This window comes from Streptomyces sp. TN58, assembly GCF_001941845.1.
Taxonomy (GTDB): Bacteria; Actinomycetota; Actinomycetes; order Streptomycetales; family Streptomycetaceae; genus Streptomyces.
Window position 1 is genome coordinate 4,551,234 of sequence record NZ_CP018870.1, and the last position, 56,979, is coordinate 4,608,212.

The window sequence follows — 56,979 nt, forward strand, 5'->3', positions numbered from 1 at the left end:
TTCCTGGACACCAACCGGTCACCGGGAGGATCCCCTACCCGGGGGAATGGTTCAGACTGGTGTCCCGTGAGCTCTTCCTCTCCTTCGCCGACCCGGGTCGTCCTGCTGACCGGTCCGTCGGGCTCCGGCAAATCCTCCCTCGCCGCCCGCTCCGGGCTACCCGTGCTGCGCCTCGACGACTTCTACAAGGAGTGCGAGGACCCCACCCTCCCCCTGGTGGAGGGCACCTCCGACATCGACTGGGACTCCCCGCTGTCCTGGGACGCGGACGCCGCCGTCGCCGCCATCGCCGAACTGTGCGCGTCGGGACGTACGGACGTGCCGGTGTACGACATCTCCACCAGCTCCCGCACCGGCCGGGACACCCTCGACATCGCCCGCACCCCGCTGTTCATCGCGGAGGGCATCTTCGCCGCGGACATCGCCGCCCGCTGCCGGGAACTCGGCCTCCTCGCGGACGCCATCTGCCTGCGCGGCCGCCCCTCGACGACCTTCCGCCGCCGGCTCGCCCGCGATCTGCGCGAGGGCCGCAAGTCCGTGCCGTTCCTGCTGCGCAGGGGCCTGCGGCTGATGCGCGCCGAACGCGGCATCGTGGCCCGCCACGTCGCCCTCGGCGCACACGCCTGCGGCCGCGACGAAGCCCTCGGCCGCCTGTCCGCCGCCGAGGCGGGCCGCCGCCGCGCCACCACCCCGGCATAGGGCGGGCCGGGGCCGCACCCCGCGCCCCCGAAGCGCAGCGCCCGCAGACGTGAAAAGGCGGGATCATGCGGACCCCCGGCCGCTTGATCCCGCCTCTTCTCCCCCCAACGGCCCCCGCCCCACCCCCGCAGGACGGGCCCCCCGGCCCGATGGTCCGTGCAGGCCGCGTTACGCGACCAGCTCCTCGAAGGACTCCGCCTCGTCGCGGCCGAAGCTCAGCGACTCGTCCTCCCGCAGGCGCCGCAGCGAGCGCCAGATGCTCGACTTCACCGTGCCGACGCTGATCCCGAGGATCTCCGCGATCTCCGGGTCCGTGCGGCCCTCGTAGTAACGCAGCACCAGCATCGTGCGCTGCGGCTCCGGGATCCGGGTCAGCGCCTGCCACAGCACCGCGCGCAGCTCCGTACCGCGCATCGCGTCCGTGTCGGACGCCGTCTCCGGCAGCTCCTCCGTCGGGTACTCGTTCAGCTTCCGCCGGCGCCACGCGCTGATGTGCAGGTTCGTCATCGTGCGGCGCAGGTACCCGCCGACCGCCGCCTTGTCGCTGATCCGGTCCCAGGCGCGGTACGTGGAGAACAGCGCGCTCTGCAGCAGGTCCTCGGCCTCGTAACGGTCACCGGTCAGGTGGAAGGCCGTCGCGTACAGAGCGGCCCGCCGCTCCTGGACGTACGCCGTGAACTCCGCCTCCGACGTGGAGGACGGGGTCTGCTGCCGGTCGGGAACCGCCTGGTACTGGTTTGCGTCAATGGCTACGACGTGGGCCGGCCGGGGCCGGGCGACCGCCACCGTACGGACACCCGCCCGGCGGTTCACATCGTGCAGCCGCGTGACAACCGCGCTGGTGCTGGTGCTGTGCAGCGTGTTCATCTCGCGCCCCCCGTCGTGGAGTGTCTCTGCTTCGGATCGCTGTGCGTTGACAAGAAGACTGCCCGGCCGACTTAACCGGGGTGTCCGTCGACTGTCACAGCACTGTCACAGCGGCCGTCGGAAGGACCTCGGCGGACTCCCGCAGGATCTCGTGCACCTGACGGTCGAACTCCCGACGGGCTATGGGACAGAATGAGCCCGTGCCTTTCCTGTTGCTGATCGAGGACGACGACGCCATCCGCACGGCCCTCGAACTCTCCCTGTCACGCCAGGGCCACCGTGTGGCCACCGCGGCGACGGGCGAGGACGGCCTCCAGCTGCTCCGCGAGCAGCGGCCGGATCTGATCGTGCTGGACGTGATGCTGCCCGGGATCGACGGTTTCGAGGTGTGCCGGCGGATCCGCCGCACCGACCAACTGCCGATCATCCTGCTCACCGCGCGCAGCGACGACATCGACGTGGTCGTCGGCCTGGAGTCCGGCGCCGACGACTACGTGGTCAAGCCCGTCCAGGGGCGCGTCCTCGACGCCCGCATCCGGGCCGTGCTGCGCCGCGGCGAACGCGAGTCGAGCGACTCGGCGAGCTTCGGCTCCCTCGTCATCGACCGGGCCGCCATGACGGTGACGAAGAACGGCGAGGACCTCCAGCTCACGCCGACCGAGCTGCGACTCCTCCTCGAACTGAGCCGCCGGCCCGGCCAGGCGCTCTCCCGCCAGCAGCTGCTTCGCCTGGTCTGGGAGCACGACTACCTCGGCGACTCGCGGCTCGTCGACGCCTGCGTCCAGCGGCTGCGCGCCAAGGTCGAGGACGTGCCCTCCTCGCCCACCCTGATCCGTACGGTTCGGGGCGTCGGCTACCGCCTGGACTCCCCGCAGTGATCCGGTCGTTGCTCGCGGGCCGGCGCTGGACCAGCCTGCGGCTGCGGCTCCTCGTGGTGTTCGCACTGGTCGCGCTGACGGCCGCCGTGTCCGCGTCCGGAATCGCCTACTGGCTCAACCGCGAGGCCGTCCTCACCCGCGTCCAGGAGGCCGCCCTCGGCGACTTCCGGCAGGAGATGCAGAACCGCGCCGCCGCGCTGCCCGCCGACCCCACGCCCGAGGAACTGCAGCGCACCGCCGAGCTGATGGCGGGCAGCAGCCCCGGCTACAGCGTGCTGCTCGTCCAGGAGGGCAAGGACAACCGCCAGATGTACGGCGCGGCCGGGCCCGACAGCTTCCGGCTCTCGGACGTACCCAAGTCCCTGCAGCACGCGGTGAACGACCGCCAGAAGACGACCGCGGCCAACGACGCCGAATACCACGTGTACTGGCAGCGGACGAAGCCGCGCGGCAACCCCTACCTGGTCGGCGGCACACGGATCGTGGGCGGCGGGCCGACCGGCTACATGTACAAGTCCCTCGCCCAGGAGCGGGACGACCTCAACGCGCTCGCCTGGTCGTTGACCATCGCCACCGGCCTCGCGCTGCTCGGCTCCGCGCTGCTCGCGCAGGCCGCGGCCCGTACCGTACTCAAGCCCGTACAGCGGCTCGGGGACGCGGCGCGGCGGCTCGGCGAGGGCGAACTGGACCACCGGCTTGAGGTGTCGGGCACGGACGAACTCGCCGACCTGTCGCACACCTTCAACAAGACGGCCGAGGCGCTGGAGAAGAAGGTCGCCGACATGAGCGCGCGGGAGGAGGCCAGCCGGCGCTTCGTCGCGGACATGTCGCACGAGCTGCGCACCCCGCTGACGGCGCTGACGGCGGTCGCCGAGGTGCTGGAGGAGGAGGTCGAAGACCTCGATCCGATGATCGCACCGGCGGTGGGCCTGGTGGTCAGCGAGACCCGCCGGCTGAACATCCTGGTCGAGAACCTGATGGAGGTCACCCGCTTCGACGCGGGCACGGCCAAGCTGGTCCTGGACGACGTCAACGTCGCCGACCAGGTCACGGCCTGCATCGACGCCAGGGCCTGGCTCGACGCGGTCGAACTCGACGCCGCGCGGGACATCACGGTGCGGCTCGACCCGCGCCGCCTCGACGTCATCCTGGCCAACCTGATCGGCAACGCGCTCAAGCACGGCGGCTCGCCGGTGCGGGTGTCGGTGACCGTGGAGGAGGACTGGCTGATGATCGCGGTCCAGGACAACGGTCCGGGCATCCCAGAGGAGGTCCTGCCGCACGTCTTCGACCGCTTCTACAAGGCGAGCGCGTCGCGGCCGAAGTCGGACGGGAGCGGGCTCGGTCTGTCGATCGCCGTGGAGAACGCGCACATCCACGGCGGCGACATCACCGCGGCCAACGTGCCGGGCGGCGGGGCGCTGTTCACCCTGCGGCTGCCGGTGGACGTGGGAAAGGCGATCAGTGGTGACCTGGATGCGTAGGGCCCTGCCGGCGCTGCCGGCCGTACTGGTCCCGCTGGTCGGGATCGCGCTGCTCGCGACGTCGGGCTGCGGGATCCGGGCGACGACCGTGCCCGTGGACGTGGGCGCGGCGCCGTCGCGCGTCTCGTGCGACACGCCGGCCCAGCCGGGCGGGCAGAGCGGCGCGCCGGGCTTCCGGGCCAAGGTGGAGCTGGTCTGCGGTTCGCAGCTGGTGGGTGTGGAGCGGATCGTCCCGATGCCGGAGAAGAGCACCGTACGGGACCCCGCCGTCCAGGCGGCGCAGGCGCTGCTGGAGGCGCTGGAGCGGACGCCGAGCGCGGAGGAGCGGGACGCCGGCTTCACGACCGGGGTCCCGGCCGGGCTGACGGCGGGCGCGCCGAAGGCGGGCGACCCGGCGGGCACGGTGCGGCTCAGCCGCAAGCCGGAGGACCTGCCGCCGGTGGCGCTGTCGCAGATCGTGTGCACGCTGGCGGGCAGCGAGTCGGTGTCGGCCGGGCCGGGCCCGGTGGTCCTGGGCGGACCGGACGCCGATCCGCCGCGGGCGTGGGAGTGCACCGACGCGGTCCGCTCGCGGCCGGAGTCGGTGCCGACGCTGGGCGAGATCGTCCGGCCGACGCCGTCCCCCTCGCCGGGACGCTGAGCCCGGCGCCGGCCGCCGCCACGGGGGCTCCGCCCCCGGACCCCCGCGCCTCAAGCGCCGGCGGGGCTGGTTTTGGGGGCTCCGCCCCCGGGCCCCGCGCCTCAAGCGCCGGCGGGGCTGGCTTTGGGGCTCGGCCGGGGCTGGCTTTCAGCCCGTCCGGCGATTGAGGACCGGGTCCGGGCGGAGGCCGGGAAACGGTGAAAGGGCGGGGCGGGGAGAAGGCTCCGCGCAGCGGCCCCGGACACGCCGACGGCCCCCCGAGCCGAGGTTCGGGGGGCCGAGGGAAAGCGGGTGGCCAGGCCCCCGCCGGACGGGACGGGAACCTGGCCGGGCGGGGCCGGAGCCCCGCAATCCGTTCGACGGACGGAGTACGGCGCAGCGGCGCGACGCCGGCGAGGCCCGCCGGAGCCGAGACGCGCGAGCGGCGCCGAAGGGGTCAGAGGCCCATCGCCGCCGCGAGGTCCTTCTTGATCGCGTCCAGGACTTCCTGGCCGGTCACGCGGGCGGCCGCGAGGCCGGAGGCCTCGGCCACCGGGACCACGACCTCCAGATAGCACTTCAGCTTGGGCTCCGTGCCCGACGGTCGGCAGATCACCCGGGCCTTGTACTCGCCCTCAAGGTAGTAGCGCAGGCCGTCGGTGGGCGGGAGCCTGTCCGTGCCCTGGTTCAGGTCCTCCGCCGACACCACGCGCAGGCCCGCCAGCGACACCGGCGGCTCGGCGCGCAGCCGCGCCATCGCGTTCGCGATGACCGACAGGTCCGACACGCGGACCGACAGCTGGTCGGTGGCGTGCAGGCCGTGGGCCATCGCCAGGTCGTCCAGCAGGTCGGTCAGGGTGCGGCCCTGCTCCTTGAGCTCCGAGGCCAGCTCCGCCACCAGCAGGGCGGCGGTGATGCCGTCCTTGTCGCGGACGCCCTCCGGGTCCACGCAGTAGCCGAGGGCCTCCTCGTAGCCGTAGCGCAGGCCGTCGACGCGGGCGATCCACTTGAAGCCCGTCAGGGTCTCCTCGTAGCCGACGCCGGCCGCCTCCGCGATCCGGCCGAGCAGGCTGGACGAGACGATCGACTCGGCGAAGACGCCCTGCGCGCCCTTGTGCACCAGGTGCGCCGCGAGCAGCGCGCCGACCTCGTCGCCGCGCAGCATCCGCCAGCCGTCCGCGGTGGGGACGGCCACCGCGCAGCGGTCGGCGTCGGGGTCGTTCGCGAGCACGATGTCCGGCTGGACCTCGGCGGCCCTGGCGAAGGCCAGGTCCATCGCACCCGGCTCCTCCGGGTTGGGGAACGCCACCGTCGGGAAGGCCGGGTCCGGTTCGGCCTGCTCGGTGACCAGGACCGGCTCCGGGAAGCCGTGCCGGGCGAAGGCCGCCATGACCACGTCCTTGCCGACACCGTGCATGGCCGTGTAGACGGTCCGCACGCCCCGGGGGGAACCGGGGGTAAGGACGGCGTCCGTACGGGCCAGGTAGGCCTCCAGGACCTCGTCGCCGAGGTCCTCCCAGCCTGACTCCGGGCGGGGGACCGAGGCGAGCGTGCCGACGCGGGCGATCTCCGCGGCGATCTCCGCGTCCGCCGGGGAGACGATCTGCGAGCCGTCGCCGAGGTAGACCTTGTAGCCGTTGTCCCGCGGCGGGTTGTGGCTCGCGGTCACCTCGACGCCGGCGACGGCACCCAGGTGCCTTATGGCGTACGCGAGGACGGGCGTGGGCAGCGGGCGGGGCAGGACGGCCGCGCGCAGGCCTGCGCCGGTCATGACGGCCGCGGTGTCGCGGGCGAAGTCCGCCGACTTGTAGCGGGCGTCGTAGCCGACGACGACCAGGCCGCCGGCGTGGCCCTGGGCCTTCAGGTAGGCCGCGAGGCCCGCCGCGGCCCGGATGACCACGCTGCGGTTCATCCGCATCGGGCCCGCGCCGATCTCACCGCGCAGTCCGGCCGTGCCGAACTGGAGCGTGCCGGAGAACCGGTCGGCCAGTTCCGCCGTGTCGCCCGCCTCGACGAGCGCCGCGAGCTCGGCCGCCGTCTCCGGGTCGGGGTCCTCCGCCAGCCAGGCCTGCGCCCGGGTGATCAGGTCGTCCTGTACCTGCACTACTTCCGCCTTACCTCTCGTACGGTCCCGGGGCCTCAGATGCGGGCGAGCACCTGGGTCAGCAGCTTGCCCATGCGCGCGGCCGAGTCACGGCCGGCCTGCAGGACCTCTTCGTGGTTCAGCGGCTCGCCGGAGATGCCCGCCGCCAGGTTCGTGACCAGGGAGATGCCGAGCACCTCGGCGCCGGCCTCACGGGCGGCGATGGCCTCCAGCACGGTGGACATGCCGACGAGGTCGGCGCCCATCACGCGGATCATGTTGATCTCGGCCGGGGTCTCGTAGTGCGGGCCGGGGAACTGCACGTAGACGCCCTCCTCCAGGGAGGGGTCGATCTCCTTGCACAGCGCGCGCAGGCCGGGCGAGTACAGGTTCGTCAGGTCCACGAAGTTCGCGCCGATGATCGGCGAGGTGGCCGTCATGTTGATGTGGTCGCTGATGAGGACCGGCTGGCCGGGCTGCATGCCCTCACGCAGGCCGCCGCAGCCGTTGGTCAGCACGACGGTCTTGCAGCCCGCGGCGACGGCGGTGCGGACACCGTGGGCGACGGCGGCGACGCCGCGGCCCTCGTAGTAGTGGGTGCGGCCGAGGAAGACCAGCGCACGCTTGTCGCCGATCTTGTACGAGCGGACCTTGCCGCCGTGTCCTTCGACGGCGGCCGGCGGGAACCCGGGCAGCTCGGTGACGAGGAACTCGGCCTCGGGGGCGCCCAGGGCCTCGGCGGCCGGGGCCCAGCCGGAGCCCATGACGAGGGCGACATCGTGGGTCTCGGCGCCGGTCAGCTCCCGCAGGCGGGCGGCTGCGGCGTCGGCGGCGGCGGTGGGATCGGTAACAGATGCGTTCACGCAGACGAGCGTAGCCGCTCATTGCCTACGCGCGTAGATGGCACAGCTCACCATGCGCGGATCGTTGTCTTGTCGTTTCCGACCAATTGTCCGCCGTGACCTACCGTGACGTGCGGTGACCGGCGGGTACGGGATGTGGGAGCCGTCCGCACGGGGGGCGGGAGGCTCGCGCCGGGGTCAGCAGGGGCGCTTGCGCAGCTCCATCACGTAGTCGTGCGGGGCGCCGGCGGACTCGGCCGCGTCGGCGATCTCGCCCAGGTAGCGCGCCGAGGGCAGGCCGCCCTCGTAGCCGTTGAGCACGTAGCACCAGGCGGCCTCGTCGCCGTCCAGCGTGTGCACCCGGATCCGCATGCGCCGGTAGATGTCGAGCCCGACGCCCTCCCAGCGGTCCATCGAGTCCTCGTCCAGCGGGGCGATGTCGTACAGGGCGACGAAGACCTGGTGGCGCGGGGCCTCGACGATCGTGGCGAGGGAGCCCTCCCACCCCATCTGCTCGCCGCCGAAGGTCAGCCGCCAGTCGTTGATCCAGCCCGTGCCGCGCAGCGGCGAATGGGGAGCGCGGCGCGTCATCAGCCGCGGGTCGAGGTTGCCGGCGTACGCGGCGTAGAGCGACATGAGGTCGAGGGTACGGGAGGGGCGGCCGTGGACGTGTGCCAGGCGGGGGTACACCCGGACGGAGTCCCGGGCGGGGACCGGGCGCGAAGCACCTTGAAGCGTGCGGGACAATGGAGCACGGAATGCATCCCCCGGGGAGACCCCCCGGACGCCGGCCGGGGCGGCAGCCGGCCGGGTAGACGTGAGGCGGACTTTTCGTGACCCGGATCGTGATCATCGGCGGCGGACCCGGCGGGTATGAGGCGGCGCTGGTCGGCGCCCAGCTCGGTGCGGAGGTGACCGTCGTGGACTGCGACGGCCTGGGCGGGGCCTCCGTCCTCACCGACTGCGTACCTTCCAAGACCCTGATCGCGACCGCAGAGGTGATGACCACCTTCGACTCCTCCTACGAGGAGCTGGGGATCATCGTCGCGGACGACACCCCGCACCTGGAGCAGGCGGCGCGCGTCGTGGGCGTGGACCTCGGCAAGGTGAACCGGCGCGTCAAGCGCCTCGCGCTCGCCCAGTCGCACGACATCACCGCCTCCGTCACCCGGGCCGGCGCCAAGGTCATGCGGGGCCGCGGCAAGCTGGGCGGCCCGCAGGGCATCGACGGCACCCGGGACGTCATCGTCACCGCCGCCGACGGGACCGAGACGATCCTGACGGCCGACGCCGTCCTCATCGCCACCGGCGGCACCCCGCGCGAGATCCCCGACGCCCAGCCCGACGGCGAGCGCATCCTGAACTGGACCCAGGTCTACGACCTGGAGGAGCTCCCCGAGGAGCTCATCGTGGTCGGCTCGGGTGTGACCGGCGCCGAGTTCGCCGGCGCGTACCAGGCCCTCGGCTCCCGGGTGACCCTGGTGTCCTCCCGCGACCGCGTGCTGCCGGGCGAGGACCCCGACGCGGCCGCCGTCCTGGAGGACGTCTTCCGGCGCCGCGGCATGAACGTCGTCGGACGCTCGCGCGCCGAGTCCGCCAAGCGGGTCGGCGACCGGGTCGAGGTCACCCTCTCCGACGGCCGGGTGCTGACCGGCAGCCACTGCCTGATGGCGGTCGGCGCGATCCCGAACACGCAGAACATGAACCTGGAGGAGTCCGGCGTCCGGCTCAAGGACTCCGGGCACATCTGGACCGACAAGGTCTCCCGCACCTCCGCGCCGGGCGTGTACGCCGCCGGCGACGTCACGGGCGTCTTCGCGCTCGCGTCCGTCGCGGCCATGCAGGGGCGCATCGCGATGTACCACTTCCTCGGCGACGCGGTGGCCCCGCTGAACCTGAAGACGGTCTCCTCGAACGTCTTCACCGACCCCGAGATCGCCACCGTCGGCTACACCCAGGCGGACGTGGACGCGGGCAAGATCCACGCCCGTGTCGTGAAGCTCCCCCTGCTGCGCAACCCGCGGGCCAAGATGCAGGGCATCCGGGACGGCTTCGTGAAGATGTTCTGCCGCCCCGGCACGGGCATCGTGGTGGGCGGCGTGGTCGTCTCGCCGCGCGCGAGCGAGCTCATCCACCCGATCTCGATCGCCGTCGACAACAATCTGACGGTCGAGCAGATCGCAAAGGCGTTCACCGTGTACCCCTCGCTGTCGGGATCGATCGCCGAGGTGGCCCGCCAGCTGCACACGCGGAAGGCCGACGGAGAGGCGTAAGCGGACCCAACCGCCCCACGCCCCAAGGGCGTTGGGGCGGTTTGCGGTCGCGTGGCGGGACGTCCGCCCCAGTCGCAGGGCCCGTATACCACTAGCAGCCCCGTTCCATGGACAACTTCGGTATTCCGGCGGAAAGAGCTGAAAGCAGACGGTCGTTGGGGTTACTGTCAGTTTCGTGTTCGCTGCAGAACGTCGCCAATTGATCCTCGAAATGGTGCGGGCCAACGGAGCGGTGTCGCTCCGGGAGCTCGCCCGCGTCGTCCAGACCTCCGAAGTGACCGTACGGCGGGACGTGCGGGCACTGGAGGCCGAAGGACTCCTCGACCGCCGACACGGCGGTGCGGTCTTGCCGGGCGGTTTCACGCGGGAGTCCGGCTTTCCGCAAAAGTCCCATCTCGCGACGGCGGAGAAGACCGCCATTGCCGATGTCGCGGCCGGCCTCGTCGAAGAGGGCGAGGCCGTCGTGGTCGGCGCGGGCACCACGACGCAGGAGCTGGCCCGCCGGCTCGCCCGGGTGCCCGGCCTGACCGTGGTGACCAACTCCCTCCTGGTCGCCCAGGCGTTGGCGCACGCCAACCGGGTCGAAGTCGTCATGACGGGCGGCACCCTGCGCGGCTCCAACTACGCCCTCGTGGGCAGCGGCGCCGAGCAGTCCCTCCAGGGGCTGCGAGTGTCCCGGGCCTTCCTGTCGGGCAGCGGCCTGACGGCGGAGCGCGGCCTGTCCACGTCCAACATGCTCAGCGCGAGCGTGGACCGGGCCCTCGTCCAGGCCGCGGCGGAGGTGGTGGTCCTGGCGGACCACACGAAGCTCGGTACGGACACCATGTTCCAGACGGTGCCGACGGATGTGATGACCCGCCTGGTCACGGACGAGCCCCCGCCGCACGACGACCGCGCCGCCACCGAGCTCCAGGCGCTGGCCGACCAGGGCGTCCAGATCACCGTGGCGGGCGGCCCCGTGGCCTCCGGCGGCGTGGACGGCATGGGCGCCCGCCGCCCCCGCCGCGACTCCCCCCTCCCGGTCCAGCGCCGCGGCGGCCCGACGGCCCAGCTCCGCAGCGCGTCCCCCCTCCCGGACCCGGTCGAACGGGAACGGGAGCGAGCGAGGGTGGCGGACATGCGGCGGCGCTAGCCAGCACTAGGAATCACGAAGGCCCCGCCCGGTTCGGGCGGGGCCTTCGCGTGGACGCGACCTGGGACGTCAGTCCTTGATCTCGCAGATCGTGGCGCCCGAGGTGACGGAGGCGCCGACTTCGGCGGTGAGGCCGACGACGGTGCCGGAGCGGTGCGCGTTGAGCGGCTGCTCCATCTTCATCGCTTCCAGTACGACGATCAGTTCGCCCTCGGTCACCTGCTGGCCCTCCTCGACGGCGACCTTGACGATCGTGCCCTGCATCGGGGAGGCGAGGGTGTCGCCGGAGGCCGCCGGGCCGGACTTCTTGGCCGCGCGGCGCTTGGGCTTGGCACCGCCCGCGGCGGCCGTGCGGGCCAGGGTCATGCCGAGGGAGGACGGCAGCGAGACTTCCAGGCGCTTGCCGCCGACCTCGACCACGACCGTCTCGCGGCCCGGCTCGTCCTCGGTGTCCTCCGCGGCCGGAGCCGTGAACGCCGGGATCTCGTTGACGAACTCGGTCTCGATCCAGCGGGTGTAGACGGTGAAGGGGCTGCCGTCGGTGGGGGCGAACGCCGGGTCGGCGACGACCGCACGGTGGAAGGGGATGGCGGTGGCCATGCCCTCGACCTCGAACTCGGCGAGGGCGCGGGCGGCGCGCTGGAGCGCCTGCTCGCGGGTGGCGCCGGTGACGATCAGCTTGGCGAGGAGGGAGTCCCAGGCCGGGCCGATGACGGAGCCGGACTCGACACCGGCGTCGAGGCGCACGCCCGGGCCGGTCGGCGCGACGAACTTCGTCACGGTGCCGGGCGCCGGGAGGAAGCCGCGGCCCGGGTCCTCGCCGTTGATGCGGAACTCGATGGAGTGGCCGCGCAGGACCGGGTCGCCGTAGCCGAGCTCCTCGCCGTCGGCGATGCGGAACATCTCGCGCACCAGGTCGATGCCGGCGACCTCTTCGGTGACCGGGTGCTCGACCTGGAGGCGGGTGTTGACCTCCAGGAAGGAGATCAGGCCGTCGGCGGAGACGAGGAACTCCACCGTGCCGGCGCCGACGTAGCCGGCCTCCTTCAGGATGGCCTTGGACGCGGCGTACAGCTCCGCGTTCTGAGCGTCGGTCAGGAACGGCGCGGGGGCTTCCTCGACCAGCTTCTGGTGGCGGCGCTGGAGGGAGCAGTCACGGGTCGAGACGACGACGACGTTGCCGTGCGAGTCGGCCAGGCACTGGGTCTCGACGTGGCGCGGCTTGTCGAGGTAGCGCTCGACGAAGCACTCGCCGCGGCCGAAGGCGGCGACGGCCTCGCGGACGGCGGAGTCGTAGAGCTCGGGCACCTCTTCGAGGGTGCGGGCGACCTTCAGGCCGCGGCCGCCACCGCCGAAGGCGGCCTTGATGGCGATCGGGAGGCCGTGCTCCTTGGCGAAGGCGACGACCTCCTCGGCCCCGGAGACCGGGTCCGGGGTGCCGGCGACGAGCGGCGCGCCGGCGCGCTGGGCGATGTGACGGGCGGCCACCTTGTCGCCGAGGTCGCGGATGGCCTGCGGCGGCGGGCCGATCCAGGTCAGACCCGCGTCGATCACGGCCTGGGCGAAGTCGGCGTTCTCGGACAGGAAGCCGTATCCGGGGTGGATGGCGTCCGCACCCGAGTCGGCGGCGGCCTGGAGGACCTTGGAGATGTCCAGGTAGCTCGCGGCCGGGGTGTCACCGCCCAACGCGAAAGCTTCGTCTGCCGCGCGGACGTGCAGGGCGTCCCGGTCCGGATCGGCGTAGACGGCTACGCTCGCGATCCCGGCGTCCCGGCAGGCCCGAGCAACGCGGACAGCGATTTCGCCACGGTTGGCGATGAGCACCTTGCGCACGATGGCTCCCTCCTTGGAACAAGCTGAGTTTAGGGACAGCCCACACGGCCTTTCGACCCTTCCCCGGTGGTGACCTTGCCCACACAGAGTGTGATGCGAGGCCCGCTCCGCCGGAGAACCCTTGTGGCGCCCCAGGTCAGGGGGATCCCCAACTGCACAGTAGCCCTGTCATGTATCCAAGGTCTCTGTCTCCCCGGTCAGCGGCCCCGGGTGATTCTTTGTCGAGTCCCTACGAACGGCGCACATCTTCCTTGCGGTCGTGAGCGGAGTTGTCCCCTTGTTTACTGATTGGTAGCAGCCCCGTCGTCCCAGCCATACCCGGGACAACACCGTACCCACAGCCGTGCGGCCCGTGCGGGTCCCGGGCGGGCGGCAGCGCGGCGGGTGTACTCCGGATGGTCGACGCCGACACCGGGGGCGGATTCGGTGCGGATTCGGTGAGGAGCCGGTGCGGGGTCGGGTGTGGCGCCCTCGCCGGGGATGGCGGAGTGAGTGAGTCCGTTTCCTCTGGGGTGATGCGGTCCGGGAGGCGTCGAGTGCCGTCACGGCCGCAAAGACGAAGGCGTGATCGATGGAAAGCGCGGGATGCGCGTTGAGCGGACGAACGTTTTAGGCCACTCGGCGCGCCGCGCACCTCGGGTGCGGGCGGGGGCCGGGGTTGGCCGGGGTTCGACGGAGGGTATTGAGCGGTCATTCCCGCACTGGAGCAGGCTTTTGGGCGGGCCCCCGGCGGCCCCCCGGAGGGTCCGCGGACGGGGCGTCAGCGGTTAATGCTTCAAGGAAAAGTGACAGTCGGTCAGCTGGAGTCAGATCGCCCCTGACCATGTTGACTGTGGCGAACGGGCCAGGTTAGGTTTACTGCTCCGTGTGCCCTGCCGGACGGGCTGAGGCAAGTGGCTGCGGGGCAGCAGCGCCGAGCCGACCGAGCGTCCCGCAGGCCGTTTCCCGACTCAGTGCTTCGAGCTCCGGCACCCAGCGGTTGAAAAAAGAGCGCTTTGACCGGGCGCTTCTATGAATACCCATTTCATTCCCCGATGCCGGTGCGCACCGGTGTCGGGTGACTGCAAATGAACATGTGAGGGAAAATTGCCGGGGGATGATCTTCTCTATGACATATGTCAACCTGAAAACGATGCACGGGTAGCGGAATTACCGGAGGAGTGGCGGCAGCCGGACCGCCCGTACGACGTGGGAGAGGGTGAGGTCCACGTCTTCTCCGTGCTGAACGAGAGCGAATTCGGCCCGCCGCGGGACCTGCCGCACGGCGGTTCCACGGGCGACGACCGGACTGTACGGGCCTTGCTCGCCCGTCTGCTGATGCGGCCGCCCCACGACATCCGCCTCACGCGGGACGATCTGGGGCGGCAGAGATGGGAGGCGGGGCCGTTGGGGCTCGCGGTCTGCCGGGACGAGGGAGGGCTGCTCGTGGCCCTGGCCCGGGGCCTGTCGGTGGCGCTCAGCGCGGTCACCGTCCCGTGCGCGGTCGACGCGGAGGCGCTGCTGCCCTTCAGCCGGACGGAGCGCGCCTTCGCGGGGGAGGCGGCGGCCGGACGGCGGCCCCTGGTCCTGGCCCGGATGTGGGCGCGCAAGGAGGCGGCGCTGCGACTGGCCGGACGCGGAGCCTTCGCGCTGGCCGCCGAGGTCGACGTGATGGCCGTCGGGCCGGAGGGCCGGGTGGCGCTGCCCGCCTCCGGGCCGTGGAGTGCGGGCGGCGTCGCGTACGTACGGGACCTGCCCGCCGGAGCCGGGACGGCGGCGGCCGTGGCGGCCTCCGGCCCCCTGCGCGGTGCGGTCTTCCGCAGATTGCGGTGTCCGGAGCTCGCTCCGGCGTGAGCTGTCGTCCCGCCAGGGCGTGCCGCGAGCCGGACGGGACTCTCGCAACACGTCCTACGGCATGAGCACGGCGTGCGGGTCGAGACCGGTGACGTGGCCGGGGGCGCTCAGCTCCCGCCACGTCTCCATCGCGAGCCGGACGGCTCCGGCCTTCTCGTAGTCGGCGGCCGCCGACCTGAAGTCCTCGGCCGCCGCTTCCTCCTGTCCCGCCGCCCGCCGGGCGCGGGCCCGGATCACCGTGCAGCGGGCCCGGTCGACGGGGCCCAGCGCGGAGGGGTCCAGCGCGTCGGCGGCAGCGGCCGCCTCGTCCGGGGAGGCGTCCCCGGACCGTACGACGGCCAGTGCCTCCAGGGCCGCGAGCCAGGTCGCGGCCGGGGGAGCGGAGTCGAGCGCCTGCACCCGGCGGGCCCGCTCCAGCAGCGCCTGGGCGCTCGCGTCGCCGGTGGCCAGGGCCAGCAGGGCGCGGGCCCGGTCCAGGCGGATGCGCAGCCGGACGTCGTCCGCCCCGCCGAGCAGCTCCTCCGCCTCGGCCAGCAGGCCGACGGCCTCGCTGCCGCCGCCGAGGTGGCGGGCGCCGGCCGCCGCCCAGAGCGCACACGCGCGCAGCGGCTCGGCCGTGATCGAGGGCACCTCGGTGAGCAGTGCGTCGCCGAGGCCCTTCGCGCGGTGCCACTCCCCGCTCTCCACGTATGCCGTCAGCAGCACCACCTGGGCCCGGACGTGTTCGGGCCTGCCCGCGTCGAGGCCGGCGGCGGCGCCGGAGGCCTCCTCCGCGAAGGTGACGGCGTCGGACAGCCGTCCCGTGCGCCGGTGGAGGTCGGCGAGTTCGATCGCGGCGCGGGCGCGCATGAGCTGCGCGGCGGTGGTGATGGGGTCGTTCAGCAGCTCCAGCAGGACCGCCTCGCGCTCGGCGTCGGCCCCGAGGCGGTCCAGCACGGTGGCCAGTTCCCAGCGGGCCTCCCAGCGCACCTCGTCGAAGCCGCCGTCGCCGGCCTGCCGCACGACGGTGTCCAGCTGGGAGCGGGCCTCGGCCCAGTCGCCGGCCAGCTGGCTGGAGCGGGCCGCCACGAGCAGCCCGACCAGCTGGAGCCGGTGGGTGCGCTGCCGGTCCCGGGCCTCGGGCTCGCACAGCTCCTCCAGCGTGACCCCGAGCCGCCCGGCGATGACCTTGGCCGCCTTGAGGCTGGGGATCCGGTGACCGCTCTCCACCAGCGACACGTAGCTGGCCGAGACGCCCTCGCCGGCGAGGTCACCCTGGGACAGGCCCTGGATGCGACGGCTTTCCCGGACGCGTTTCCCGAATGCTGGCTGCTCGATCGTCAAGGTTCGGCTCGCTGTGTGGTTGAAGGGCGGATGGATATTACGGAGTGTGACAAAGATTCTACCCGACTGGCCGCGTTACGTAGGGCGGGTCCGTACTCAGGTACCGATTTTTGCGTATTCTTGGGGTATTCATGTAGTCACATTCGAGTCATGTTAAAGTCAATACTCATGACAATCGATGGACGGCCAGGCCGGCGGCGCCGGTGGGGCATGTATGTCCTGCTGGGCGCGGTGGCGGTCAGTTCGGCCGGCGAGGCGATGATGGTCGTCGCCGTCCCGTGGTTCGTGCTCCAGACGACCGGCAGCGTGGCCCAGACCGGAATCCTCGTCGCCCTGGGCGCGGTCGCCTCCGGAGCCGTCGGATTCGTTTCCGGCCCGCTGGTGGACCGCTGGGGATTCCGCGCCACGGCCGTCCTGTCGTACACGGTCGGCGGTCTCGGGGCGGCGTGCATTCCGGTCATGCACGTGCTGGGGATGCTGGACTTCCCCGTCCTCGCGGCGCTCGTCGTGGCGGCCAACGTGCTGGACATCCCCGCCTCCGCGGCCGTCACCGGCCTGGTGCCCGAGCTGTCCGCGGACGCCGGCATGCCACTGGAGCGGGGCAACGCGCTGCTCAGCGGAGTCCACCAGGTGGCGCAGCTGTGCGGGCCGCCGCTGGGCGGAGCCGCCGTCGCCCTGCTCGGGGTCTCCCACGTCCTGCTCATCGACGCCGCCGCCTGCCTCCTCGCGGCGGCCCTCATCCTCGGCTGCGTCGCCGCCGGCCGGGCCCGCGCCCCGGGCGCGCGGGCCGAGGGGCCCTACCTGGCCGAGCTGCGCTCCGGACTGCGCACCCTGCGCGAGCACCGGCTGCTGCGGGCCATGGCGGTGTCCGGGACGGCCTTCAACGGCCTGGACAGCGGACTGGCCGGCGTGGTCCTGGTGACCTACGCCTACCAGTACCTGGGCAGCGCGGCGAGCCTGGGCATCCTGCTCACCGCGTTCGGACTGGGCGCGGTGGCCGGCACGGTGGGCTACGCGGTCGCCGGGCACCGGCTCGGCGCCCGCCGCGTGTACCTCGGCTCGGGCTTCGCGGTGGCCCTGTCGATCGGCGCGCTCGCCGCCCTGCCCTCCCTCGCCGTCGGCGCCGTACTGCTCGCCCTGCTCGGCGCGTTCGCCGCCCCGGTGGGCCCGGTCCGCACCGGCGTGCTCCAGCGCAGCGTCCCGCGCGAGCAGTACGGGCGGGTGACCGCCGCGGTCGACACGGCCGGGCTGGTCGCCGTACCGCTCGGCGCCTCGATGACGGTGGTGCTCGTGGGCGCCGTCGGCCTGCGCCCGGCCATCGCCGCGCTCGCCTGTGCGTATCTGCTGGTGGTCTGCTGCTGCTGGGCCGCCCCCGCACTGCGGGGCATGCAGCCAGGCCGGCAGCCCGTGACTGCCATGACTGAACTTGACAATCAATGACAAGCGGTTGACGCTGACTCTCCATGGACTCCGCCCCGAGGAGGGATACATGAGCTCCGCTCCCGCCTGGCCGACCGCTCTCGACGAGCCGGTGCAGGTCCCCGACCCCGGACGCCTGGAGGCACTCCGCGCCGTCCGGGACTTCCTGGCCGACGACCCCGGCGCCGTCCACGACCTGCTCTGCGAGATCTCCACCCACCGCGCCGCCGGTTACGAGATCGAGGCGACCATCGCCACGCTGGACGGCGCGCTCGCCGAGTTCGAAACGTACCGGCCGGGCCGGGTCCCGCGACTGGCGGTCTACATGCCGTCCAACGTCGTCCTGTACTCGTACGCCCTGTACCTGCTGGTGCCCGCCCTCTTCGCGGACCGGCTGGTCTTCCGCCCCTCCAGCCAGGTCAAGGACCAGATGGGCAGGCTGCACGAACTGCTCGCCGCGCGCCACGGGCTGCCGATCGAACTGACCAACGCCAGCCAGCGCGAGTTCCTGCGCGAGCACGTCCAGCCGGCCGACGTCGTCGTCTTCACCGGCGCCTACCGCAACGCCGAGCAGATCAGGCCCCAACTGGCTCCCGGCCGGCTGTTCCTGTTCCTCGGCTCCGGCGTCAACCCCTTCGTCGTCGCCCCGGGCGCCGACCTCGGGAAGGCGGCCCGCGACGCCGTGGAGATCCGGATGCACAACGCCGGCCAGGACTGCCTGGGCCCTGACCTGTTCTGCGTCCAAGAGGACCTGCTCGACGAGTTCCTCGACCTCCTCGTCACCGAGCTCAAGGCCCTGCGCTACGGGCCCTACACCGACCCGGACGCCGACTACGGGCCCGTCTTCTACGACGGCGCGCTGGAGGAGGCCGCCCAGTACCTGGCCCGCAACCGCCGCGGCATCGTCCACGGCGGCCACGTCGACTTCCGCGAGCGGCGGATGGAGCCCACCGTCGTCCTCGGCGAGGAGGTGACCCCGCGCACGCCCGTGCCGGAGTTCTTCGCGCCGGTCTTCAACGTCGTCGGCTACCGCGACCCGGAGACCCTGGCGGCCACGCTCACCACCGCGGTGTTCACCGAACGCGCCCTCGGGTCGAGCGTCTACGGCGACGCCCCCGCCCTGGTCGAAGCGCTGCGCCGGCGCACCACCGTCACCGTCGACACCACGCTGCTGTCCATCGACGACGGCAACGCGCCCTTCGGCGGATACGGGCGGATGGCCAACTACATCACCGACGGCACGCAGATGTGGACCGAGCCGGTCCTCGTCTCCAAGGCCGTCGCCGAGCACCTTCCGGCGGCCGGCCGATGACCGACGTGACGTACCCGAGCGCCTGGCACGCCGTCGCCGACCACCTCCACCACCTCGGCACCGCCACCGTCTTCGGCCTGCCCGGCGACGACATGGACCTGCTGGGCGCCCTGGAAGGCACCGACACCCGCTTCGTCCTCTGCCGCGACCAGCGCAACGCCCTCTTCATGGCGACCGGTTACGCCCTCGCCTCCGGGCGGCCCGGCATCTGCGCGGTCGGCAAGGGCCCGGCCCTGACCAACACCCTCACCGGGGTGCTGGAGGCGGCCTCCGCGGCCGCACCCGTCGTCCTCCTCGCCGGGGGCACCGCCCTGGACCGGCTGGGCACGGGGGCGTTCCAGGAACTCGACCAGCTCGCCGCGGTCCGCCCGTACGTCAAGTGGGCGGTCCGGGTGGACCACGCCGACCGGCTGCCGGGGGTACTGGAGAAGGCCGTCGCCGTCGCCGTCAACGGCACGCCCGGCCCCGTGTACGTCGAGATCGCGGAGCAGGCGGCCGGGCAGCCGGTCACCCGCACCGGTCCCTGGCGGCCGGCCGCCGCGCAGCGGCTCACCCCGGACCCCGGGGTGCTGCGGGCCACCGCCGACGCCATCGCCGCGGCCCGGCGGCCCCTGCTGCTGGTGGGCGGCGGCGCCCGCCACCGCAACACCGGCCGGCTACTGGAGGACTTCGCCGAGCGGATCGGCGCCGGGATCTTCACCACCGCCTCCGGCCGGGGCACGGTCGCCGAGGACCACCCGCTCTTCTGCGGCGTGTCGGGCCTCTACACCGTGGCACCCGCCGACCGGCTGTGGCGCGAGACCGACCTGGTGATCGCCCTCGGCAGCCGGCTGGAGGAGACGGCGACCTTCGGCTGGCCGGACGCCGCCGGGCTGCCGGTGATCCAGGTGGTGGCGGGCGAGGAGAGCCTGGTCACCGGAAGGCCGGGCACCGGTGTGCTCGGCGATGTCGCACGGACGGTCGAAGCCTGGTCGGCGCTGCTGGAGCGGCACGCGGGCGGCACCGCCTGGACGGGACGGGTCAAGGCCGTACGGGAGGAACACGCCGTACGGGCCGCCGAGCGGGCGGCGGCCGCGGACGAGGCGGCGGCCGCCGCCGGCCCGGACGCGGGCGTACCGGTGGCCCGGGTGCTGGCCGCCCTCGCCGAAGCCGTTCCCGAGACGCGCGTCCTCGTCCAGGAGAACGGCCTCCAGGACATGTGGTCTTACTTCTACCCCCACTGGAGTTGCGGGGCCCTCGGCGGGTCCGTCGTGCCCAGCGAACAGACCCCGCTCGGCTTCGGCGCCGCCGCCGCCGTGGGCGTCGCCCTGGCCGAGCCGGGACGGCCCGTGGTGGCCGTGGCCGGCGACGGCGCCTTCAACCTCTTCCGCTCCGAACTGCCCACCGTCGCCGACGCGGGCGCGGCCGTGCTGTACGTGGTCCTCGACAACGGCGGCTACGGATGGCTGCAGACCAACCTGGACCGGGTGTCGGGCACCGGCTCGCGGTTCGCCTTCACCGCCGACCGCCCGACCGGCTCCGAGGGCCTGGCCCACGCGTACGGCCTCGGATTCTGGCGGGCCGACAACCCTGGCGATCTCCACGGCGTCCTCCACAAAGCGTGGCAGCACTGCGCGGAGAACAACACGGCAGGAGTGGTCGAGGTGAGGGTGTCCCTCGCCGACAGCCCCCCGGGCACCTCGGGGGCGAACGGCGACTTCCCGCTGCGTGAGGACGAATGAACGACTGCGAGACAAGGATGAGGCAATGGCCGTAGCGCTTTTCTTTCCCGGGCTCATTCCCACCCGATTCGACGCGATCAGCGAGTTCGTCACCACCAACGACCACGCCAGACGCAGATTCGCCCAGGCGGACGAGGTGTTGGGCTACCGCCTGGCCGACGCCTACCGCGAGGCGTCCATCTACGACTGGGAGGTGTTCGAGACCGGGTTCATGGCAGTCACCCTCGCCCTCGCCGACTGCGCGCAGGACCGCCACGGCGGCCGGCCCGCCGTCTGCGGCGGGCAGAGCTTCGGCGCCTTCATGGCGGCCGTCTGGGCCGGCGCGCTGACCTACCCGGACGCGCTGGAGCTGATCCGGCGCAGCGTCACCGTCGAGACGGACTACTTCGACTCCCTGGAGGAGCCGCTGGGCTGCCACTTCTTCTACCGGCTTCCGCACGACACGGTGCGGCGGCTGGTCGAGGAGACCCAGGCCCGCGGGGAGTGGATCGAGCTGTCGGTGGTCCTGGACGAGGAGGTCCACGCGGTGTCCGCGTCGCTGCGCTCCCTGGAGCGCTTCGAGCAGCGGGTCCGTGAGGAGGGCGGGTTCCCCTTCTACACCATGAACCGCGCCGAGCACTGCTCCGCCGTCTCCGGGCTGCGCGAGCGCCTGCACGACGAGGTCTACGGCACCGTCCCGTGGAACACCCCCGCGATACCCGTCCTGTCCGACGTCGACGGGCGGCTCCTGACCGATCCCGAGGAGATCAAGCAGGACCTGCTGGACGGCTGGACGACCCCCGTCCACTGGCAGACCATCCTGCGGGGCCTGCACGCGGCGGCGGTCGACGAGGTGTGGATCCCGGGCCCGCGCAACATGTTCGCGCGGATCACCAACAAGGCCATCCCCACCCGGGTGATCACGCCCAGGACGGCGCTCGGAGCGTGAGCGCGGAAACGAAGACGCCGACGGACCCGGCGGGGCGCCGGGTCCTGTCGGCGGCGGTGTTCGCGAGCGCCCCGGCCGAGGTGCTCGACTTCCTGCTGCCGCTGTGGGCCGGCTCGGCGCTGAAGGCCGGCGCGTCCGTGGTGGGCGCCCTCATCGCCTTCGAGGCGGTGCTCTCGCTGATCGTGCGCCCCCTGGCCGGAGAACTGGCCGACCGGTACGACCAGCGGCGGGTGGCCGCGGCGGGCGCGGCCCTGTACGCCCTCTCGTTCGCCGGGTACGCGCTCGCCGACTCCCTGCTCCTGGCCTTCGCCGCGGCAGGCCTGGGCGGCGCCGGCGGCGCGCTGTTCTGGGTCGCCCTGCGGGCCTGGACCGGACAGCAGGCGGGGGACGGCGACGGCACCGCCGCGTACGGGAAGCTGCTCTCCGCCGAGGGCCAAGGTGCCTTCGTGGGCTATCTGGTGGCGTTCTCGCTGCTGGAACGCACCGGATACCCGGCGCTGTTCTGGCTGGGCGCCGCCGCCTGCGTGCTGGCCGCGGCCCTGCTGCTGCGCGGGCCGCGCGTAGGGCCGGCGCGCCCCGCCGCTGAGGCCGGGGCGCCGGGGGAGGGGCTGCGGCGCGGGGCGGCGGAGCGGCGGCTGCTGCCGCTGATGGTGGTGTCCGCGGTGACGGCCGCCGCCGAGGCCGGGCTGTGGATGCTGTTGCTGCTGCGGCTTCAGGGGGATCTGGGCCTGTCGCCGAACGAGATCGCGCTGGTCTTCGCCCCAGGCTTCGTGGTGTTCGTACTGCTGCCGGAGCACGCCCACCACATCACCGACCGGTTGGGCCGCACCCCTACCATGATCATCTCGTTCGCGGCGGGCGCGCTGTTCGCGGCAGGGCTGGCGGTCGTCTCCACGCCCCTGGCGATCGCCGCGTTCTGGACCGTGGCCGCCGCCTGTTTCGCGGCGCAGATCCCCGTGGAGCAGGCGACGGTGGCCGCCGCGTCGGGCGGCCGGATCGGCCGGGGCATGGGCCTGTACGAGACCGCGCGCCTGGCCGGGGTGGTGGCCGGCCCGCTGGTGATGGGGGTGCTCTACGAGGAACTGGGCTGGGTCGCCGCGTGCGTGGCGGCCGCGGCCACCTCCGCGGCGGGGGCGGTCGTGGTGCCGTTCGCGGTCCGCGTCCTGCGCCTGCCGCGGGAGGAGAGCAACGCCCGGACAGCGGCCGGGGCCGGAACGGGGGCCGGCGCCGTGCCGGAGACATTGCACACGACACAGGACGGAGAAGACATGGACACGAGCAAGCCCGAACCGGCGCAGCCTGCGGCGAAGCCCGCCCTGAGCCCGAAGGCCCACGCCCGCAAGGAGCGCCGGGACTGGTACATCCACACGGCCGCGTTCGCGCTGGGGCAGCTGGTCCTGTGGGCCCTGGACTCCAGTTGGCTCGTATGGCAGATCACGGACGGCAGCGTGCCCGACGACCAGCGCGGGCCGCTGGTGTGGTTCGGCCGGATCTGGCTGACCATCTGGGTGATCGACACCATCTGGTCGTGGTCCTACACCATCTGGCCGCGGGAGAAGAAGGCGAAGTCGTAGCCGCGCCGTACGGCGCCGCGCGTCTCCGGCCCGGGGCCTGCCGCCCCGGGCCGGCGGCCGTCCGGGGTCATCCCAGCTCCAGCGGGAGCCGGTCGTAGCCCCGCAGTGAGGTGACGCGCGTACGGGCCTGCGCCGGGCCGGCGTGGGCGATGTGCGGGAAGCGGGCCAGCAGCCGGGGGAAGACGACCTGCGCCTCCATCTTGGCGAGGGCGGCGCCCAGGCAGTAGTGGGCGCCGGCGCCGAAGCTGAGCGAGCCGGACACGGGCCGGCCGGGCAGGAAGGCATCGGGCTGCTCGTAGCGCTCGGGGTCGCGGTTCGCGCCGGCGAGCAGGGCCACGACCTGGGTGCCCTTCGCGATGTGCACCCCGTTCAGTTCGGTGTCCTCGCCGGTCCAGCGGGAGGCGATCTGGATGGGCGGGGTGAAGCGCAGCATCTCGTCCACCCAGGCGGCGGCGTTGCCGGGCTCGGCGCGCAGGCGGGTGAGGAGTCCGGGGTGGTCGAGGAGGGTGGCCGTGCCGTTGCCGATGAGGTTGCTGGTGGTCTCGTAGCCCGCGGAGTACAGCAGGACCAGGTTGGCGAGCAGTTCGCGGCGGGTGAGCCGGTCGCCGTCCGCGTCGCGGACCGCGATGAGCGTACTGACCATGTCCTCGCGCGGATCGGCCTGCCGCTCGGCGACCAGCGCGCCCAGCCGGTCCCACAGTTCGGCGGTCGCCGCGTCGGCGCGCTCCAGGTCGGGGCCGAGGAGGTTGTGCTCGATCGCGGAGGTGATGTCGCGCACCCGCGGACCGAACCAGGCCCGGTCCTCCTCGGGGATGCCGAGGAGTTCGCCGATGACGGTGATGGGGAGCGGCAGGGCGAGCCGTTCCATCAGGTCGACCGGGCCGGTGGCGGCCTGGGCGGCGAGGTCGTCCAGCAGGGCGTCGGTCAACCGCTCCACCGCCGGCCGCAGGCCCTCCACCCGGCGCGGGGTGAAGGCCCGGCTGACCAGGCGCCGCAGCCGCTCGTGGTGGGGCGAGTTCTGGTTGACCATCTCGCCCATGAGGGAGTGGACCGCCAGGTGCTCGGGACCCTCGGGCCAGGTGCGGGCGATCCATTCGTCGTCCTCGACCCGGAAGAGCGGATCGCGCAGCACCCGGTCGCAGTCGGCGTAACGGGTGACGACCACGGTCCCGTCGGGCAGGCGGGCCACGGGGGCCCGCTCGCGCAGCACCGCGTAGAGGGGGTACGGGTCGGGGCAGCCGAGCGGGCTGAACAGGGCGCGAAGTGCGCGGCGTACCTGGATCCGGTCGTCGCTCATGGTGCCTCCTGGGCCCGGGCTCGTACGGCGAGTCCGGGGGTGGGTGGATGCGCCGCTCCGGCCCCGGGGTGGCGCGGGCCGAAGCAGCGGCGGGAGGAACGGGCGGTCAGCCGGCCAGCTGCTTCTCGATCCGGATCACGATGTCGGACACCAGCTGGAGCTCCTTGAGCTCCTCTTCGGGCAGGCTCACCCCGAAGCGCTCCTCGGCGGCGACGATGACCTCGACCATGGCCAGGGAGTCGACGTCGAGGTCGTCGATGAAGGACTTCTCCTCGGTCACGTCGGCCGGCTCCACGTCGGCGACCTCGTTCAGGATCTCGGCGAGGCCGGAGATGATTTCGTCACGCGTCATGGCGGTTACCTCTCTTGGGGTGTGTCGCGGTGGTGTGTGTGGCGGTGGTCTGTGTGGCAGTGGGTGCGGGGCAGGAGAGCGGGGCGGGGGAGCGCGGTGCGCCGTCGCCCGGGCGCCGCCGGCTCAGCGGTCCTTTTCGGCGGGCGGCTTCGGCGCGGAGAGGCCGACGACGTGGTCGGCGAACTTCTTCTCGATGCCGATGAGCCGCAGTTGGCGGTACAGGCTCTCGATGCCGAGCTGCTTCATGGTGAGCCCCTGCGGGGCCGAGTCCGCCTCGCCGCCCTCCTCGATGTTGAGGGCGATCGGCGCGGCGAGTTCGATGATCTCGCGGATGTCGTCGCCGTAGCCCTCCTGCACGCCCTGGCGCAGGGCGTGCAGACCGAAGCTGACGTGCCGGGACTCGTCGCGGCACATGGCCGTGAAGCCGGCCTTCAGCCCGGCGAGCAGCGGGATGCCGTGCAGGGAGTTGACGATGGCCCGCTGCCCGACGAGGGCCAGGACGCCCTCGGTGATCAGGTGGAAGAGAGCCACCGCGCGCAGCCAGCGGCGGTAGTCCGAGGGGTGGTGCTGCAGCTCCCGGATGATCTCGGTCTCGACGCGGCTGAGTTCCTGGTGGGCGGGCGTGACCATGTTCCACGCCTGCACCAGCATCCGCTTGGGGTCGGAGTCCAGGCCGAGGATCTCCTCGCCGAGGCGCAGCATCAGCTGGGTGTGCCGGGTCTCGTCGGCGATCTGCGTACCGAGGTAGAGGTGGTCGCGCTCCTCGGGGGCTCCGGTGAGGATCGGACCCAGGAGGTCGAGGCCGGTGTACTCGCCGATGATGAAGGTGGCGATGGACTCCTCGATCATCCTGCGGGCGGCCTTCGGGAGCCGCTTGTCGAAGTCCTCGCGGTCCGGCCCGAGTTCGATGGCCTGGGCCGACCACTGCTGCTTCTCCCAGCGCTCGTAGAGAGCCTGTGGCTGTGGCTGCTGTTCGGTGACGAGGTCGGCGTGCCGAAGTACGTCCCGCAGAGGGAGCTTCGGCATCTCGGCGAGCGAGGCGTCATCGAGCAGCAGGGTGCTCCAGCGCGGCATATCAACTCTCCATGACTCTTGAGTCAAGTCCATGACTATCCATGAATTCGACAGTGAACAGCACGCACGGCGCATCGTCAACGTGAGTGGGTCCCCGTCGAGATGACTCCGAGAATCCCTCAGTCATGTTTCTTGACTCGTGAGTCGAGAGTGTGTCAATGTTTGGTCATCGCCCCGGCAGGGAGCCCAAGAGGCCCCAGCCGAAGGGTGGTTGACGTTCACGACGACGACGGAGGGAGGCGGCTATGGCGCAGACACGGGCTGGTGCCCCGGAACACCGGGTGGTCATCACCGGAAGCGGCGTCGTCTCCCCCATCGGCTGCACCACCGAGGAGTTCTGGACCTCGGCCACGGCCGGGCGCAGCGGAATCCGCACCATCACCCGCTACGACGCCGACACCCTTCCGACCCGGTTCGCCGGCGAGGTCGTCGACTTCGACCCGAAGCCGTACATGCCCAACAAGCAGGGCCGCCGCCTCGACCGGTACGCCCAGTTCGCCCTCGCCGCCGCCCTCCAGGCGGTACGCCAGGCCGGACTGGAGACCGGCGGGGAACGGGCCACCCGGACCGCCGTCCTGGTCGGCTCCGGCTACGGCCCCGGCCAGCTCATGCAGTCGGCCATCCACGACCTGCGCGACCACGGCCGGCGTCGGATGACCCCGTACCTCGCCTCCAGCGGCTCGCTGGACAGCGCGGCCGGCGAGATCGCCTTCCGGCTCGGCGCGCGGGGCGCCTCCGGCGCCACCGCCACCGCCTGCGCGACCGGCGCCACCTGCATCGGCGACGCGATGCGCATGATCCGCCACGGATACGCGGACGTCGTCGTCGCCGGCGGCGCCGACGACGCGGTCAACCCGCTCGACCTCGCCGCCGCGGCCAACGCCGGTGCGCTCTCCCGCCGCGACGACGACCCCGGCCGCGCCAGCCGCCCCTTCGACCGGGCCCGTGACGGGTTCGTCATGGGCGCCGGCGCCGGCATCGTCGTCCTGGAGTCCGCCGAGCACGCCCGCCGCCGCGGCGCCACCGTACTGGCCGAACTGGCCGGCTACGGCGCGACCACCGACGCCTACCACTCGACCCACCCCCACCCCGAGGGACTCGCCGCCCGGCAGGCCATGACCGACGCCCTGGACGACGCCGGGGTGCGGCCCGAGGAGATCGACCACATCTCCGCCCACGGCACCGGCACCCAGCTCAACGACCGCATCGAGAGCGCGTCGATCCGGGCCGTGTTCGGGCGCCACGCCCGGCGCGTCCCCATCAGCTCCCTCAAGTCGATGACCGGCCACATGATCGGCGCCGCCGGCGCGGTCGAGCTGATCGCCGCGGTCCACACGATCCGCGACGGGATCGTGCCGCCGACCGTGAACTGCGACGACCCCGAGGACACGGAGCTGGACTACGTACCGCACACCGCGCGTCCCCACGCCGTGCGCACCGTCCTCAGCAACTCCTTCGGGTTCGGCGGCCACAACGCCGTGCTCGTGCTCCGCGCCCCCTCCGCGGACACCCCGAAGCCGTCCCAGTCCCCGCAGCAGCCGGAGCCCCAGGGAGGAGAGCGATGACCAGCACCAGGCCCCAGCCCGAGGAGTACTGCCAGGCCAGCCGCGTCTTCTACGACATCGCCGGCCGCCACAACGAGGACGACACCTCCTGGTTCGCCCAGACCGGCGCCCCGGCCCACGAGGGCTTCGAGCGCCGCGAGATGGACGTGTGGATCGTGCACACGCCGGTCGGCCACACCATGCCGCAGCAGGGCTGGAAGATCCACATCTCCGGCCTGCCGGACAACGCCCGGCGCATCGTGGACGCCGCCTGGGCCTACTGCACCCGCGAGGGACTGCCCTTCAAGTTCCTGCGCAGCGTCGACGTACTGACCACCCACAGCCTCAAGTACGCCCCGCGCTCCTCCAGCGGCAAGCTGGTGACGATCTACCCGAGCGACGAGCAGCAGCTGCGCCGCACCCTGGAAGACCTCGGCGCCCTCCTCGACGGCGAGGCCGGCCCCTACATCCTCACCGACCTGCGCTGGAACGCCGGACCCCTGCACGTGCGCTACGGCGGCTTCGTCGCCCGCTGGTGCACCGACGAGGACGGCTCCCCCGTCGCGGCGATCGAACGCCCCGACGGCACCCTGGTCCCCGACCGCCGCCGGCCCGTGTTCGAGGTACCCGAATGGGTCCAGCTGCCCGCCTTCCTCGCCGAGCAGCTCGCCGCCCGCGAGGCCGGCGGCTCCGCCGCGGACTTCCCCTACCGGGTCGAGCGCGCCCTGCACTTCTCCAACGGCGGCGGCGTCTACCTGGCGAAGGACGCCCAGGGCCGCCAGGTCGTCCTCAAGGAGGGCCGCCCCCACGCGGGCCTCGACGGCCGCGGCCGGGACGCGGTGACCCGCCTGGCGCGGGAGCGCCGGGCCATGGAACACCTCGCCGGCATCCCCGGCATCCCGGCCCTGTACGAGCACCGCGTCGTGTGGGAGCACCACTTCCTCGCCGTACAGCACCTGGAGGGCGACACCCTCCAGGGCTGGATGGCCCGGCACTACCCGCTGACCAAGGCCGGACCGGCCGACGGCGAACTCACCGCCTACGCCCGCCGGGCCCAGGCCGTGGCCGACCGCATCGACCGGCTCGTCGCCCGGGTGCACGCCCGCGGCATGGTCTTCGGCGACCTGCACCCGGCCAACATCCTCATCGACGACGAGGACCAGGTCTCCCTGGTCGACTTCGAACTCGCCGTCCCCGTCGAGGAGGCGGACCGGCTCGGCCTCGGCCACCCCGGCTTCGCCGGAGCCGGCCGCACCGGCTACGACATCGACCGGCACGCCCTGGCCGCCCTGCGGCTGTGGCTGCTGTTCCCGCTCACCGGCCTGAGCGAGCTCGACCCGGGGCGCGGCGTGCGCCAGGCGGACATCGCCGAGCGGCGGTTCGCCCTGCCCGTCGGCACCCTGGACGCCGTACGCCGTGAACTGGCCCCCGGCCAGGAGGCCCTCGAACGGGTGCCGGCCGTGCTCCGCGAGGCGCCGGGCGTGGACCTCGACCACGAGCGGCCCGACTGGACCGCCGTACGCAAGTCCCTGGCGGAAGCCGTCCTGCTCTCGGCGACCCCCGAGCGCGACGACCGGCTCTTCCCCGGCGACGTACGGCAGTTCCTCACCGACGGACTGGGCCTCGCCCACGGCGCGGCGGGCGTCCTGTGGGCGCTGCACACCTCGGGCGCGGGCCGCTACCCCGAGCACGAGGAGTGGCTCCTCAAGGCCGCCGACCGACGACCCCCCTCCCGGCCCGGACTCTACGACGGCGCGCACGGAGTCGCCCACGTTCTGCGGGAGTTCGGCCACCTGGACGCGGCCGAGGCACTGCTGGCCCGCAGTGCGCAGGCCGTCGGCGCGCTGCGCGACCCGAGCCTGCAGCGCGGCACCGCGGGCATCGGCCTGGACCTGCTGGACGCCGCCACCCGCACCGGCGACGGCGACCACCGCCGCCGCGCGCTGGCCCTGGCCGACCGGATGGCCGACGCGATCGCCCTGGGCACCGCCCCGGGCATCACGGCCGGCCCCGGCCGGGGCAGCCGGGCCGGACTGCTGCGCGGCTGGAGCGGGCCCGCCCTGTTCTTCCTGCGGCTGTACGAGGACACGGCGGACGCGGCCCACCTCGACCTCGCGGTCCGGGCCCTCCACCACGACCTCGACCTGTGCGGCGTCGCCGAGGACGGCTCGCTCCAGGCGGACGGCGGGTTCCGGCTGCTGCCCTACCTGGAGGTGGGCAGCGCGGGCATCGCACTGGTCGCGGACCAGGTCCTCGCCCACCGCGGGGACGCCCGGCTGGAACAGGCGCTGCCGCTCCTGGTGCGGGCCGCCGAGCCCGAGTTCACCATCGAGCCGCACCTGTTCGGCGGCCGGGCCGGCCTCCTGGCCACGCTCGCCTCGCTGCGCACCCGCACCGCGGGCCCGGCACCCGCGACGGCCGTGCCACGGCACCTGTCGCGACTGCACTGGCACGCGCTGTCCTACCGCGGCCACCTCGCCTTCCCCGGCGAGCAGCTGCGCAGGATCTCGATGGACCTGGCCACCGGCAGCCCCGGCATCCTGCTGGCCCTCACCGCGGCACTCGACGGACGGCGGGACTTCCTGCCCTTCCTCGCGCCGCGCACGGACCGCCCCACCGGCGTGGACCCCCACGCCCCCTGAGCTCCGGACGGCACCAGCCGGCCGGTTGTCCACTGACCCCGATACACGGAGAGGAGGAAACACCATGTCGATCGTTCTCGACCTGCAGGGCCTTGAGGTCCCCGCCGAGGAGACCACGCGCGTCGCCAGCACCGCCAGCAACCACTGCTGAACGAGCTGAGCAGCTCCGGTGCCCGCCCTTCGGGGCGGGCCCCGGAGCTCGTCCGTTTTCCGCGCGCTCCGCGCGTTCTGCGCGCCGGACCGAGCCCCGGCGCCCCGAAGGACCTTGAGGGAGAGACCCGTATGAGCGGCCTGCTCGACGGCAAGAGACTCGTCATCACCGGTGTGATCACCGAGAGTTCGATCGCCTACGCGGTGGCACGCCTCGCCCAGCAGGAGGGCGCGCACATCGTCCTCACCGCGTACGGACGCGCCTCGCTGGTGCGGCGACTCGCCCGCCGGCTGCCCCACGAACCCCCGGTCGTGGAACTCGACGTCACCGCCCCCGACCAGCTGGCCACCCTCGCCGACCGGGTCGGCGAGCACCTCGACGGCGTCGACGGCGTCCTCCACTCGATCGCGCACGCCCCCGCCGAATGCCTCGACGGCGGCTTCATGAGCGCCGGGTGGCCCGAGGTCTCCGCCGCCCTGCACACCTCCACGTACTCCCTCCAGGCGCTCACGGTGGCCTGCCGGCCCCTGCTCCGCCCCGGCGCGTCCGTCGTCGGCCTGGACTTCGACGCCTCCCGGGCCTGGCCCGGCTACGACTGGATGGGTGTGGCCAAGGCGGGCCTGGAGGCGTGCAGCCGCTACCTCGCACGCGAACTCGGCCCCGACGGCATCCGGGTCAACCTGGTCGCGGCCGGCCCGCTGCGCACCCTGGCCGCCCGCGGCATCGGCGGCGACGGACCGGCCTTCGAGACCGGTTGGGCGCAACACGCCCCGCTCGGCTGGAACTCCGCCAACGCCGAACCCGTCGCCCGTACCTGCCTGGCACTGCTCTCGGACTGGCTCCCCGCCACCACAGGAGAGATCGTCCACGCGGACGGCGGCCACCACATGATCGGAAGCTGACGTGCACCACCTCGGATCGGCCCACGGGCCCGACATCACCTTCCTCGGCGTTCCCCGGCTCGACCTGTCCGCCCCGCCCGTGGACGCCGACGTGGTCATCCTCGGCGCCCCCTTCGACGGCGGCACCTCGCACCGACCCGGCGCCCGCTTCGGCCCGTCCGCGATGCGGCAGGCCTGCTACCTGCCGCAGAACGGCGCACGCCGCAGCCTGGCCATGGGCGTGGACCCGCTCACGGAACTGAAGGTGTACGACGCCGGCGACGTCCCCTGCTACTCCGGCGACATCGAGCAGAGCATCCGCAGCATCGAGCAGGCGGTACGGATGACGGCCGCCCTCGGGGCGATCCCCGTCGTGCTCGGCGGCGACCACACGATCGCGCTCCCCGACATGCGCGGCCTGGCCCGCCACCACGGCTTCGGCCGCATCGCCATGCTGCACTTCGACGCCCACGCCGACACCGGCGAGGTCGAGGACGGCCCGCTGTACGGCCACGGCAAGCCGATGCGCCAGCTCATCGAGTCGGGCGCGGTGCGCGGCGACCGCTTCCTGCAGATGGGACTGCGCGGCTACTGGCCCGGCCCGGACACCCTGCGCTGGATGGCGGGCGAGGGCATGCGCTCGTACGAGATGTCCGAGATCACCTCGCGCGGGCTGCCGGCCTGTCTCACCGAGGCGTTCGCCGTCGCCATGGACGACTGCGACGGGGTCTTCCTGTCCGTCGACGTGGACGTGGTGGACCCCGGCCAGGCACCGGGCACCGGCACCCCGGAGCCCGGCGGCCTGACCTCCCGCGAACTGCTGGACGCGGTGCGCCGGATCGCCTACGAGCTTCCCGTGGTCGGCGTCGAGGTCGTCGAGGTGGCACCCCCCTACGACCACGCCGACATCACCGCCTACCTGGGCAACCGGGTCGTCCTGGAGGCCCTGTCCGGCATCGCCCGGCGGCGCCGCGACCAGGCCCTGGGCACACGCTGGGACCCGCGCACCCCGCTGCTGGAACGCGAGACGCGGGAAGGGGCGCAGGCGTGAGCGCGACGAGGACCGGGGCACCGGCGGACCCGGCGGTGGCGGCCGCGCCCCCGGGCCCGGTGGCAGGCACTCCCGCCCCGGCCCCGCGACTGGCCGACGCGGCCGGCACCCTCACCGGGGCCGCGCTCACCCGCCGGGTGCTCGCCGCCGCCGCGGAGCTGCGCGAGCGCGGCGTCGCACCGGGCGACCGGGTCCTGGTCAAGGGCGACAACTGCGTCGACTACGTCGTGGCCCTGCTCGCCCTGATGCACCTGGACGCCTCGCTCGTGCCGGTGGACCACCGCCAGTCCGCGGCGGACGGGCGGTTCGCGGCCCGCCGGGCGCGGGCGCGGTGGCTGCTGACCGGGGAGGCGGCCGCCGCCGACTTCCCCGGCGAGCACGTGCTGGCCTATCCCGGCCTCGGTACGGGCCACGCCCCGCCCGACGGGGACGTCGACCTCACCGCGTGGTTCGCCCGCGCCGACGCCGTGGTGCTGTGGTCCTCGGGGACCACCGGCCCGCCCAAGGGCATCGTGAAATCCGGCCGCGCCGTCCACGACAACACCCGGCGCACCATCACGGCCATGGGGTACCGCGCGGACGACGTGCTCGCCCCGCTGCTGCCCTTCTCCCACCAGTACGGGCTGTCCGTCGTACTGCTGTGGTGGCTGGCCGGCTGCACGCTGGCCGTCACGCCCTACCAGCGGCTCGACGTGGCCCTCGCCCAGGCCGCCGGGCACGGGGTCACGGCCGTCGACGCCGCCCCGTCGACCTACCACTCCCTGCTCGGCGTCGTGCGCCGCCGGCCCGAGCTGCGGGCCGCGCTGAGCCGCGTACGCGTCTGGGGCGTCGGCGGCGCCCCGCTGCCCGCCCCGCTCGCCGAGGCCTTCCCGCAGGCCCTGGGCCGGCCCCTCCTCGACGGGTACGGACTCACCGAACTCGGGAACGTCGCGCTGGCCACCCCCGACGTGCCCACCGGCTGCGGCAGGCCGCTGCCGGGCGTCGAGGTACGCATCGTCCGCCCGGACGGCGAACCCGCCGCCCCCGGCGAGCTCGGCGAGATCGAGGTGCTCTCGCCCGGGCTGATGGAGGGCCACCTGCTCGACGACGGCACGCTCGCCCCCGTACCGCGGGGCTGGTACGCGACGGCCGACCTGGGGCGCCTCGACGCCGAGGGCCACCTGTACGTGGTGGGCCGCAACCAGGCCGTGCACCGGTCGGGCTTCACGCTCTACCCGGAGAACCTGGAGCGCAAGGCCGAGGCCTGCGGGCGGCAGGTCAAGGCGCTGGCGGTGGAGGACCTGCGGCGCGGCTGCACCCTGCACTTCGTCGTGGCCGACCCGGACGGGGGCTCGCCGGCCCAGTGGCGCGGGCGGATGGCCCCGCATCTGGCGGAGTACGAACAGCCCAACGCCGTGCACGTCGTCGACCGCTTTCCGCTGAGCGCCAACGGCAAGACCGACACGGCGGCCCTGCGCAGGATGGTGGGTGTCGGGGCAGCCCCCGGCGCCGCCTGACCCGCCCATCCCGGCGGCGCCCGCTCCGCCCGCCCCCGTGCCGGTCGCTCCGCCCGACCCCCGCGGGCGGAGCGACCCTGGCGCTTCACCGCCGGAGCAGGACCAGCGAGGCGTTGTTGCCTCCGAAGCCGAAGCTGTTCACGGCGGCCGTCCGGACGCCGGAGACCTCCATCGGGGCCGTGGGCAGCACCAGCCGGGCGGTCGGCTCCGGGGTGGCCAGGCCCGCCGTGGGGGCGACGATCCCGCTGCGCAGCGTCCCGGCGGCCGCGGCGATCGCCGGTGCGCCGGAGATGTGCAGCAGGTGGCCGATGGCGCCCTTGTGCGAGCTGACGGGCAGGGCGCGGGCGCCGCTGTCCGCGGCGACGGCCTCGACGGCGGCCAGTTCCGCCGCGTCGCCCTGGCCGGTCCCGGTCGCGTGGGCGTGCACATGGTCCAGCCCGTGCACGGAGGCGTCGTCGAGGGCGTCGCGCATGCAGGCGGCGACCCGGTCGGTGTCGGAGGCGGCGGACTTGGCGCCCGAGACCCGGCAGGCCGACCCGGCCACGACGAGGTCCGCGGCCGCTGCGCGGGCCCGGGCGTGTGCGGCGCTCTCCAGCACGACGGCGCCACCGCCCTCGCCGAGCGAGATGCCCGCCCGTTCGACGTCGAAGGGCCGGGCGGCCGTGCGGCCGACGGCACGGACGACGTCCATGCTGGCGTACTCGTACCGGTTGAGCACCGAGGAGCCCACCACGGCGGCCACGGGCGCCTCGCCGGCGCGCAGCAGCTCGCGCGCGTACCCGACGGCGAAGACGGCGGAGGCGCAGGCGTGCGAGAGGTGGACGTACCGCGGGCCCGGCGGCGCTCCCAGGACCTCGGCCGGGTCGGGGCCCATGAACTCCCGCTCGTCGCCGGTCGGTTCGGCGCGGCCCTCGCCGGGCCGGGGCAGGGGGGCCTGGCCGACGAGGAGCACGACGGCGCCGTCCGGGAGCCGGGCGAGGCCCGCCGCGTGCAGGGCCTCCGCCAGGGCGGCCCTGGCGTAGGCGCCCTTACGGGTGGCCCCCGCGGGCTCCGGTGCCGTCTGCGGCACCTCGCCGACCGGTTCGCCCCGGTAGGGCGCCGCGGTGAAGCGCCGGGCGGGTGCCAGGGCGGAGCGTCCGCCGACCAGGCCCCGCCAGTACGGCTCCACGCCGTGGCCGAACGGGGTGACCAGGCCGAGTCCGCTGATGACGATGTCGCTCACAGGCCGGACGCCTTCCAGGTGGTGGCGAGGGCGAGGCAGTCCGCGTCGCGCGGGTCCTCGCCGGGGAACACGATCAGGTCCAGTACGACGGCGGCCGGGCGGGCGGCGGTGACGGCGGGGGTGAACTCCGCGCCGGGCTCCACGCCGGGCTCCGCCGGCCGGGCCAGCAGGTAGCAGTCGCCGCGGTGCTCCGTCGCGGTCAGGTAGGGGCGCACCAGTTCGGAGGCCTCCAGCCCGACGGAGTCCGAGGGCCGCAGCCGGCGTGCGGTGTCGTGGCAGCGGGCGACGAAGCGCCGGGCCGCCCAGGTGCCGTAGTCGTGGCACAGGACGTACAGCGGGGCCGTCGCCCGCACGTCCTCGGGCAGCGCGCCGAAGGCGTCGCCGAGGGCCGCGGAGGCCGCGTCCGCCGGCTTGCGGTGCACGGGTCGTGCCGCGAGCGGCACCGGGACGGCGGCCAGCCGGGTCTCGTCGGTCCCGGCGAGCGCCCGGTGCCAGGGCACCGCGACGGGCCTGGTGGTTCCTGTCGTCATCCCAACCCCTCTACCGCAAGTCATGATCTGTCGAATATGCTCAGCCGGTAGTCAATTTTTGTCAACGAAATGAAAGGGGAGTCATGCCGCTCCACGTCGGATTCGTCGGCATCGCGTGGCACGGTCATGTGAACCCCACCCTCGGCCTGGTCCAGGAACTGGTCCGCCGGGGCCACCGGGTCTCCTACGCGGTCACCGAGGCCTTCGCCGACACCGTCCGGGCCGTCGGCGCCGAGCCCGTCGTCTACCGCAACCCGGTCGACGACGCCCTCACCGACGACGGCCTGGAGATCTCGCCGACGGACTTCCTCCGGGAGACCGAGGCCACCCTGCCCGTAATCGCCGAGGCCTGGGCCGACGACCGGCCCGACGTCATCGCCTACGACGGCATCGCCTGGGCCGGACGGGCCCTCGCCGCCAAGTGGCACATCCCGGCCGCCGAGATGTGGCCCTCCTTCGTCTCCAACGAGCACTTCTCCCTGGAGGCGGAGTTCCTCGCGGACCAGCCGCTGCACCCCGGGGTCCTGCGCTTCGTCCGCGAACTGACCCGCTTCCTCACCGCCCACGGACTGCCCGCGACATCCGCCGGCGACTTCCTCGGCCACACCGAGCCGCTGCGCCTGGTCTTCCTGCCGCGCTCCTTCCAGTACCGCGGCGAGACCTTCGACGACCGCTTCGCCTTCGTCGGACCCTGCGCCGGAGACCGCGCCTTCCAGGGCGACTGGCACCCCGCCGCGGACCGCCGGCCGGTGCTGCTGATCGCCCTGGGCACCGCCTGCTACGAGTGGCCCGAGTTCTTCCGCATGTGCGGCGAGGCCGTCGCCGACCTGCCCTGGCAGGTCGTCATGGCCTACGGCCCCGGCATCGACCCCGAAGCCGTGGGCCCGCTGCCCGACCACGTCGACGCCCGGCCGCACGTACCCCAGCTCGCCGTCCTGCGCCACGCCGACGCCTTCGTCACCCACGCCGGCATGGGCAGCACGATGGAAGCCCTCTCCCACGGGACCCCGATGGTGGCCGTCCCGCAGACCGGGGAACAGGCCGCCGTCGCCGAGCGCGTCGCCCAACTGGGCCTCGGGGTCCGCCTCGACCGCGAACAGCTGACCGCGCACACCCTGCGCGAAGCCCTCGTACGCGTCATGGACGACCCCGGCATCCGCGCCAACGCCGCACGGATGCGCGAGGAACTGCGCTGCGCCGGCGCCGCCCCCGAGGCCGCCGACCGCCTGGAACGCCTCGCCACGTCCGCCGCGTCCGCCGCGGGCACCGGCACCGCCGGCACCCGTACGGCGCCGGGCGTGGCCACCGGCACCTGAGCACCACCCTTCCATCCATCAAGCCATCCATCCGGCACCTTCACTCAGGGAGTCCCCATGCAGGGCAAACTCGTCAGGCTCGAACGGCCCAGGGACGAGGACTACGAGCTGATGGCACGGTGGTTCGGGCCCGACGCCCCCGCCGCCGTCATGGCCGCCACCGACGGAGACGTCGTCACCGCCGAGGAGTTCCGCCGCCTCGACCAGAGCGGCGGCCTGCGCCAGTTCGCCGTCCGCGACGCCGAGGACCGCACCGTGGGCGCCGTCCACTTCAAACACCAGGGCCCGGTCGGCGGATACGTCCTCGGCGGCGCGATCGGAGACCGCGAACTGTGGCGCCGCGGCCTGGGCGCCGAGGCCTTCGACCTCCTCATCGACCACCTCTTCCACGCCCGCAACGCCCACCGCGTGCAGTTCACCACGGCGCTCTACAACAAGAACGTCCTCCGCCTGGTCACCGGCGTCGGCTTCACCCTCGAAGGCATCCTGCGCGAGTACTTCTACCTCGACGGCCGCCACCACGACGGCGCCGTGTGGGGACTGCTGCGCCACGAGTACTACGCGGCGGTCGAAGAGCTCAAGCGCACCGACGCCACGTTCTCCCTGGCCGACGCCATACCCGAGGAGGACAAGGAAGAGGCCCGCCGGCTCCTCGCCGAGTACGTCGCCGGCCCGTTCGGCAAGACCTCCACCGGGCTCCTCCTCGCCGCCGCCGGCATCACCCCCGCGGCCGGCGACCAGGACCGTACCCAGGACCGTCCACACGACGGCGACCGGCAGCCCGGGGCCGGCGAGCGGTGACACCGCAGCGCTGGAGCACCCTCGTCCTCTCGCCGCACTTCGACGACGCGGCCCTCTCCGTCGCCGGCCTGCTCGGCCGGCTGGACGGCCCCGCCGCCGTGGCCACCGTCCACGGCGGCGCCCCGCCCGAGGGGGCACCCGCCTCCTGGTGGGACGCGGGCTGTGGATTCACCACGGCCGCGGAGGCCCACCGCACCCGCCTGGAGGAGGACGCGCGCGCCTGCGCCCTGATGGGGGTCGAACAGCTCACCCTGCCCAACGCCGACAGTCCGTACCGCGACGGCGGCCCCCTCACCGGCCTCGCCGAACTCCTGAGGGACCTGCACCCGGACACCAGGGTCCTGCTGCCGCTCGGCACCAACCAGCCGGACCACGCGGCCGTCCGCGACCAGGCCCTCGCCCTCCTCGCCGACCCGGCGGGCCCCCGGCCGTACGTGTACGCCGACCTGCCCTACACCGGCGCCGTACGCCGGTGGGGAACGGACGCGGCGGTCGAACGCCTGGCCGGGGACCCCGCGTACGGGGGCGCGCTGCGCGAGACGGCCGCCCGCCACCGCATGCGGGTGGCGTACGACGTCCGCCTCGACGACACCGAATGGGCCGCCAAACGCGCCGCCATCGTCTGCCACAGCTCGCAACTCGCCCCGGTGGCCGTCGGTCACGGCCCCTTCCTGCGCAAACCCGGCCCCCTGCAGGCCGAGCTCGTCTGGGCGCTGGAGCCGCTCGGGGACACCACCGCACACACCCCGGAGCCCTGATGCCGACCACCCGCCGCACCTCGGTGTCCACCGCACACTTCGACAAGGCCTACCGCGCCCGCACCGACCCCTGGGGCACCCTCCACAAGGCCTACGAACGGGAGAAGTTCGCCGACACCGCCTCCCTGCTGCCCGCCGGCCGCTTCCGCTCCGCACTGGAGATCGGCTGCGGCGTCGGCGCCCTGACCCGGCTCCTCGCCCCGCACTGCGACGCGCTGCTCGCCACCGACTGCTCCGGGGCGGCGATCGAACAGGCCCGCGCCAACTGCGCGGACCTGGACGGCGTCTCGTTCGCGACGCTGCGCGTGCCCGAGGACCTGGCAGGCGGCGAGGCGGACCTCGACCTCGTCGTCATGTCCGAGGTGGGCTACTACCTGTCCGACGCCGACCTCGCCCTCGCCGCCCGGCGGATCTGCGCACGGCTGCGGCCCGGCGGCCACCTGCTCCTCGCGCACTGGGTCCACGAGGGCGCCGAGGGGGTCATGACCGGACGAGGGGTCCACGAGGTGTTCCGTGCCGTTGCCGGTACGGTCCAGGTCGCCGGCCGGGACGCGAGCCGGTACGGCGAGACCTACCGGCTGGATCTGCTCCGGAGGCTGCCGTAGGGCGCCGCCGGCTCCGATTGGCGGCCCGGTCGGTGCGGCGGCCCCGGAACCGGGGTGTACGGATGTCTTGTCCATCGCGCTACCCGTTAGTAGCCTCCAGGCGTCGAACAGGCTTGTGACACGTGGGGGGTGGGCACACCGTGCTGCGAAGACTCGTGGCCGCACTGGCCGCGATCGTGCTCGTCGCGGAGGCGGCGGTGCTCGTGCTCGTCCACATCGTGCTGGGCCGGACCACGGCCAACCAGTCGATGTCCATCGCGGGCAGCGACCCGGACGTCATGTCCAAGGCCACCTACGCCATGGGCGCGGGCATGGGCGCCTTCCTGGTGCTGTGCGCCCTGATCGCCGCCGCCGGCGCGCTGCGCGACCGCCCGCCGGGCCGCTTCGCCCGCGCCGTCCTCATCGGCGCCGCCGCCACCCACGCCGTGCTCGGCATCCTCGCCGTCGGCCTGGTCGGCTGGGCCGCCTTCGCGACGCTGATGCTGATCCTGGCCCTCCTCGTACTGGTCCTGACGCTCTATCCCGCCGCCCGGCCCGGCGGCGGCAGGGGCGAAGGCGAGGGTGCCGACGGCGGCGCCGGCCCGGTGGCGGACACCCCGCCCCCGCCGCCGTACGGGGAGCTCAAGCCCACAAGTCCGTGATGGACACGCCCAGTTCGCCCAGCAGGGAGCGCAGCAGCGGCATGGACAGCCCGATCACGTTGCCGTGATCCCCGTCGATGCCGTCGATGAACGGCGCCGACAGACCGTCCAGCGTGAAGGCGCCCGCCACGTGCAGCGGTTCGCCGCTCGCCACGTACGCCGCGATCTCCGCGTCCGTCGGCTCGCCGAATCGGACCGTCGTCGACGCCGTGGCCGACACCTGCCGCCCGGTCGCCGTGTCGATCACGCAGTGCCCGGTGCGCAGCACACCGGCCCGGCCGCGCATCGCCTTCCAGCGCGCGGTGGCCTCCTCGGCGTCCGCGGGCTTGCCCAGCGCCTCGCCGTCCAGCTCCAGCACCGAGTCGCAGCCGATCACCAGCGCGCCCGAGGCCTCGTCCAGGCCGGCCACGACGGCCGCCTTCGCCTCGGCCAGCGCGAGCGCCAGCTCGGCCGGCTCGTCGTGGTCCAGGGTGTCCTCGTCGAAGCCGCTGACGATCACGTGCGGGGCGAGGCCGGCCTGCCGCAGCAGGTTCAGCCGGGCGGGGGAGGCGGAGGCGAGGACGAGCCCCCGCGTGGTGGAGGGCTCGGGCGTGGCAGTCATGCCGCCATCGTAGGCGCGGCCGGACGCGCTCAGAAACGGCTGGGCAACGGCTCAGAAGTGGCTCACGCCGAGGACGTAGACCACCACGAGCATGGCGAGGGCGAGCACCACGGTGAGCCGCCGGATCATGGCCTGCGCGTCGCGCATGTCCTTCGGCGGCTCGTTCTTCGGGTCGGACCAGAGCATGCTCCGATCCTGGCCCCGGGGGCGGGTCCGGCGCCTGAGTACGGGTACTCAAGCGCCGCCCCGCGTTCACCACACCCCCTAGCCGGGCCAGTACGTACGGCCCCACGCCCGCGGCCCCGGCTGCGGCAGCCGCCGCCGGGCCACCCGGGCAGGTGTCGACCACTCGTCCGTGACCTGCGGGGCGCCCGACGGCTGCGACGAGGCCAGCAGCGCCGCGCGCGCCTGGACCACCGCCAGTGCGGCGGCCAGCTCCTCCGGGGTCGGATTGCCCTTGACGACCTTGATCACCACGGTGACCTCCTGGAGGGACTAGAGGGGGATGTTGCCGTGCTTCTTCGGCGGCAGGGACTCCCGCTTGGTGCGCAGCTGCCGCAGCCCCTTGACCACGTGCGCGCGGGTCTCGGACGGCATCGTCACCGCGTCGATGTAGCCGCGCTCGGCCGCCGTGTACGGGTTGAGCAGCGCGTCCTCGTACTCGGCGATGAGCCGGGTCCGGGTCTCCTCCACCTCCTCGGGAGCGGCTTCGGCGAGCGTGCGGCGGTGCAGGATGTTCACCGCGCCCTGCGCGCCCATGACGGCGATCTGGGCGGTCGGCCAGGCCAGGTTCAGGTCCGCGCCGAGGTGCTTGGAGCCCATGACGTCGTAGGCGCCGCCGAAGGCCTTGCGGGTGATGACGGTGATCAGGGGGACGGTGGCCTCGGCGTACGCGTAGATCAGCTTGGCGCCGCGCCGGATGATTCCGTTGTACTCCTGGTCGGTGCCCGGGAGGAAGCCCGGCACGTCGACGAAGGTCAGCACCGGGATGTTGAAGGCGTCGCAGGTCCGCACGAAGCGGGCCGCCTTCTCGGAGGCGTCGATGTCCAGGCAGCCGGCGAACTGCATCGGCTGGTTGGCGACGATGCCGACCGGGTGGCCCTCGACCCGGCCGAAACCGGTCAGGATGTTCGGCGCGAACAGCGACTGCGTCTCCAGGAACTCCGCGTCGTCGAGCACGTGCTCGATCACGGTGTGCATGTCGTACGGCTGGTTCGCGCTGTCCGGGATCAGCACGTCGAGCTCGCGGTCGGTGTCGGAGACCTCGGTGTCGGCCTCCTCCGGGAACGCGGGCGGCTCGGAGAGGTTGTTCGAGGGAAGGTACGACAGGAGCGACTTCACGTACTCGATCGCGTCCTTCTCGTCGCCCGCCATGTGGTGCGCGACACCGGACGTGCTGTTGTGCGTCCGCGCACCGCCCAGCTCCTCGAAGCCGACGTCCTCGCCGGTGACCGTCTTGATGACGTCGGGGCCGGTGATGAACATGTGCGAGGTCTGGTCGACCATCACCGTGAAGTCGGTGATCGCCGGCGAGTACACGGCGCCGCCGGCGCAGGGGCCGACGACCAGGCTGATCTGCGGGATCACGCCGGAGGCGTGGACGTTGCGGCGGAAGATCTCGCCGTACATGCCGAGCGCGCTGACACCCTCCTGGATGCGGGCGCCGCCGGAGTCGTTGATGCCGACGAGGGGGCAGCCGGTCTTCAGGGCGAAGTCCATGACCTTCATGATCTTCTGGCCGAAGGTCTCGCCGAGGGCCCCGCCGAAGACGGTGAAGTCCTGCGAGAACACGGCGACGGGGCGGCCGTCGACCGTGCCGTAGCCGGTGACGACGCCGTCGCCGTAGGGGCGGGTCTTCTCCAGCCCGAAGTTGGTGGAGCGGTGCCGGGCGAACTCGTCCAGCTCGACGAAGGATCCCTCGTCCAGCAGCAGGGCAACCCGCTCACGCGCCGTCAGCTTGCCCTTGGCGTGCTGCTTCTCCACGGCACGGGCGGAACCGGCGTGGGTGGCTTCGTCGATGCGGCGCTGCAGATCCGCGATCTTGCCCGCGGTGGTGTGCATGTCGATCGGCTCTGACGGATGTGACATCGGGGTCGCGGCTCCCTGCGTGGTGTCAACTGCCTGGTCAATTGATTGACTACTGCTGGCTACTGGTGCGTAGCGTATCGGCGGGCATGGCGCTCGGCAGTGCGGCGTTTGACACACCTACATTGGGTTGCATGACGCCATCAGATGCCTCAGCAGGAGCCTCCGCAGGTCGTTGGTCGAGCCTGGAGCGGCCGCCGCTCAACGCCGCCGCCCTGCGGCGGGCCCTCGTCACCGGGGACGGGCTGTGGACCTCCCTGGAGGTGGTCCCCTCCACCGGGTCCACCAATACCGACCTTGCCACGCGCGCGCCGGAACTGCCCGAGGGGGCCGTGCTCGTCGCCGAGGAGCAGAGCGCCGGACGCGGCCGGCTCGACCGGAGCTGGGTCGCTCCCGCCCGCTCCGGGCTGTTCTTCTCCGTCCTGTTCAAGCCGGGCGCCGCGGTCCCGCAGGAGCAGTGGGGGTGGCTGACGTTGCTGGCGGGCGTCGCCACCGCGACCGGGCTCTCCCGGGCCGCCGGCGTGGACACCGCCCTCAAGTGGCCCAACGACCTGCTGGTCAGCGTCGAGGGCGAGGAGCGCAAGGCCGGCGGCATCCTCGCCGAGCGCGTCGCGGACGGCATCGTCGTCGGGATCGGGCTCAACGTCACCCTCTCCGAGGAGGAGCTGCCGGTGCCGGCCGCCGGGTCGCTGCTGCTGGCCAAGGCCACCGTGACCGACCGCGAGCCGCTGCTCAAGGCCGTGCTGCGGTCCCTGGAGGAGTGGTACGGGAACTGGCGCGCCGCAGCCGGCGACCCGGCGGCCAGCGGCCTCCAGGAGACCTACGCGGCGGGCTGCGCCACCCTCGGCCGGCACGTGCGCGCGGAGCTGCCCGGCGGGCGCACCCTCACCGGAACGGCCGAAGCCGTCGACACCGATGGCCGCCTGGTGATCCGCACCTCCGAAGGGACCCACGAGGCGGTGGGGGCGGGCGACGTCGTCCACCTGCGATCCGTGCACTGACGGGGCCGGGGCCAGGCGGGCGGCGGTATGCGCGCAATGCCGGGTTTCGGGTGGGTACGGCTTGGGGCGCCGCCGCGCGGAGCCCCGGGTCGTACCCGGATCGAAGCCGGGCAGGGGAGTGAGCTACGGCACACCTGCCGTATGGTTTAGGCGATCCCGCTGCTCGTGGTGATCAACCGGTTCGGCAGGGCAGTGCGCACGGAATGGACAGGAGGCGGCCCTTGACCGTCGACGACTCTGCCTCCGGCGCGTCCGCCCCCGGGCCCGGTAATCCGGGCACCCCGATCGGGCGCGACCAGCACACTCCCCACCACGAGGTCGACCACACCGTGCAGCCGACGGCGGACCCCCTCGCGATCCGCCTGGAGCAGCTGATCCTCGGCGCCGAGCGCCGGTACACGCCCTTCCAGGCCGCCCGCAGCGCCGGGGTGTCGATGGAACTCGCCTCCCGCTTCTGGCGGGCCATGGGCTTCGCCGACATCGGCCAGGCCCGGGCGCTGACGGAGGCCGACGTACTGGCGCTGCGCCGGCTCGCCGGCCTGGTGGAGGCCGGGCTGCTGTCGGAGCCGATGGCGGTGCAGGTGGCGCGGTCCACCGGGCAGACCACGGCGCGGCTGGCGGAGTGGCAGATCGACTCGTTCCTGGAGGGGCTCACGGAGCCGCCGGAGCCGGGGATGACCCGTACGGAGGTCACGTATCCCCTGGTCGAGCTGCTGCTGCCGGAGCTGGAGGAGTTCCTCGTGTACGTGTGGCGCCGCCAGCTGGCGGCGGCAACCGGGCGCGTGGTGCAGGTCGCGGACGACGAGGAGATGGTCGACCGGCGGCTCGCGGTGGGTTTCGCAGACCTGGTGGGCTTCACGCGCCTGACGCGCCGGCTGGAGGAGGAGGAGCTCGGCGAGCTGGTCGAGTCCTTCGAGACGACCGCGGCGGACCTGGTGGCCGCGTACGGCGGCCGGCTGATCAAGACGCTCGGCGACGAGGTGCTGTACGTCGCCGACGACGCGGCGACGGCGGCGGAGATCGCGCTACGGCTCATCGAGACGATGGAGGCCGACCCGCAGATGCCCGAGCTGCGGGTCGGGATCGCCTTCGGCACGGTGACGACCCGGATGGGCGATGTCTTCGGGACCACGGTGAACCTGGCGAGCCGGCTGACCTCCATAGCCCCCAAGGACGCCGTGCTGGTGGACGGGGCGATGGCGGAGGAGCTGTCCCGGACCGGCGCCGCCCCGGTGTCGGAGAAGGAGGCCGAGGCGGAGCCCGGCGAGGGTGCGGCCTACCGGTTCGCCCTCCAGCCGATGTGGCAGCGCCCGGTCCGCGGCCTGGGTGTCGTCGAGCCCTGGTCGCTGACGCGCCGCAAGCGCCGCTGACCGTACGCGGACGCCGCCCGCGGATGCGCGGGGCCGCGCGCCCCGCGCCCCGCACCTGAGGGGCGCCGTGCGGGGCGGTCGCGCGTACGGACGTCACGACCGCACTGCGATGTGTTCCGGGGGCGTCCCGAAGGGCGCGGCACCGCCTACTATCCCGACGTAACGTTCGTTAACCGGGAGGGTCCTATGGCGTCCGAGTTCGAGTCGGAGTTCGTGGCGGTGCGCCGCCACGAGGGCGGGGTCGCGGAGCTGGTCATGGACCGCCCCAAGGCCATGAACGCGGTCTCGACCGACATGGCCCGCGCCATCGGTGCCGCCTGCGCCGCGCTGGCCGCGGACCGCACCGTACGGGTGGTCGTGCTCTCCTCCACGGCGGAGCGGGCCTTCTGCGTCGGAGCCGACCTGAAGGAGCGCAACTCGCTGTCGGACGCCGAGCTGGTGCGGCAGCGGCCGACCACGCGCGGGGCGTACGGGGGTGTGCTGGAGCTGCCGATGCCCACGATCGCGGCCGTGCACGGCTTCGCGCTGGGCGGCGGCTTCGAGCTGGCCCTGGCCTGTGACGTGATCGTCGCCGACGAGACCGCCGTGGTGGGCCTGCCCGAGGTGTCGGTCGGCGTGATCCCCGGAGGCGGCGGTACGCAGCTGCTGCCGCGCCGGGTGGGGGCGGCGCGGGCCGCCGAGCTGATCTTCACCGCGCGCCGCGTGGAGGCCGCCGAGGCGCTTTCCCTGGGCCTGGTGGACTCCGTGGTGCCGGCCGGCCGGGACACGGAGGAGGCGCTGGCCCTGGCGTCGAGGATGGCCGCGAACTCGCCCGTGGGCCTGCGGGCCGCCAAGCGCGCGCTGCGGCTGGGCCACGGGATGGACCTGGCGGCCGGCCTGGAGATCGAGGACGCCGCCTGGCGGACGGTCGCCTTCTCCGGTGACCGCGCGGAGGGTGTGGCGGCCTTCAACGAGAAGCGCAAGCCGAACTGGCCGGGGGAGTAGCCGGGGGTGCGCTGAAAATCGCGCCAATTGTCTCAAAATCCGACAAAACTCCCTAACCTGGGGTGATGGGAGCTGACGGGCGGCTGCGAGCCGTGGTGGGCCTCGCCCAGGCGATGGCCGCGGCGGTCACGCCGCGCGACAGTGTGCGTGCGGCGGCGCGGGGCGCGCGCCTGGCGATGGACGGCTCGTTCGCCGCGATCTCGGCGTGGGAGCGGGAGCGGGGGTGCCTGCGCGTCCTGGTCAACGAGGGCGAGCGCAGGCCGGGCGAGGAGGAGTTCCCCGAGGACGAGTCCTATCCGGTGCACGACTTCCCCGAGGTCACCGAGTTCCTGCATGAGCGGTGGGTGGGCGGCGGCGGCCCCCACGCCTGGGTCGAGAGCGCCGTCGGCGACCGGCCGGGCCGCCGCGGCGAGGCCCTGCGCCGCCGGGGCCGCGGTACGTGCGTGGTCGCGCCCGTGGTGCTCAGCGGGCGGGCCTGGGGCGAGCTGTACGTGGCGCGGGACGAGGGGCTGCCCGACTTCGACGAGGGCGACGCGGAGTTCGCCACCGTGCTCGCGGCCGTGGTCGCGGCCGGCCTCGCGCAGAACGAGCGGCTGGAGGAGGCGCGGCGGCTGGCCTTCACCGATCCGCTGACCGGGCTCGCCAACCGCCGGGCGGTCGACATGCGCCTCGACGAGGCCCTGGAGGAGCATCGGCGGACCGGTGTCGTCGTCAGCCTCGTCGTCTGCGATCTGAACGGGCTGAAGAAGGTCAACGACACCCTCGGGCACGCCATGGGTGACCGGCTGCTGGAGCGGTTCGGTTCGGTGCTCAGCCTGTGCGGGGCCATGCTGCCGGGCGCCCTGGTGGCGCGCCTGGGCGGCGACGAGTTCTGCCTGGTCGGGGTCGGCCCGTCGGCGGACGACGTGGTCCGGGTCAGCGAGGAGCTGTGCGTGCGCGCCGCCGAGCTGGAGCTGGGCGAGGGCGTGGCCTGCGGTGTGGCCTCCACCGGGGATCCGATCGGCCCGCTGAAGTCGTCCCGGCGGCTGTTCCGCCTCGCGGACGCCGCCCAGTACAAGGCGAAGGCGGCGCGTTCGACCGCGCCGGTGGTCGCGGGCCGGGACACGGCGGTGGTGCGGCTGGCGGACGCCGCCGCGCAGGAGGCCCCGGGGGAGCGGCGGCGCTTCCGCGGGCGGCAGTGACCGGGTCCCGGCCGGATGCCCGGCGCCCCGATCCGTAAGGGGTCCACAGCCTGCGCGATCGTGACACTTCCAACTAGTGACATACAGCGATTCAATCCGTAGGGTGCTGAATATGGATATGCACACTGTCGTGGTGGGGACGTCCGGTACCACCGCCGAGGACGTCATCGCCGTTGCCCGCGGCAACGCACGGGTCGAGCTGTCCGGCGAGGCGCTCGACGCGCTCGCCCGCGCCCGCGAGATCGTCGACGCGCTGGCCGCCAAGCCCGAGCCCGTCTACGGGGTGTCCACCGGGTTCGGCGCCCTCGCCTCCCGGCACATCAGTCCCGAGCTGCGCGCCCAGCTCCAGCGCAACATCGTCCGCTCGCACGCCGCCGGCATGGGCCCGCGCGTCGAGCGCGAGGTGGTCCGCGCACTGATGTTCCTCCGGCTCAAGACCGTCGCCTCCGGCCACACCGGAGTACGCCCCTCCGTGGCGCAGACCATGGCCGCCGTCCTCAACGCCGGGATCACCCCGGTCGTCCACGAGTACGGCTCCCTCGGCTGCTCCGGCGACCTCGCGCCGCTGTCCCACTGCGCGCTCGCGCTCATGGGCGAGGGTGACGCCGAAGGCCCCGACGGCACGATCCGCCCCGCCGGCGAACTGCTCGCCGAGCACGGCATCGAGCCCGTCGAACTCCGCGAGAAGGAGGGCCTGGCCCTCCTCAACGGCACCGACGGCATGCTCGGCATGCTGGTCATGGCCCTCGCCGACCTCGACCGGCTCTACAAGTCCGCCGACATCACCGCCGCCCTCACTCTGGAGGCGCTGCTCGGCACCGAGAAGGTCCTCCAGCCCGAGCTGCACGCCATCCGCCCGCACCCCGGCCAGGGCGCCTCCGCCGCCAACATGGCCGCCGTGCTGAAGGGCTCCGGGCTGACCGGGCACTTCCAGGAGGAGTCCGCCCCGCGCGTGCAGGACGCCTACTCCGTGCGCTGCGCCCCGCAGGTCGCCGGCGCGGGCCGCGACACCATGGCGCACGCCGCCCTCGTCGCCTCGCGCGAGCTGGCCTCCGCCGTGGACAACCCGGTGGTGCTGCCCGACGGCCGCGTGGAGTCCAACGGCAACTTCCACGGCGCGCCCGTCGCCTACGTGCTGGACTTCCTCGCCATCGCCGCCGCCGACCTCGGATCCATCGCCGAACGGCGCACCGACCGGCTCCTCGACAAGAACCGCAGCCACGGCCTGCCGCCGTTCCTCGCCGACGACGCCGGCGTGGACTCCGGTCTGATGATCGCCCAGTACACGCAGGCCGCCCTGGTCAGCGAGATGAAGCGGCTCGCGGTGCCGGCCTCGGCCGACTCCATCCCCTCCTCCGCCATGCAGGAGGACCACGTCTCGATGGGCTGGTCGGCCGCGCGCAAGCTGCGCACCGCCGTCGACAACCTGACGCGGATCATCGCCATCGAGCTGTACGCCGCCACCCGCGCCATCGAGCTGCGCCACGGCCTGACGGCCGCCCCGGCCAGCCTCGCCGCGATCGCCGCCGCCCGCGCGGCGGGCGTGCAGGGCCCCGGGCCGGACCGCTTCCTCGCCCCCGACCTCGCCGCCGCCGACGAGTTCGTCCGCAGCGGCGGACTGCTCGCCGCGGTGGAGCCGGTGACGGGCCCGCTCGCCTGACGGCGGACACCCCCCGCGCGACGCACCCGAACCGCGCCGCTGCCGCACGGCCGAGGGCCGCCCCGGACAATCCTCCCGGGGCGGCCCTCGCCGTCGTGTCTCACGCCCCGGGGCGGCGGCGTACCGAGTAGGCGACGAAGGCGGCCCCCACACCGAGGCAGAACGTACCGCCCAGGAGGTAGGGGGTGGTGTCGACGGATCCGGTGTCGGCGAGCGAGAGGGACTGCGTCCGCGCGCCCGAAGCGGAAGGGGCCGAGCCCGTGACCGTCCCGGTGCGCGCCGTCCCGTCGGCGGCCTCCGCGGAGTTCGCGCCCACGGGTACGCCGGCGGAGCTCCCCGGCGCTTCCGGAGCGGTCGCGCCCGCCGAGGGTACGAACCACAGGGCGGCGAGCAGGGTGGTCGCTCCGAGAGCGGTGAGCATCGGTCGGCGTGCGGACACGGTGCGATCCCCCTTGTGGCAGCAGCGAATTGGCCGTGTGCGGTGATGCTACGGAAAGGGGCGGGTCGTGGGAAAGTCAGGGCATCCGCGGGCTTACTCTCCGTCGTATGAACCCTTCTGAGACATCACGATATGTACGGCTCCGGGTGGATCTGGTGCTTGAAGTGCCGGACGCCCAGGCGCTCACCGGAGCCGCACTCGAACACATCAAGGCCGACGAGTTCATGCCGGACGAGGAACGCAGCCATGCGGAGGCCGCCGTCCGGGAAGACGAATCGGAAGCCCTCGCCTACCTCGTCGACCCCACTGACCTGGTGCTCGACATCCCCGGGGTGGAGCTCGCGCAGGCCTCCTGGAGCAGCGAGCCCGTCGAATACGACCCCGAGTCGATGGAGTGGGACCTCGACGAGGAAGATGGGGACTTCGACGAAGAACCCGACAACGCCTGACCGTGCGGTTGCCCACATCCCGACGGAATGTGGAACCGGCCGGCGCCGTTAACGCGTTGTCAGGACCAGGCAGGGGGCCGGGCCCCCTGCCGGGCCAACCCCGGGACGGCGGTCTCGGGGTTTCCGGCAACGATGGAGTGGCGTGTGAGGACGGACAGCAAGCGGCGGAGAAGGGCCCTGGCGGCCATATCCGTCGTGCTCGGCGGCGTACTGGTGCTCTCGGCGTGCAACGACGAGGGCGGCGGCGACCCGAAGGGCAACGGGGAGGCAAGCAAGTCCCAGGCGGACGTGGACGCGGCAGCGGCCAAGGACGCCTCGAAGGCCAAGATCACCATCACGCCGAAGGACGGCGCGACCAACGTCGGCCTCAACGACTCGGCGAACGTCGCGGTCAGCGACGGCACCCTCACCAAGGTCGAGCTGAAGACGAGCGAGGGCACGGCCGTCGCCGGCGACATAGCCGCCGACGGCAAGAGCTGGAAGCCCAAGGGCGCCCTGAAGCGCTCCACGAAGTACGCCCTCTCGGCGACCGCCAAGGACGCCGACGGCAAGGAGGCGCACGAGAACGCCTCCTTCACGACCGTCTCCCCGGAGAACAGCTTCGTGGCGTCGTTCGTGCCGGAGGAGGGCCAGACCGTCGGCGTCGGCATGCCGGTCTCGATCACCTTCAACAAGGCGATCAAGGACAAGAAGGCCGTCCAGGCGGGCATCTCGGTCTCCTCCAGCAGCGGCCAGGAGGTCGTCGGCCACTGGTTCAGCGCCCAGCGCCTGGACTTCCGCCCCGAGCAGTACTGGCAGGCGGGCTCCACCGTCACCCTGAAGCTGGCACTGGAAGGCGTCCAGGGCGCTCCCGGCGTCCAGGGCGTCCAGAGCAAGACCGTCACCTTCAAGATCGGCCGCAGCCAGGTCTCCACGGTCGACGCGAAGACGAAGAAGATGACGGTCACCCGGGACGGCGCGGTCATCAAGACCATCCCGATCTCCGCGGGCGCCCCGGCCAACCCGACCTACAACGGCCAGATGGTGATCTCCGAGAAGTTCAAGGAGACCCGGATGAACGGCGCCACGGTCGGCTTCACCGACGCCGACGGCAAGGGCGAGTACGACATCAAGGACGTCCCCCACGCCATGCGGCTGTCGACCTCCGGCACCTTCCTGCACGGCAACTACTGGGGCGCGGACTCGATCTTCGGCAACGTGAACACCAGCCACGGCTGTGTCGGCCTGAACGACGTCAAGGGCGCGGGCGACCCGAACCAGCCGGCCGCCTGGTTCTACGACAACTCCCTCATCGGCGACGTCGTCACGGTGGTCAACTCCCCGGACAAGACCATCAAGCCGGACAACGGCCTCAACGGCTGGAACATGAGCTGGGCCGACTGGAAGGCCGGCTCGGCCGCCTGACGCGCGGCACGCGACGCACGGCGCGGCACGCGACGCCCGACGCGGCTCGCACGCGTACGAACGGAACGGGGCGGCGGGGAAACCTCACGGTTTTCCCGCCGCCCCGTTCGCCGTCGCACGGCAGCCGAAAACCCCGGGGCGGCGCTCCCGGCCACCTTTTAGGGCCTATATCGAGTTGCCCCGCGGCGTCGCGACGCCCGGCACCCACCCTCGGCGTACGAGCCGAATGTCCTGGTAGCTCCGCTACGAGGGCATTCGTCCCGCACGCCGAGGGCACGCACCGAACGCCGCTCCTTGCTCCACGGGGCAACTCGATACAGGCCCTAGGGTCGAGCCATGATGATCCACTCCCTCTCCCTGCCCCCGTCCGACGCAGAGGTGGACGGCTGGCTGGCGGTCCTGACCGCCGCCGCGGCCGCCGACCTGCCCCACCTGCCCCCGCCCTCCCGGGTCGAGGTCGCCGGGCGGCTGCGCGTGACCCCGGCGCGCGGCCGGCCCGTACTGTGGACGGCCGGCGAGGGCGCGGGCGTGGCCGCCCTGCTCCTGTTCACCGAGGAGGGCAACACACACACCGCCTTCCTCGACGTGCTGGCGGTGCGCCCCGAGGAGCGGCGCCGGGGCGTCGGCACCGCCCTGTGGGAGCGGGTCCGCGAGGAACTGCTGGCGCAGGGCCGGACCTCGGTCGCGGCCATGGTGGACCTCGGCGGCCCCGGCCAGGCCTTCGCGGAGGCGATCGGCTTCGAGAACGTCCTGCCGATGGCCTGGTACGCGCAGGAGATACCGGCCGCGGCGCCGGACCGGGCCCCGCGGACACCCGGCTACGAGCTCCTGACCTGGCACGGCCTCGTCCCCGACGACTGGGCGCCCGCCGCGGCCGCCGCCCACGCGGCCATGGAGGACGCACCGACCGGGGACATGGACGAGCGGATCCAGACCTGGACCGCCCAGCGGCTGCACACCCTCCAGCAGCTGATCCTCGACCGGGGCGGGGACCTGAGCACCGTCGCCGCGGTGACCCCCGAGGGCGAGGTGGCCGCCTACACCGAGATCGTCCTGCCGGATCCCGACGGCACCAGCGCCCTCCAGTACGACACCGTGGTCCTGCCCGCCCACCGCGGGCACGGCCTCGGACGGGCCGTGAAACGGCACATGGCCGCGCAGGCCGCCGCCCGCCACCCGCGGCTGCGCCGCATCACCACCACGGTGGCGGACGAGAACGGCCCGATGCGGGCGGTGAACGAGGCGCTCGGCTACCGGCGCGAGCGCGGCGTCGGCATCTTCCAGACCAAGCTGTAGCCGCATCCGGGACCGCCGGGGACGGCTCCGGCCGCCCCGGCGGTCCCGCCAGGGGCGGGACCGGGGCGGGCGGCCGGAGTCACTCGCCGGGGGCCGCGGCCACGCCGATCGGGCAGGAGACGCCCGTGCCGCCGATCCCGCAGTAGCCGCCCGGGTTCTTGTCGAGGTACTGCTGATGGGCCGCTTCCGCCGGCCAGAAGGGGCGCCCGTCCGCCGGGAGCACGGCCGTGGTGATCTGCCCGTAGCCCGAGGAGCCCAGGACCTGCTGGTAGGCCGTGCGGGAGGCCTCCGCCGCCGCCTGCTGTGCGGGGGAGTGGGTGTAGACCGCCGAGCGGTACTGCGTGCCGACGTCGTTGCCCTGGCGGAAGCCCTGGGTGGGGTCGTGGGACTCCCAGAACAGCTTCAGCAGGGCCGCGTAGGACACCTGCGCGGGATCGAAGACGACGCGGACGGCCTCCGTGTGGCCGGTCAGGCCCGAGCAGACCTCCTCGTACGTCGGATTCTCCGTGAAGCCACCCTGGTAGCCGACCAGCGTGGTCCACACCCCGGGCGTCTGCCAGAACTTGCGCTCCGCGCCCCAGAAACAGCCCAGGCCGAAGTCGGCGACCTCCAGATGCGCCGGATACGGGCCGGCCAGCGGATTGCCCAGCACGGTGTGCTGCTGGGGAAGGTCGAACAGCGGCTCCGCGCGGCCCGGCAGGGCCTCCTCGCGGGTGGGGAGCTCGGGCGTACGGCGGTACGAGAACATGGATTCCCTCCTTGTGGAGGGCACAACGCACAGGGGGCGGGCCGGGATTCCCCGACCCGCCCGCCCGTATGCCTCACAGGCCCGGCATGACCTCGCGCACGCCCGGTCCCGCGCGTGCACGCAGCGGGACTTCGGCACGTAGGACAGAAGGGGGCCGGGCAGAGGGCCACGGTACGCGCGAGGAGAAGGTACGTCAGACGCGAGTGTCCCCACCCGCTCGAAGCGGGTGGGGACACTGCGGACCGGCGCGTGGGGCCCTTGCGGACCGGCGACCGGGGACGCTGCGGACCGGCGACCGCCCGCTACCGGGGGAGCGTCGCCGGCGACCCGCCGTTCGCCTCGTAGCCGGCCACCGCCAGCGCCCGGTACACCGCGTACTGCGCCGCCGGATCCTCCGCCGCCGTCCACGGCAGCGCGCCCACGTACCCGTCGACGTGCCGGACCTGCTCCATCGCCTCCGCCCACCGCTCCATGTTGACCAGGAACAGCAGCAGCAGGTGGCGTACGTGCGCCAGCACCGGGTCGTCCTGCCGCGCCGTCCGTACCGCGTACAGCGCGCCCTCCACCGCCCGCGTCACGGCCTCGCTGCGGTAGAAGTTCCGGCTCAGCAGCACGTCCGGCAGGTTCTCGTACAGCGCGAACAGCGGCAGCGCCGCCAGCAGCGAGCCCTGCGGGGCACGCGCCGCGGCCGCGTGCGCGAAGGCGTCCGCCTTCTCCCGCGAGCCGTGCCACTTCGCGCACCAGTAGTGCAGCGCCGCCAGGTGGGCGCCCATGTGCTCCGGCGCCCGGTCGATGACCTTCGCCCACAGCTCGTCGAACTGCGTCTCCGGATACGCCAGACCGCGCGCGATCGCCAGCTCCGTGATGTAGGGGACCGGGTCCCCCGGCGCCAGCAGCGCGGCCTTCCGGCACGCCTCCCGGGCCTCCTCCAGGATGATCCGGTGGTCCTCCGCCCCGACACCGCCCGAGTGCCGCCACGCCTGCTGCACCAGCAGCTCCGCGTGCACCTGCGCACCGCCCGCGTCCTTCTCCGCCTCCAGCCGCCACGCCTTCAGCCACTGCGCGCCCACCCCCGGCTGCGCCACCAGCTCCAGCGCCGCCGAACCACCGAAGGCCTGTACGCGCTGCCAGCGCCGCTCACCCTCCTGCGGGGTCCCGGCGAGCAGCTGCGAGGCGGCCTGCCACTGCCCGGTGCGCCGCACGTTGTCGAGGGCGTCCATCAGGTCCTGGTCGGGCCCGGGCACACGGACGTCGAGGTCTTCCTGCCGCTCGAATCCGTAGTTCGCCGGGTCCGCGGCGTCAGGGCTGCCCGGCGCGACCAGACGGACGCCGCCGCGGCTGCGCCGGACGAACGGGACGACGATGAACACGATCATGAGCACGGCGAACAGGAACCACAGAATCTCCATGCCTCCAGCGAACCAGACCGAGGGGGCGACAGGCCAACAGGGGGGTGCACGCCGCCCCTGGGCATAGCATCGGACCATGAGCGACGACAGCCACGAGCACCAGAGCTTCGAGACCCGCGCGATCCACGCGGGCAACACGGCGGACCCGCTGACCGGCGCGGTCGTGCCCCCGATCTACCAGGTCTCCACCTACAAGCAGGACGGCGTCGGCGGCCTGCGCGGCGGTTACGAGTACAGCCGCAGCGCCAACCCGACCCGCACCGCGCTGGAGGAGAACCTCGCGGCGCTGGAAGGCGGCCGACGCGGCCTCGCCTTCGCGTCCGGGCTGGCCGCCGAGGACTGCCTGCTGCGTACGCTGCTCTCCCCGGGCGACCACGTGGTCATCCCGAACGACGCCTACGGCGGCACCTTCCGCCTCTTCGCGAAGGTCGTCTCCCGCTGGGGCGTGGAGTGGTCGGTGGCCGACACCTCCGACGCCGATTCCGTACGGGCCGCCCTCACCCCCAAGACGAAGGTCGTCTGGGTCGAGACCCCCTCCAACCCGCTCCTCGGCATCACCGACATCGCCGTCGTCGCCGACATCGCGCGGACGGCCGGCGCCAAGCTCGTCGTGGACAACACCTTCGCCTCGCCGTACCTCCAGCAGCCCCTGGCGCTGGGCGCGGACGTGGTCGTGCACTCGCTGACCAAGTACATGGGTGGACACTCCGACGTGGTCGGCGGCGCGCTGGTCACCGCCGACGAGGCGCTGGGCGAGGAGCTGGCCTACCACCAGAACGCGATGGGCGCGGTCGCCGGGCCGTTCGACTCGTGGGTCGTGCTGCGCGGCATCAAGACCCTCGCGGTGCGCATGGACCGGCACGCGGAGAACGCGGCGAAGATCGTCGAGGTGCTCAAGCGGCACCCGAAGGTCACCAAGGTCCTCTACCCGGGCCTGCCCGAGCACCCCGGCCACGAGATCGCCGCCAAGCAGATGCGCAACTTCGGCGGCATGGTCTCCTTCCAGGTCGCCGGCGGCGAGGAAGAGGCCGTCGCGGTCTGCGGCCGCACCAGGATCTTCACGCTGGCCGAGTCCCTGGGCGGCGTCGAGTCCCTCATCGAGCACCCGGGCCGTATGACGCACGCGTCGGTGGCCGGCTCGGCGCTGGAGGTCCCCGCGGACCTGATCCGCGTCTCGGTGGGCATCGAGAACGCCGACGACCTGATCGCGGACCTGACGCAGGCGCTGGGCTGACCCACCGCCGCCCCGCCCCCGCCGGGCTCACCCGACCCCGGCGGGGCCCAGCCCCAGGACCCCGGCCGGGCTCCACCCGACTCCGGCTGGGCTTCCCCCAGGACCCCGGCTGGGCTTCCCCCGGACTCCGGCCGGGGCCTGGCTCTCCGGCTGGACCGAGCCGCTTCAGCCCTGCGGGCCCACCCCAGCCTCTACCCAGCCTCGCCGGCGTTTGAGGCGCGGGTCCGGGCAGAGCCCGGTGCCCGGCGGAGCCGGGTTTCCTGGGGCGCCGCCCCAGACCCCGCGCCTCAAACGCCGGCGAGGCTGAGGTGGTCCCGGCGGGGCTGAGGTGGCTCCTGGCGAGGCTGAGGTGGCCCTGGCGGGGCTGGGTGGCTCCCGGCGGGGCTGGGTGGCTCCGGGCGGGGCTGGGGTGGTCCCGGCGAGGCTGAGGTGGTCCCGGCGGGGCTGGGGTGGTCCCGGCGGGGCTGAGGTGGCCCCGGCGGGGCTGGGTGGCTCCCGGCGGGGCTGGGGTGGCCCCGGCGGGGCTGAGGTGGTCCCAGCGGGGCTGGGTGGCTCCCGGCGAGGCTGAGGTGGTCCCGGCGAGGCTGGGGTAGTCCCGGCGGGGCTGGGTGGCTCCGGGCGGGGCTGGGGTGGCCCCCGGCGAGGCTGAGGTGGTCCCAGCGGGGCAGGGTGGCCCCGGCGAGGCTGGTGTAGCCCAGGCGGGGTCAGATGGGCCCGGCGGGGCTGAAACGGCTCGGCGCAGCCGTTGGGCAGGGGGTCACCAGCCCTCCAGGGGTGGGGAGATGCCGCTCGGGGGGCCGGCCCAGGGGCGGGTCAGCGAGGCCCACACCACGAAGGCCACCGCGGCGGCGAACAGCACCGCCCAGCCGAGCCTGCGCAGCGCCCGCCGCCGACGCAGCAGCCGGTCCCCGCGAGCCGCCGCGCCCGCGGCCAGACCCGTCGGCACCACCGGGTGCGGGCCCTCCAGAAGCCGCTTGACCTGCGCTTCCTTACGGTACGGGAGCCCGCTCACGCCGCCTCCCGGGCCCTCAACAGCGACACGGCCCGGTTGCACAGCACCCGCACCCGCTCCACCGGCATCCCGAGCTGCGCCGCGGCGACCTCCTCCGCGACCCCCTCGTAGAGCCGCAGGACCAGCACCAGCCGCTCCGGCGGGCTGAGCCGCGCCAGCACCCCCGTCCCCCCGTGGTGGCGCCAGCCGGTCCTGGCGAAGGCCGCGCACAGCTCGTGTCGGGTGAAGTCGTACGGGTCGTCCCCGCGCAGCCGCCGCCAGTTCGCGTACGTACGCGCCAGCGCGCCCGCGAGCAGTCGGCGCGCGGACTCGGGTTCACCGGTCAGCAGTACCGCGACATGCAGGAGCCGCCCGGCCGCACCCGCGACGAAGGCTTCGAACTCGCCGTAGGAACCCGCCTGTTGATCAACCGCCCGCATGTTCACATAGTGCGGCCGGTGGGACCGGTCAGGTCAAGAGGACGGACATACTCCGCTCAGGAGGCGGGCCCGGCTTCGGCCACGGCCGCCATCAGCTCCGACAACGACAGGTTGAAGCGCGTCAGCAGCCCCGTGAAGGACTCGCGCTCGTCCTCGCTCCAGCCCTCCGTCACCCGGGCCATGAGCTCGCGCCGCGAGGAACGCACCTCCTCCAGCCGCGCCAGCCCCCGCGGGGACAGCGCGAGGACCACGGCCCGCCCGTCCTCCGGGTGCGAGGTCCGCTTGACCAGACCGCCGTCGACCAGCGGCGCGACCTGCCGCGTGACCGTGGAGGAGTCGATCCCCATGCCCCCGGCGAGCGCCTTCACGCCCATCGGGCCTTCCAGGTCGAGCCGGTTGAGCAGCAGATAGGCGGCGCGGTCCATCGAGTTGCGGGCCTGGCCCACGCCGCCCAGACGGGTCTGCTCGGCGCGGCGGGCGAAAACCGCCACCTGGTGCTGGAGCGC

52 protein-coding genes (2 of these 52 running past the window's edge) are annotated in these 56,979 nt (G+C 73.3%); 31 read left to right on the top strand and 21 right to left on the bottom strand.

The window, feature by feature from the left end; translation table 11 throughout:
- A protein-coding gene (locus BSL84_RS20800) for a uridine kinase family protein (RefSeq protein ID WP_075970889.1) crosses the window boundary here: on the top strand, positions 1-699 show its 3' portion. The gene continues 3 nt to the left of window position 1, outside the view; the window shows 699 of its 702 coding nt (coding positions 4-702); its start codon lies off the left edge, out of view; the stop codon is at positions 697-699.
- Positions 700-867: 168 nt separating this feature from the next.
- On the opposite strand, the gene BSL84_RS20805 is transcribed toward BSL84_RS20800, so the two are convergent.
- Positions 868-1,566, bottom strand: a complete 699-nt coding sequence (locus BSL84_RS20805; RefSeq protein ID WP_045321870.1) for a SigE family RNA polymerase sigma factor — start codon at positions 1,564-1,566, stop codon at positions 868-870.
- Positions 1,567-1,766: 200 nt separating this feature from the next.
- On the opposite strand from BSL84_RS20805, the gene afsQ1 reads away from it, so the two are divergent.
- From afsQ1 to BSL84_RS20820, 3 genes are read left to right on the top strand one after another with little or no spacing between them, the layout of a single operon-like run.
- Positions 1,767-2,444: a two-component system response regulator AfsQ1 gene (afsQ1, locus tag BSL84_RS20810; protein WP_030031138.1), complete on the top strand. Its 678-nt coding sequence runs from the start codon at positions 1,767-1,769 to the stop codon at positions 2,442-2,444.
- Positions 2,342-3,928, top strand: coding sequence for an ATP-binding protein (locus BSL84_RS20815; protein WP_420711154.1), 1,587 nt, complete (start codon positions 2,342-2,344; stop codon positions 3,926-3,928). Before afsQ1 ends, BSL84_RS20815 begins: the two co-directional genes overlap by 103 nt.
- Positions 3,921-4,568, top strand: a complete 648-nt coding sequence (locus tag BSL84_RS20820; RefSeq protein WP_075972167.1) for a hypothetical protein — start codon at positions 3,921-3,923, stop codon at positions 4,566-4,568. Before BSL84_RS20815 ends, BSL84_RS20820 begins: the two co-directional genes overlap by 8 nt.
- A 436-nt stretch (positions 4,569-5,004) precedes the next feature.
- On the opposite strand, the gene BSL84_RS20825 is transcribed toward BSL84_RS20820, so the two are convergent.
- The 3 genes from BSL84_RS20825 to BSL84_RS20835 all read right to left on the bottom strand — a co-directional run bounded on the left by BSL84_RS20825 (position 5,005) and on the right by BSL84_RS20835 (position 8,108).
- Positions 5,005-6,651 (bottom strand): phospho-sugar mutase, encoded by a 1,647-nt coding sequence (locus tag BSL84_RS20825; RefSeq protein ID WP_075970890.1) that lies wholly within the window; start codon positions 6,649-6,651, stop codon positions 5,005-5,007.
- Positions 6,652-6,686: 35 nt separating this feature from the next.
- Positions 6,687-7,493: a purine-nucleoside phosphorylase gene (locus BSL84_RS20830; protein WP_045321862.1), complete on the bottom strand. Its 807-nt coding sequence runs from the start codon at positions 7,491-7,493 to the stop codon at positions 6,687-6,689.
- A gap of 177 nt (positions 7,494-7,670) precedes the next feature.
- Entirely contained in the window at positions 7,671-8,108 is a 438-nt protein-coding gene (locus BSL84_RS20835; RefSeq protein ID WP_030029477.1) for a gamma-glutamylcyclotransferase, read from the bottom strand.
- A 197-nt stretch (positions 8,109-8,305) separates the two neighbouring features.
- Here BSL84_RS20835 and BSL84_RS20840 point away from each other — a divergent pair, with 197 nt between their 5' ends.
- Both BSL84_RS20840 and BSL84_RS20845 read left to right on the top strand, forming a co-directional pair.
- Positions 8,306-9,745 (top strand): NAD(P)H-quinone dehydrogenase, encoded by a 1,440-nt coding sequence (locus tag BSL84_RS20840; protein ID WP_075970891.1) that lies wholly within the window; start codon positions 8,306-8,308, stop codon positions 9,743-9,745.
- A 175-nt stretch (positions 9,746-9,920) separates the two neighbouring features.
- Positions 9,921-10,877, top strand: coding sequence for a DeoR/GlpR family DNA-binding transcription regulator (locus BSL84_RS20845; RefSeq protein ID WP_075970892.1), 957 nt, complete (start codon positions 9,921-9,923; stop codon positions 10,875-10,877).
- Positions 10,878-10,946: 69 nt separating this feature from the next.
- On the opposite strand, the gene BSL84_RS20850 is transcribed toward BSL84_RS20845, so the two are convergent.
- A complete protein-coding gene (locus BSL84_RS20850) occupies positions 10,947-12,710 on the bottom strand; it encodes an acetyl/propionyl/methylcrotonyl-CoA carboxylase subunit alpha (protein ID WP_030029259.1) in 1,764 nt (587 codons plus the stop codon).
- A gap of 1,188 nt (positions 12,711-13,898) precedes the next feature.
- Between BSL84_RS20850 and BSL84_RS20855 the strand changes: the two genes are divergently transcribed.
- Positions 13,899-14,543 carry a hypothetical protein gene (locus BSL84_RS20855; protein WP_075970893.1) on the top strand — a complete coding sequence of 215 codons (645 nt, stop codon included), beginning with the start codon at positions 13,899-13,901 and terminating at the stop codon, positions 14,541-14,543.
- Positions 14,544-14,597: 54 nt separating this feature from the next.
- Here BSL84_RS20855 and BSL84_RS20860 read toward each other — a convergent pair whose 3' ends face one another.
- Positions 14,598-15,866 (bottom strand): helix-turn-helix transcriptional regulator, encoded by a 1,269-nt coding sequence (locus BSL84_RS20860; RefSeq protein WP_075970894.1) that lies wholly within the window; start codon positions 15,864-15,866, stop codon positions 14,598-14,600.
- A gap of 168 nt (positions 15,867-16,034) precedes the next feature.
- Here BSL84_RS20860 and BSL84_RS20865 point away from each other — a divergent pair, with 168 nt between their 5' ends.
- Genes BSL84_RS20865 through BSL84_RS20885 form a run of 5 tightly spaced genes read left to right on the top strand, consistent with a single transcriptional unit; the run spans position 16,035 to position 22,820 of the window.
- Positions 16,035-17,306, top strand: coding sequence for an MFS transporter (locus tag BSL84_RS20865; RefSeq protein ID WP_159393539.1), 1,272 nt, complete (start codon positions 16,035-16,037; stop codon positions 17,304-17,306).
- 49 nt (positions 17,307-17,355) lie between these two features.
- Complete coding sequence (locus BSL84_RS20870) at positions 17,356-18,597, top strand: aldehyde dehydrogenase family protein (protein WP_051873379.1); 1,242 nt, start codon at positions 17,356-17,358, stop codon at positions 18,595-18,597.
- Positions 18,594-20,318 (top strand): thiamine pyrophosphate-binding protein, encoded by a 1,725-nt coding sequence (locus BSL84_RS20875; RefSeq protein WP_075970895.1) that lies wholly within the window; start codon positions 18,594-18,596, stop codon positions 20,316-20,318. The genes BSL84_RS20870 and BSL84_RS20875 overlap by 4 nt, the downstream gene beginning before the upstream one ends.
- A gap of 25 nt (positions 20,319-20,343) precedes the next feature.
- The gene (locus BSL84_RS20880) at positions 20,344-21,246 is read left to right on the top strand and encodes an ACP S-malonyltransferase (RefSeq protein WP_075970896.1); all 903 of its coding nucleotides are present in this window, start codon (positions 20,344-20,346) and stop codon (positions 21,244-21,246) included.
- Positions 21,243-22,820 (top strand): MFS transporter, encoded by a 1,578-nt coding sequence (locus BSL84_RS20885; RefSeq protein WP_075970897.1) that lies wholly within the window; start codon positions 21,243-21,245, stop codon positions 22,818-22,820. Before BSL84_RS20880 ends, BSL84_RS20885 begins: the two co-directional genes overlap by 4 nt.
- Positions 22,821-22,887: 67 nt before the next feature.
- On the opposite strand, the gene BSL84_RS20890 is transcribed toward BSL84_RS20885, so the two are convergent.
- From BSL84_RS20890 to BSL84_RS20900, 3 genes are all read right to left on the bottom strand, one after another.
- Entirely contained in the window at positions 22,888-24,117 is a 1,230-nt protein-coding gene (locus BSL84_RS20890; protein WP_037663769.1) for a cytochrome P450, read from the bottom strand.
- A gap of 106 nt (positions 24,118-24,223) precedes the next feature.
- Positions 24,224-24,469: an acyl carrier protein gene (locus BSL84_RS20895; protein ID WP_030030998.1), complete on the bottom strand. Its 246-nt coding sequence runs from the start codon at positions 24,467-24,469 to the stop codon at positions 24,224-24,226.
- Positions 24,470-24,592: 123 nt separating this feature from the next.
- On the bottom strand, positions 24,593-25,543 hold the full coding sequence (locus BSL84_RS20900; protein WP_075970898.1) for a ribonucleotide-diphosphate reductase subunit beta: 951 nt from the start codon (positions 25,541-25,543) through the stop codon (positions 24,593-24,595).
- Positions 25,544-25,788: 245 nt separating this feature from the next.
- On the opposite strand from BSL84_RS20900, the gene fabF reads away from it, so the two are divergent.
- The 5 genes from fabF (at position 25,789) to BSL84_RS20925 (ending at position 33,308) form a co-directional block, all read left to right on the top strand.
- Positions 25,789-27,108, top strand: coding sequence for a beta-ketoacyl-ACP synthase II (gene fabF, locus BSL84_RS20905; RefSeq protein WP_045321854.1), 1,320 nt, complete (start codon positions 25,789-25,791; stop codon positions 27,106-27,108).
- Positions 27,105-29,729, top strand: coding sequence for a class III lanthionine synthetase LanKC (gene lanKC / locus BSL84_RS20910; protein ID WP_075970899.1), 2,625 nt, complete (start codon positions 27,105-27,107; stop codon positions 29,727-29,729). Before fabF ends, lanKC begins: the two co-directional genes overlap by 4 nt.
- A 282-nt stretch (positions 29,730-30,011) precedes the next feature.
- Positions 30,012-30,782, top strand: coding sequence for an enoyl-ACP reductase FabI (gene fabI, locus BSL84_RS20915; RefSeq protein ID WP_075970900.1), 771 nt, complete (start codon positions 30,012-30,014; stop codon positions 30,780-30,782).
- Position 30,783: 1 nt separating this feature from the next.
- Positions 30,784-31,812: an agmatinase gene (gene speB / locus BSL84_RS20920; RefSeq protein ID WP_075970901.1), complete on the top strand. Its 1,029-nt coding sequence runs from the start codon at positions 30,784-30,786 to the stop codon at positions 31,810-31,812.
- Entirely contained in the window at positions 31,809-33,308 is a 1,500-nt protein-coding gene (locus BSL84_RS20925; protein ID WP_234363490.1) for a class I adenylate-forming enzyme family protein, read from the top strand. Before speB ends, BSL84_RS20925 begins: the two co-directional genes overlap by 4 nt.
- Positions 33,309-33,393: 85 nt before the next feature.
- Here BSL84_RS20925 and BSL84_RS20930 read toward each other — a convergent pair whose 3' ends face one another.
- The gene (locus BSL84_RS20930; protein WP_075970902.1) at positions 33,394-34,530 is read right to left on the bottom strand and encodes a beta-ketoacyl synthase N-terminal-like domain-containing protein; all 1,137 of its coding nucleotides are present in this window, start codon (positions 34,528-34,530) and stop codon (positions 33,394-33,396) included.
- Entirely contained in the window at positions 34,527-35,060 is a 534-nt protein-coding gene (locus BSL84_RS20935; RefSeq protein ID WP_159393540.1) for a hypothetical protein, read from the bottom strand. Before BSL84_RS20935 ends, BSL84_RS20930 begins: the two co-directional genes overlap by 4 nt.
- 83 nt (positions 35,061-35,143) lie before the next feature.
- On the opposite strand from BSL84_RS20935, the gene BSL84_RS20940 reads away from it, so the two are divergent.
- The 5 genes from BSL84_RS20940 (at position 35,144) to BSL84_RS20960 (ending at position 39,181) form a co-directional block, all read left to right on the top strand.
- Positions 35,144-36,376 (top strand): macrolide family glycosyltransferase, encoded by a 1,233-nt coding sequence (locus BSL84_RS20940; protein WP_075970904.1) that lies wholly within the window; start codon positions 35,144-35,146, stop codon positions 36,374-36,376.
- 57 nt (positions 36,377-36,433) lie between these two features.
- Positions 36,434-37,177 (top strand): GNAT family N-acetyltransferase, encoded by a 744-nt coding sequence (locus BSL84_RS20945; RefSeq protein ID WP_075970905.1) that lies wholly within the window; start codon positions 36,434-36,436, stop codon positions 37,175-37,177.
- Positions 37,174-37,935 (top strand): PIG-L deacetylase family protein, encoded by a 762-nt coding sequence (locus BSL84_RS20950; RefSeq protein WP_037661954.1) that lies wholly within the window; start codon positions 37,174-37,176, stop codon positions 37,933-37,935. The genes BSL84_RS20945 and BSL84_RS20950 overlap by 4 nt, the downstream gene beginning before the upstream one ends.
- Entirely contained in the window at positions 37,935-38,540 is a 606-nt protein-coding gene (locus BSL84_RS20955; protein ID WP_075970906.1) for a class I SAM-dependent methyltransferase, read from the top strand. The genes BSL84_RS20950 and BSL84_RS20955 overlap by 1 nt, the downstream gene beginning before the upstream one ends.
- 140 nt (positions 38,541-38,680) lie before the next feature.
- Positions 38,681-39,181, top strand: coding sequence for a hypothetical protein (locus BSL84_RS20960; protein ID WP_234363491.1), 501 nt, complete (start codon positions 38,681-38,683; stop codon positions 39,179-39,181).
- Here the strand turns inward: BSL84_RS20960 and BSL84_RS20965 are convergent.
- The 4 genes from BSL84_RS20965 to BSL84_RS20975 form a co-directional block, all read right to left on the bottom strand.
- On the bottom strand, positions 39,162-39,782 hold the full coding sequence (locus BSL84_RS20965) for a Maf family protein (protein ID WP_075970907.1): 621 nt from the start codon (positions 39,780-39,782) through the stop codon (positions 39,162-39,164). The two genes, BSL84_RS20960 and BSL84_RS20965, sit on opposite strands and share 20 nt — an antisense overlap.
- Positions 39,783-39,833: 51 nt before the next feature.
- Entirely contained in the window at positions 39,834-39,968 is a 135-nt protein-coding gene (gene mmpB / locus BSL84_RS37490; protein WP_257856429.1) for a morphogenic membrane protein MmpB, read from the bottom strand.
- A gap of 78 nt (positions 39,969-40,046) precedes the next feature.
- Entirely contained in the window at positions 40,047-40,259 is a 213-nt protein-coding gene (locus tag BSL84_RS20970) for an acyl-CoA carboxylase epsilon subunit (protein ID WP_030028528.1), read from the bottom strand.
- An 18-nt stretch (positions 40,260-40,277) separates the two neighbouring features.
- Complete coding sequence (locus BSL84_RS20975) at positions 40,278-41,870, bottom strand: acyl-CoA carboxylase subunit beta (protein ID WP_030028529.1); 1,593 nt, start codon at positions 41,868-41,870, stop codon at positions 40,278-40,280.
- Between the two features lie 131 nt (positions 41,871-42,001).
- Here BSL84_RS20975 and BSL84_RS20980 point away from each other — a divergent pair, with 131 nt between their 5' ends.
- The 5 genes from BSL84_RS20980 (at position 42,002) to hutH (ending at position 48,063) form a co-directional block, all read left to right on the top strand.
- Complete coding sequence (locus BSL84_RS20980) at positions 42,002-42,868, top strand: biotin--[acetyl-CoA-carboxylase] ligase (RefSeq protein ID WP_030028530.1); 867 nt, start codon at positions 42,002-42,004, stop codon at positions 42,866-42,868.
- Positions 42,869-43,089: 221 nt separating this feature from the next.
- The gene (locus BSL84_RS20985; protein ID WP_075970908.1) at positions 43,090-44,238 is read left to right on the top strand and encodes an adenylate/guanylate cyclase domain-containing protein; all 1,149 of its coding nucleotides are present in this window, start codon (positions 43,090-43,092) and stop codon (positions 44,236-44,238) included.
- A 186-nt stretch (positions 44,239-44,424) separates the two neighbouring features.
- Positions 44,425-45,222 (top strand): enoyl-CoA hydratase/isomerase family protein, encoded by a 798-nt coding sequence (locus tag BSL84_RS20990; RefSeq protein WP_045321846.1) that lies wholly within the window; start codon positions 44,425-44,427, stop codon positions 45,220-45,222.
- A gap of 65 nt (positions 45,223-45,287) precedes the next feature.
- The gene (locus BSL84_RS20995) at positions 45,288-46,403 is read left to right on the top strand and encodes a GGDEF domain-containing protein (protein ID WP_075970909.1); all 1,116 of its coding nucleotides are present in this window, start codon (positions 45,288-45,290) and stop codon (positions 46,401-46,403) included.
- 118 nt (positions 46,404-46,521) lie between these two features.
- A complete protein-coding gene (gene hutH, locus BSL84_RS21000; RefSeq protein ID WP_075970910.1) occupies positions 46,522-48,063 on the top strand; it encodes a histidine ammonia-lyase in 1,542 nt (513 codons plus the stop codon).
- Between the two features lie 100 nt (positions 48,064-48,163).
- On the opposite strand, the gene BSL84_RS21005 is transcribed toward hutH, so the two are convergent.
- Positions 48,164-48,502: a hypothetical protein gene (locus tag BSL84_RS21005; protein WP_234308385.1), complete on the bottom strand. Its 339-nt coding sequence runs from the start codon at positions 48,500-48,502 to the stop codon at positions 48,164-48,166.
- Between the two features lie 155 nt (positions 48,503-48,657).
- On the opposite strand from BSL84_RS21005, the gene BSL84_RS37070 reads away from it, so the two are divergent.
- The 3 genes from BSL84_RS37070 (at position 48,658) to BSL84_RS21020 (ending at position 51,651) form a co-directional block, all read left to right on the top strand.
- Positions 48,658-48,951: a hypothetical protein gene (locus tag BSL84_RS37070; RefSeq protein ID WP_030031740.1), complete on the top strand. Its 294-nt coding sequence runs from the start codon at positions 48,658-48,660 to the stop codon at positions 48,949-48,951.
- Positions 48,952-49,083: 132 nt separating this feature from the next.
- Positions 49,084-50,355, top strand: coding sequence for a L,D-transpeptidase (locus tag BSL84_RS21015; protein ID WP_030031739.1), 1,272 nt, complete (start codon positions 49,084-49,086; stop codon positions 50,353-50,355).
- 336 nt (positions 50,356-50,691) lie between these two features.
- Positions 50,692-51,651, top strand: coding sequence for a GNAT family N-acetyltransferase (locus BSL84_RS21020; protein WP_052680752.1), 960 nt, complete (start codon positions 50,692-50,694; stop codon positions 51,649-51,651).
- 79 nt (positions 51,652-51,730) lie between these two features.
- On the opposite strand, the gene msrA is transcribed toward BSL84_RS21020, so the two are convergent.
- Both msrA and BSL84_RS21030 read right to left on the bottom strand, forming a co-directional pair.
- Positions 51,731-52,399, bottom strand: a complete 669-nt coding sequence (gene msrA / locus BSL84_RS21025; protein ID WP_030030731.1) for a peptide-methionine (S)-S-oxide reductase MsrA — start codon at positions 52,397-52,399, stop codon at positions 51,731-51,733.
- 302 nt (positions 52,400-52,701) lie between these two features.
- On the bottom strand, positions 52,702-53,808 hold the full coding sequence (locus tag BSL84_RS21030; protein ID WP_075970911.1) for a hypothetical protein: 1,107 nt from the start codon (positions 53,806-53,808) through the stop codon (positions 52,702-52,704).
- Positions 53,809-53,884: 76 nt separating this feature from the next.
- Here BSL84_RS21030 and BSL84_RS21035 point away from each other — a divergent pair, with 76 nt between their 5' ends.
- On the top strand, positions 53,885-55,042 hold the full coding sequence (locus tag BSL84_RS21035) for a cystathionine gamma-synthase (RefSeq protein WP_045324381.1): 1,158 nt from the start codon (positions 53,885-53,887) through the stop codon (positions 55,040-55,042).
- A 757-nt stretch (positions 55,043-55,799) separates the two neighbouring features.
- Here BSL84_RS21035 and BSL84_RS36170 read toward each other — a convergent pair.
- The 3 genes in view from BSL84_RS36170 to BSL84_RS21050 are tightly spaced (at most 56 nt apart) and all read right to left on the bottom strand, a layout consistent with a single transcriptional unit that may run on beyond the window.
- The gene (locus BSL84_RS36170) at positions 55,800-56,054 is read right to left on the bottom strand and encodes a hypothetical protein (RefSeq protein ID WP_075970912.1); all 255 of its coding nucleotides are present in this window, start codon (positions 56,052-56,054) and stop codon (positions 55,800-55,802) included.
- A complete protein-coding gene (locus BSL84_RS21045; RefSeq protein WP_030028895.1) occupies positions 56,051-56,473 on the bottom strand; it encodes a sigma factor-like helix-turn-helix DNA-binding protein in 423 nt (140 codons plus the stop codon). The genes BSL84_RS36170 and BSL84_RS21045 overlap by 4 nt, the downstream gene beginning before the upstream one ends.
- 56 nt (positions 56,474-56,529) lie before the next feature.
- Positions 56,530-56,979 carry the 3' portion of a MarR family winged helix-turn-helix transcriptional regulator gene (locus BSL84_RS21050; protein ID WP_045324113.1) on the bottom strand. 72 nt of this gene lie beyond the right edge of the window, so the window shows 450 of its 522 coding nt (coding positions 73-522); its start codon lies off the right edge, out of view; its stop codon occupies positions 56,530-56,532.

Excerpts from the sequence above, each read along its gene's own strand:
- BSL84_RS20805 (WP_045321870.1), bottom strand. The coding sequence starts at position 1,566 with ATGAACACGCTGCACAGCACCAGCACCAGCGCGGTTGTCACGCGGCTG.
- BSL84_RS20820 (WP_075972167.1), top strand. The coding sequence starts at position 3,921 with ATGCGTAGGGCCCTGCCGGCGCTGCCGGCCGTACTGGTCCCGCTGGTC.
- BSL84_RS20835 (WP_030029477.1), bottom strand. The coding sequence starts at position 8,108 with ATGTCGCTCTACGCCGCGTACGCCGGCAACCTCGACCCGCGGCTGATG.
- BSL84_RS20865 (WP_159393539.1), top strand. The coding sequence starts at position 16,035 with ATGACAATCGATGGACGGCCAGGCCGGCGGCGCCGGTGGGGCATGTAT.
- BSL84_RS20870 (WP_051873379.1), top strand. The coding sequence starts at position 17,356 with ATGAGCTCCGCTCCCGCCTGGCCGACCGCTCTCGACGAGCCGGTGCAG.
- BSL84_RS20875 (WP_075970895.1), top strand. The coding sequence starts at position 18,594 with ATGACCGACGTGACGTACCCGAGCGCCTGGCACGCCGTCGCCGACCAC.
- BSL84_RS20880 (WP_075970896.1), top strand. The coding sequence starts at position 20,344 with ATGGCCGTAGCGCTTTTCTTTCCCGGGCTCATTCCCACCCGATTCGAC.
- BSL84_RS20890 (WP_037663769.1), bottom strand. The coding sequence starts at position 24,117 with ATGAGCGACGACCGGATCCAGGTACGCCGCGCACTTCGCGCCCTGTTC.
- BSL84_RS20895 (WP_030030998.1), bottom strand. The coding sequence starts at position 24,469 with ATGACGCGTGACGAAATCATCTCCGGCCTCGCCGAGATCCTGAACGAG.
- BSL84_RS20900 (WP_075970898.1), bottom strand. The coding sequence starts at position 25,543 with ATGCCGCGCTGGAGCACCCTGCTGCTCGATGACGCCTCGCTCGCCGAG.
- fabF (WP_045321854.1), top strand. The coding sequence starts at position 25,789 with ATGGCGCAGACACGGGCTGGTGCCCCGGAACACCGGGTGGTCATCACC.
- lanKC (WP_075970899.1), top strand. The coding sequence starts at position 27,105 with ATGACCAGCACCAGGCCCCAGCCCGAGGAGTACTGCCAGGCCAGCCGC.
- fabI (WP_075970900.1), top strand. The coding sequence starts at position 30,012 with ATGAGCGGCCTGCTCGACGGCAAGAGACTCGTCATCACCGGTGTGATC.
- BSL84_RS20935 (WP_159393540.1), bottom strand. The coding sequence starts at position 35,060 with ATGACGACAGGAACCACCAGGCCCGTCGCGGTGCCCTGGCACCGGGCG.
- BSL84_RS20940 (WP_075970904.1), top strand. The coding sequence starts at position 35,144 with ATGCCGCTCCACGTCGGATTCGTCGGCATCGCGTGGCACGGTCATGTG.
- BSL84_RS20945 (WP_075970905.1), top strand. The coding sequence starts at position 36,434 with ATGCAGGGCAAACTCGTCAGGCTCGAACGGCCCAGGGACGAGGACTAC.
- BSL84_RS20955 (WP_075970906.1), top strand. The coding sequence starts at position 37,935 with ATGCCGACCACCCGCCGCACCTCGGTGTCCACCGCACACTTCGACAAG.
- BSL84_RS20965 (WP_075970907.1), bottom strand. The coding sequence starts at position 39,782 with ATGACTGCCACGCCCGAGCCCTCCACCACGCGGGGGCTCGTCCTCGCC.
- mmpB (WP_257856429.1), bottom strand. The coding sequence starts at position 39,968 with ATGCTCTGGTCCGACCCGAAGAACGAGCCGCCGAAGGACATGCGCGAC.
- BSL84_RS20975 (WP_030028529.1), bottom strand. The coding sequence starts at position 41,870 with ATGTCACATCCGTCAGAGCCGATCGACATGCACACCACCGCGGGCAAG.
- BSL84_RS20980 (WP_030028530.1), top strand. The coding sequence starts at position 42,002 with ATGACGCCATCAGATGCCTCAGCAGGAGCCTCCGCAGGTCGTTGGTCG.
- BSL84_RS20990 (WP_045321846.1), top strand. The coding sequence starts at position 44,425 with ATGGCGTCCGAGTTCGAGTCGGAGTTCGTGGCGGTGCGCCGCCACGAG.
- BSL84_RS20995 (WP_075970909.1), top strand. The coding sequence starts at position 45,288 with ATGGGAGCTGACGGGCGGCTGCGAGCCGTGGTGGGCCTCGCCCAGGCG.
- hutH (WP_075970910.1), top strand. The coding sequence starts at position 46,522 with ATGCACACTGTCGTGGTGGGGACGTCCGGTACCACCGCCGAGGACGTC.
- BSL84_RS21015 (WP_030031739.1), top strand. The coding sequence starts at position 49,084 with ATGGAGTGGCGTGTGAGGACGGACAGCAAGCGGCGGAGAAGGGCCCTG.
- BSL84_RS21020 (WP_052680752.1), top strand. The coding sequence starts at position 50,692 with ATGATGATCCACTCCCTCTCCCTGCCCCCGTCCGACGCAGAGGTGGAC.
- msrA (WP_030030731.1), bottom strand. The coding sequence starts at position 52,399 with ATGTTCTCGTACCGCCGTACGCCCGAGCTCCCCACCCGCGAGGAGGCC.
- BSL84_RS21030 (WP_075970911.1), bottom strand. The coding sequence starts at position 53,808 with ATGGAGATTCTGTGGTTCCTGTTCGCCGTGCTCATGATCGTGTTCATC.
- BSL84_RS21035 (WP_045324381.1), top strand. The coding sequence starts at position 53,885 with ATGAGCGACGACAGCCACGAGCACCAGAGCTTCGAGACCCGCGCGATC.
- BSL84_RS21045 (WP_030028895.1), bottom strand. The coding sequence starts at position 56,473 with ATGCGGGCGGTTGATCAACAGGCGGGTTCCTACGGCGAGTTCGAAGCC.